48 protein-coding genes and 1 pseudogene (1 of these 49 running past the window's edge) are annotated in these 50,222 nt (G+C 62.3%); 17 read left to right on the top strand and 32 right to left on the bottom strand.

Annotated features, from left to right (window positions below; genetic code table 11):
• Positions 1–78, bottom strand: a pseudogene (locus tag NCT04_RS15865) (succinate dehydrogenase, cytochrome b556 subunit); the annotation flags it as partial.
• Positions 79–257: 179 nt separating this feature from the next.
• Complete coding sequence (locus tag NCT04_RS15860; protein ID WP_244829106.1) at positions 258–1,049, bottom strand: GntR family transcriptional regulator; 792 nt, start codon at positions 1,047–1,049, stop codon at positions 258–260.
• 613 nt (positions 1,050–1,662) lie between these two features.
• Between NCT04_RS15860 and NCT04_RS15855 the strand changes: the two genes are divergently transcribed.
• From NCT04_RS15855 to acnA, 6 genes are all read left to right on the top strand, one after another.
• Positions 1,663–2,649 (top strand): malate dehydrogenase, encoded by a 987-nt coding sequence (locus NCT04_RS15855; protein ID WP_250466474.1) that lies wholly within the window; start codon positions 1,663–1,665, stop codon positions 2,647–2,649.
• 182 nt (positions 2,650–2,831) lie between these two features.
• Positions 2,832–3,842, top strand: coding sequence for an HpcH/HpaI aldolase/citrate lyase family protein (locus tag NCT04_RS15850; protein ID WP_250466473.1), 1,011 nt, complete (start codon positions 2,832–2,834; stop codon positions 3,840–3,842).
• A 94-nt stretch (positions 3,843–3,936) separates the two neighbouring features.
• A complete protein-coding gene (prpC, locus tag NCT04_RS15845; RefSeq protein WP_250466472.1) occupies positions 3,937–5,112 on the top strand; it encodes a bifunctional 2-methylcitrate synthase/citrate synthase in 1,176 nt (391 codons plus the stop codon).
• Between the two features lie 85 nt (positions 5,113–5,197).
• Complete coding sequence (locus NCT04_RS15840; RefSeq protein ID WP_244829743.1) at positions 5,198–5,707, top strand: hypothetical protein; 510 nt, start codon at positions 5,198–5,200, stop codon at positions 5,705–5,707.
• A 29-nt stretch (positions 5,708–5,736) separates the two neighbouring features.
• Entirely contained in the window at positions 5,737–7,188 is a 1,452-nt protein-coding gene (locus NCT04_RS15835; RefSeq protein WP_250466471.1) for a bifunctional 2-methylcitrate dehydratase/aconitate hydratase, read from the top strand.
• A gap of 105 nt (positions 7,189–7,293) precedes the next feature.
• Positions 7,294–10,011, top strand: a complete 2,718-nt coding sequence (gene acnA / locus NCT04_RS15830; RefSeq protein ID WP_244829101.1) for an aconitate hydratase AcnA — start codon at positions 7,294–7,296, stop codon at positions 10,009–10,011.
• Between the two features lie 84 nt (positions 10,012–10,095).
• On the opposite strand, the gene NCT04_RS15825 is transcribed toward acnA, so the two are convergent.
• Positions 10,096–10,422: a DUF2917 domain-containing protein gene (locus tag NCT04_RS15825; protein ID WP_244829100.1), complete on the bottom strand. Its 327-nt coding sequence runs from the start codon at positions 10,420–10,422 to the stop codon at positions 10,096–10,098.
• A gap of 318 nt (positions 10,423–10,740) precedes the next feature.
• Here NCT04_RS15825 and NCT04_RS15820 point away from each other — a divergent pair, with 318 nt between their 5' ends.
• Complete coding sequence (locus tag NCT04_RS15820; protein WP_250466470.1) at positions 10,741–12,159, top strand: aminotransferase-like domain-containing protein; 1,419 nt, start codon at positions 10,741–10,743, stop codon at positions 12,157–12,159.
• On the opposite strand, the gene NCT04_RS15815 is transcribed toward NCT04_RS15820, so the two are convergent.
• On the bottom strand, positions 12,156–12,962 hold the full coding sequence (locus tag NCT04_RS15815; protein WP_250466469.1) for an NAD(P)-dependent oxidoreductase: 807 nt from the start codon (positions 12,960–12,962) through the stop codon (positions 12,156–12,158). The genes NCT04_RS15820 and NCT04_RS15815 overlap by 4 nt on opposite strands.
• Before the next feature lie 51 nt (positions 12,963–13,013).
• Positions 13,014–14,465, bottom strand: coding sequence for an NAD-dependent succinate-semialdehyde dehydrogenase (locus tag NCT04_RS15810; protein WP_250466468.1), 1,452 nt, complete (start codon positions 14,463–14,465; stop codon positions 13,014–13,016).
• A gap of 130 nt (positions 14,466–14,595) precedes the next feature.
• On the opposite strand from NCT04_RS15810, the gene NCT04_RS15805 reads away from it, so the two are divergent.
• The gene (locus NCT04_RS15805) at positions 14,596–15,012 is read left to right on the top strand and encodes a MarR family winged helix-turn-helix transcriptional regulator (RefSeq protein ID WP_244829096.1); all 417 of its coding nucleotides are present in this window, start codon (positions 14,596–14,598) and stop codon (positions 15,010–15,012) included.
• A gap of 46 nt (positions 15,013–15,058) precedes the next feature.
• Here NCT04_RS15805 and NCT04_RS15800 read toward each other — a convergent pair whose 3' ends face one another.
• The 4 genes from NCT04_RS15800 to NCT04_RS15785 all read right to left on the bottom strand — a co-directional run bounded on the left by NCT04_RS15800 (position 15,059) and on the right by NCT04_RS15785 (position 17,242).
• On the bottom strand, positions 15,059–15,670 hold the full coding sequence (locus NCT04_RS15800; protein ID WP_244829095.1) for a hypothetical protein: 612 nt from the start codon (positions 15,668–15,670) through the stop codon (positions 15,059–15,061).
• 44 nt (positions 15,671–15,714) lie between these two features.
• On the bottom strand, positions 15,715–16,488 hold the full coding sequence (locus NCT04_RS15795) for a molybdopterin-dependent oxidoreductase (RefSeq protein WP_250466467.1): 774 nt from the start codon (positions 16,486–16,488) through the stop codon (positions 15,715–15,717).
• A gap of 3 nt (positions 16,489–16,491) precedes the next feature.
• The gene (locus NCT04_RS15790; RefSeq protein ID WP_250466476.1) at positions 16,492–17,013 is read right to left on the bottom strand and encodes a cytochrome b/b6 domain-containing protein; all 522 of its coding nucleotides are present in this window, start codon (positions 17,011–17,013) and stop codon (positions 16,492–16,494) included.
• A gap of 88 nt (positions 17,014–17,101) precedes the next feature.
• Complete coding sequence (locus tag NCT04_RS15785) at positions 17,102–17,242, bottom strand: hypothetical protein (RefSeq protein WP_250466466.1); 141 nt, start codon at positions 17,240–17,242, stop codon at positions 17,102–17,104.
• On the opposite strand from NCT04_RS15785, the gene NCT04_RS15780 reads away from it, so the two are divergent.
• The 3 genes from NCT04_RS15780 to NCT04_RS15770 all read left to right on the top strand — a co-directional run bounded on the left by NCT04_RS15780 (position 17,241) and on the right by NCT04_RS15770 (position 20,740).
• Entirely contained in the window at positions 17,241–17,912 is a 672-nt protein-coding gene (locus NCT04_RS15780) for a heavy metal response regulator transcription factor (protein ID WP_250466465.1), read from the top strand. The genes NCT04_RS15785 and NCT04_RS15780 overlap by 2 nt on opposite strands.
• Entirely contained in the window at positions 17,909–19,348 is a 1,440-nt protein-coding gene (locus NCT04_RS15775) for a heavy metal sensor histidine kinase (RefSeq protein ID WP_250466464.1), read from the top strand. The genes NCT04_RS15780 and NCT04_RS15775 overlap by 4 nt, the downstream gene beginning before the upstream one ends.
• A 222-nt stretch (positions 19,349–19,570) precedes the next feature.
• A complete protein-coding gene (locus NCT04_RS15770; RefSeq protein ID WP_250466463.1) occupies positions 19,571–20,740 on the top strand; it encodes a porin in 1,170 nt (389 codons plus the stop codon).
• A 54-nt stretch (positions 20,741–20,794) separates the two neighbouring features.
• Here NCT04_RS15770 and NCT04_RS15765 read toward each other — a convergent pair whose 3' ends face one another.
• The 13 genes from NCT04_RS15765 to NCT04_RS15705 all read right to left on the bottom strand — a co-directional run bounded on the left by NCT04_RS15765 (position 20,795) and on the right by NCT04_RS15705 (position 32,547).
• Positions 20,795–22,597 (bottom strand): FAD-dependent oxidoreductase, encoded by a 1,803-nt coding sequence (locus tag NCT04_RS15765; protein ID WP_250466462.1) that lies wholly within the window; start codon positions 22,595–22,597, stop codon positions 20,795–20,797.
• Positions 22,594–23,718 (bottom strand): DedA family protein/thiosulfate sulfurtransferase GlpE, encoded by a 1,125-nt coding sequence (locus tag NCT04_RS15760; RefSeq protein ID WP_370652223.1) that lies wholly within the window; start codon positions 23,716–23,718, stop codon positions 22,594–22,596. Before NCT04_RS15760 ends, NCT04_RS15765 begins: the two co-directional genes overlap by 4 nt.
• Before the next feature lie 273 nt (positions 23,719–23,991).
• Positions 23,992–24,957 carry a D-erythronate dehydrogenase gene (gene denD / locus NCT04_RS15755; protein ID WP_244829087.1) on the bottom strand — a complete coding sequence of 322 codons (966 nt, stop codon included), beginning with the start codon at positions 24,955–24,957 and terminating at the stop codon, positions 23,992–23,994.
• A 13-nt stretch (positions 24,958–24,970) separates the two neighbouring features.
• Entirely contained in the window at positions 24,971–25,759 is a 789-nt protein-coding gene (gene otnI / locus NCT04_RS15750) for a 2-oxo-tetronate isomerase (protein ID WP_250466461.1), read from the bottom strand.
• Between the two features lie 138 nt (positions 25,760–25,897).
• Entirely contained in the window at positions 25,898–26,539 is a 642-nt protein-coding gene (gene otnC, locus NCT04_RS15745) for a 3-oxo-tetronate 4-phosphate decarboxylase (protein WP_250466460.1), read from the bottom strand.
• Positions 26,539–27,825 carry a 3-oxo-tetronate kinase gene (otnK, locus tag NCT04_RS15740; protein WP_250466459.1) on the bottom strand — a complete coding sequence of 429 codons (1,287 nt, stop codon included), beginning with the start codon at positions 27,823–27,825 and terminating at the stop codon, positions 26,539–26,541. The genes otnC and otnK overlap by 1 nt, the downstream gene beginning before the upstream one ends.
• On the bottom strand, positions 27,825–28,718 hold the full coding sequence (gene ltnD, locus NCT04_RS15735; protein WP_250466458.1) for an L-threonate dehydrogenase: 894 nt from the start codon (positions 28,716–28,718) through the stop codon (positions 27,825–27,827). Before ltnD ends, otnK begins: the two co-directional genes overlap by 1 nt.
• A 28-nt stretch (positions 28,719–28,746) precedes the next feature.
• On the bottom strand, positions 28,747–29,451 hold the full coding sequence (locus NCT04_RS15730) for a FadR/GntR family transcriptional regulator (RefSeq protein ID WP_244829740.1): 705 nt from the start codon (positions 29,449–29,451) through the stop codon (positions 28,747–28,749).
• A 91-nt stretch (positions 29,452–29,542) separates the two neighbouring features.
• Positions 29,543–29,881: a thioredoxin family protein gene (locus tag NCT04_RS15725; protein WP_250466457.1), complete on the bottom strand. Its 339-nt coding sequence runs from the start codon at positions 29,879–29,881 to the stop codon at positions 29,543–29,545.
• Between the two features lie 95 nt (positions 29,882–29,976).
• Complete coding sequence (locus NCT04_RS15720; RefSeq protein WP_244829082.1) at positions 29,977–30,504, bottom strand: chromate transporter; 528 nt, start codon at positions 30,502–30,504, stop codon at positions 29,977–29,979.
• A complete protein-coding gene (locus NCT04_RS15715; RefSeq protein ID WP_244829081.1) occupies positions 30,501–31,067 on the bottom strand; it encodes a chromate transporter in 567 nt (188 codons plus the stop codon). Before NCT04_RS15715 ends, NCT04_RS15720 begins: the two co-directional genes overlap by 4 nt.
• 160 nt (positions 31,068–31,227) lie before the next feature.
• The gene (panE, locus tag NCT04_RS15710; RefSeq protein WP_250466456.1) at positions 31,228–32,160 is read right to left on the bottom strand and encodes a 2-dehydropantoate 2-reductase; all 933 of its coding nucleotides are present in this window, start codon (positions 32,158–32,160) and stop codon (positions 31,228–31,230) included.
• Between the two features lie 45 nt (positions 32,161–32,205).
• Complete coding sequence (locus tag NCT04_RS15705; protein ID WP_250466455.1) at positions 32,206–32,547, bottom strand: hypothetical protein; 342 nt, start codon at positions 32,545–32,547, stop codon at positions 32,206–32,208.
• Positions 32,548–32,877: 330 nt separating this feature from the next.
• Here NCT04_RS15705 and gnd point away from each other — a divergent pair, with 330 nt between their 5' ends.
• Positions 32,878–34,284: an NADP-dependent phosphogluconate dehydrogenase gene (gnd, locus tag NCT04_RS15700; protein ID WP_244829078.1), complete on the top strand. Its 1,407-nt coding sequence runs from the start codon at positions 32,878–32,880 to the stop codon at positions 34,282–34,284.
• 64 nt (positions 34,285–34,348) lie between these two features.
• Here the strand turns inward: gnd and NCT04_RS15695 are convergent, their stop codons facing one another.
• From NCT04_RS15695 to NCT04_RS15670, 6 genes are read right to left on the bottom strand one after another with little or no spacing between them, the layout of a single operon-like run.
• Positions 34,349–35,470 (bottom strand): Gfo/Idh/MocA family protein, encoded by a 1,122-nt coding sequence (locus NCT04_RS15695; protein WP_250466454.1) that lies wholly within the window; start codon positions 35,468–35,470, stop codon positions 34,349–34,351.
• On the bottom strand, positions 35,467–36,528 hold the full coding sequence (locus tag NCT04_RS15690; protein WP_250466453.1) for a sugar phosphate isomerase/epimerase family protein: 1,062 nt from the start codon (positions 36,526–36,528) through the stop codon (positions 35,467–35,469). The genes NCT04_RS15695 and NCT04_RS15690 overlap by 4 nt, the downstream gene beginning before the upstream one ends.
• Before the next feature lie 54 nt (positions 36,529–36,582).
• Positions 36,583–37,545, bottom strand: coding sequence for a substrate-binding domain-containing protein (locus tag NCT04_RS15685; protein ID WP_244829073.1), 963 nt, complete (start codon positions 37,543–37,545; stop codon positions 36,583–36,585).
• Between the two features lie 28 nt (positions 37,546–37,573).
• Complete coding sequence (locus NCT04_RS15680; RefSeq protein ID WP_244829072.1) at positions 37,574–38,590, bottom strand: ABC transporter permease; 1,017 nt, start codon at positions 38,588–38,590, stop codon at positions 37,574–37,576.
• Positions 38,571–40,058, bottom strand: coding sequence for a sugar ABC transporter ATP-binding protein (locus NCT04_RS15675; RefSeq protein ID WP_250466452.1), 1,488 nt, complete (start codon positions 40,056–40,058; stop codon positions 38,571–38,573). The genes NCT04_RS15680 and NCT04_RS15675 overlap by 20 nt, the downstream gene beginning before the upstream one ends.
• 2 nt (positions 40,059–40,060) lie before the next feature.
• Positions 40,061–41,083 carry a LacI family DNA-binding transcriptional regulator gene (locus tag NCT04_RS15670; RefSeq protein ID WP_250466451.1) on the bottom strand — a complete coding sequence of 341 codons (1,023 nt, stop codon included), beginning with the start codon at positions 41,081–41,083 and terminating at the stop codon, positions 40,061–40,063.
• Positions 41,084–41,269: 186 nt separating this feature from the next.
• Between NCT04_RS15670 and NCT04_RS15665 the strand changes: the two genes are divergently transcribed.
• Positions 41,270–41,686, top strand: coding sequence for a YciI family protein (locus NCT04_RS15665; RefSeq protein ID WP_244829069.1), 417 nt, complete (start codon positions 41,270–41,272; stop codon positions 41,684–41,686).
• Positions 41,687–41,715: 29 nt separating this feature from the next.
• Here the strand turns inward: NCT04_RS15665 and NCT04_RS15660 are convergent, their stop codons facing one another.
• The gene (locus NCT04_RS15660) at positions 41,716–42,150 is read right to left on the bottom strand and encodes a MarR family winged helix-turn-helix transcriptional regulator (protein ID WP_250466450.1); all 435 of its coding nucleotides are present in this window, start codon (positions 42,148–42,150) and stop codon (positions 41,716–41,718) included.
• A gap of 350 nt (positions 42,151–42,500) precedes the next feature.
• On the opposite strand from NCT04_RS15660, the gene NCT04_RS15655 reads away from it, so the two are divergent.
• Positions 42,501–43,646, top strand: a complete 1,146-nt coding sequence (locus NCT04_RS15655; protein ID WP_244829067.1) for a branched-chain amino acid ABC transporter substrate-binding protein — start codon at positions 42,501–42,503, stop codon at positions 43,644–43,646.
• 13 nt (positions 43,647–43,659) lie between these two features.
• On the opposite strand, the gene NCT04_RS15650 is transcribed toward NCT04_RS15655, so the two are convergent.
• The gene (locus NCT04_RS15650; protein ID WP_244829066.1) at positions 43,660–44,589 is read right to left on the bottom strand and encodes a LysR substrate-binding domain-containing protein; all 930 of its coding nucleotides are present in this window, start codon (positions 44,587–44,589) and stop codon (positions 43,660–43,662) included.
• A gap of 126 nt (positions 44,590–44,715) precedes the next feature.
• On the opposite strand from NCT04_RS15650, the gene NCT04_RS15645 reads away from it, so the two are divergent.
• From NCT04_RS15645 to NCT04_RS15635, 3 genes are all read left to right on the top strand, one after another.
• Positions 44,716–45,870: a methionine aminotransferase gene (locus NCT04_RS15645; RefSeq protein ID WP_250466449.1), complete on the top strand. Its 1,155-nt coding sequence runs from the start codon at positions 44,716–44,718 to the stop codon at positions 45,868–45,870.
• 21 nt (positions 45,871–45,891) lie between these two features.
• Positions 45,892–46,674, top strand: coding sequence for an ABC transporter substrate-binding protein (locus NCT04_RS15640; protein ID WP_244829064.1), 783 nt, complete (start codon positions 45,892–45,894; stop codon positions 46,672–46,674).
• 106 nt (positions 46,675–46,780) lie between these two features.
• The gene (locus tag NCT04_RS15635) at positions 46,781–48,364 is read left to right on the top strand and encodes a DHA2 family efflux MFS transporter permease subunit (RefSeq protein WP_250466448.1); all 1,584 of its coding nucleotides are present in this window, start codon (positions 46,781–46,783) and stop codon (positions 48,362–48,364) included.
• A gap of 40 nt (positions 48,365–48,404) precedes the next feature.
• Here NCT04_RS15635 and NCT04_RS15630 read toward each other — a convergent pair whose 3' ends face one another.
• Together NCT04_RS15630 and NCT04_RS15625 are read right to left on the bottom strand one after the other, a co-directional pair.
• Positions 48,405–48,842, bottom strand: a complete 438-nt coding sequence (locus tag NCT04_RS15630) for a DUF29 domain-containing protein (RefSeq protein WP_250466447.1) — start codon at positions 48,840–48,842, stop codon at positions 48,405–48,407.
• Between the two features lie 105 nt (positions 48,843–48,947).
• Positions 48,948–50,222, bottom strand: partial view of a DUF748 domain-containing protein gene (locus NCT04_RS15625; protein ID WP_250466446.1) — the 3' portion only. The gene runs 2,430 nt beyond the window's last position; the window shows 1,275 of its 3,705 coding nt (coding positions 2,431–3,705); its start codon lies off the right edge, out of view; its stop codon occupies positions 48,948–48,950.

Raw genomic sequence — 50,222 nt, 5'->3', positions numbered from 1 at the left:
CGGCAAGCGATACTTCGCGAGTTGACCAAGCCCGATGTTCCGGAACTCGGGCCTTGGTTTTTTTACGGCTTCAGCCATGCTAGACCCCAACTTGTTATTACACCAATCCGCGATTTTAGCGCCTTTTTATTCCGCGCTGCAGCGAAAACCGGCCTAAAACACTCTTCTAAGGCGTGTAAGAAAAGAGTATCCCTTACGTGCTTGCGCGAAACTTACGCACTGCTTGCCACCCTGCATTTCCCGCCTGCTTTCGGCGCTCAACTCAAGTCGTTCTGATAGTAATACCCGGTCGTGACATACCAGCCGCGCCGCACTTCGACCGGCCGGTCGCCATACGTATAGGAGACGCGTTCGACCGACAGCAGCGGAAAGTCCGGTTTCACATCGAGCAGGCGCGCGACCGCTGGGTCAGCGGCGACGGCGCGGATCTTCTCTGTCGCACGAATCATGCGCGTACCGAACTCCGTCTCGAACATTGCGTAGAGCGGACCCTTGTAATCGGCGAGACGCTCGGCGGTCAGGCCGCGAAAGACCGCGCCGGGCAGCCAGATTTCATCAAAAACGGTCGTCACGCCATCAAACTGCAACAGGCGCTTGATAAGAACGACAGGGTCGGCCGGTTTCAGATCGAGTTGACGCGCGATTTCAGCGGGCGCGCGCAGACGCTTGCATTCGAGCAGGCGGCTGACGTGGGGATGAGCGTCGCCGTCGTCGGGCAACAAGCGCAGGAAGCGGAACTGGACGCGGTCTTCATTGTGCGTCGCAACAAACGTGCCCTTGCCTTGGCGGCGCACGAGCAGATTGTCGGCGGCGAGTTCGTCGATGGCCTTGCGGACAGTGCCCTGGCTGACTTTATAGCGCGCGGCGAGTTCGACCTCGCTCGGGATGATTTCGCCGGGCTTCCATTCACCCGTTTCGAGCCCCTGCGTGATGAGCGATTTGATTTGCTGATATAGCGGACTGAACGTAGGCGACGACGTACTCGCGGCAGCCTCAGCCGCGCTCGCGCTGCCGTTCGGGTTCGTCGTGCTCGCCGGGTTCGAATTCATGCCGCGCATTTCAACACAAAGCCGCGCCGTGCGTCCAGAGCTTTCCCTGAGAATCCTATGTCTTATATAAGACATAAGATAGTGTTGACTTTGTTTGTGACGAACCCTACACTCCTTGTCGAGCAAGGGTTTGCGGGTTGTCGTAACACCGGAAACCGAGCTGACCGGCGCGTTTGTCCTGGCGGTTTTCGCCAGATGCCGTCAGTTCTTCGGCCGCGCGACATACCGCCAGGCACGCCCTTTCGCTTTCGCCTTACGCCGATCGACCACTCGATTCGCGCGCCGCTGCCTGCCTATCGCCTCGCAACGTCAAGCGCCGTCTCGTATGGGCGCGTTGCCGTAGGACCCAAGCGAATTTCGCGTCCTTCAAGAAACCTCCCGCAAGCAACTCGCTCGAATGAGAGATTCATGGCATGACAGTCACGCCGCGCCCGTCGGTGCGCCGCTCGCCTTGGCGCCAATACAGGCGCGAAGCCGCATCGGCAGGACATCGGCCGGGCGTTCCCCCGCTTCGCGGGCGGCATGACAGGCATGTCTTTCATCAACGCTTTGCGTAACGCGCATAAAATGGCGCTTTCCCTAGCGTTCCACGCACCGTCCAGGAGAGTTATCAATGGCTAAGTCCGCAAAGCGCGTTGCCGTCACCGGCGCCGCAGGTCAAATCGGCTACTCGCTGCTGTTCCGTATCGCCAATGGCGATCTGCTCGGCAAAGACCAGCCCGTGATTCTTCAGTTGCTCGATTTGCCGCAAGCGCAAGGCGCAGTCAAGGGCGTCGTGATGGAACTGGAAGACTGCGCGTTCCCGCTGCTCGCAGGCGTGGTCGTCACGGACGACCCCAAAGTCGCATTCAAGGACGCCGACGTCGCGCTGCTGGTCGGTGCGCGTCCGCGCTCGAAGGGCATGGAGCGTAAGGACCTCTTGTCGGCCAACGCCGAAATCTTCACGGTTCAGGGCAAGGCGCTCAACGAAGTCGCAAGCCGCGACGTCAAGGTTCTCGTGGTCGGCAACCCGGCCAATACGAACGCCTATATCGCGATGAAGTCGGCGCCGGATCTGCCGAAGAAGAACTTCACCGCCATGCTGCGCCTGGACCACAACCGCGCGCTGTCGCAACTGGCGGCCAAGTCGGGCAAGCCGGTCGCATCGATCGAAAAACTGGCTGTGTGGGGCAACCACTCGCCGACCATGTACCCCGACTTCCGCTTCGCCACCGCCGCCGGCGACGACCTGACGAAGCTCATCAACGACGATGAATGGAACCGCAGCACGTTCATCCCGACGGTCGGCAAGCGCGGTGCGGCGATCATCGAAGCGCGCGGTCTGTCGTCGGCGGCATCGGCGGCTAACGCTGCAATCGACCACGTGCGCGACTGGGTGCTCGGCACCAATGGCAAGTGGGTCACAATGGGCATTCCGTCGGACGGCTCGTACGGCATTCCGGAAGACATCATCTACGGCGTGCCGGTCACGTGCGAAAACGGCGAGTACAAACGCGTCGAAGGTCTGGAAATCGACGCGTTCTCGCGCGAAAAAATGGACGGCACGCTGAACGAACTGCTAGAAGAGCGCGACGGCGTGGCGCATTTGCTGGGCAAGTAATTTTAAGTATCGCGGGGAAGCCGGGAGGCTTCCCGCTGGCGCGAATGCATCCGATGCATCGCGCCTGATTCGAACGCGTTTGGAGCTTGCCGTGCTTTCACGGAAAAAGCCCGAGCGCGGCCGAATCAGAAGCATTGAGCAAGATCGACATCCTTTTCCCCCAATTGGACCCGACGCCGACGATGCGCGCTCTTACCCCCGCCGAAGTGCTGTTTGACGGCGACCCGCAGCCTGCTGTCCTGCCGCCCTGCGATCACTACGCGGGCAGCGAAAAGCTGATGAAGAAGTCGCTCGCGTTGCAGGCGCAACTCGGGCCGGACTTCGACATCACGCTCGATTGCGAGGACGGTGCGGAAGTAGGCCGCGAGGCGGAGCATGCGGAACTCGTCGCGTCGTTCGTCGGCGGCGAGGAAGACCGCTTCGGGCGCGTGGGCGTGCGCATTCACGACTTCAATCACCGCGCGTGGCGCGACGACGTGCGCATCATCCTGCGTCACGCGAGGAAAGCGCCTGCCTTCGTCATGCTGCCGAAAATCCGCAGCGTCTTCGACGCCGCCGAGATGGTGGCTTTCGTCGAGGCATCGCGTTGCGAGTTCGGCATCGAGAAACCGGTGCCTTGTCATCTGTTGATCGAAACACATGGCGCGCTTCGCGAAGCCTTCGAGCTCGCGGCGCTGCCTGGCGTCGAATCGCTGAGCTTCGGTCTGATGGACTTCGTTTCGGCGCACAACGGCGCCATTCCAGATACCGCCATGCGCTCGCCCGGCCAGTTTGAACATCCGCTCGTGCGGCGCGCGAAGCTGGAAATCGCGGCGGCGTGTCATGCACACGGCAAGGTGCCGTCCCACAACGTATCGACGGAAGTGCGCGACATGGGCATCGTGGCGAACGACGCCGGGCGCGCGCGCAACGAGTTCGGCTATACGCGCATGTGGAGCATTCATCCGGAGCAGATACGGCCTGTCGTCGAAGCCTTCTCGCCACGTGCCGATGAAATCGCGCTCGCCGCCGAGATACTGCTTGGCGCACAACGCGCGCAGTGGGGCCCAACGCGTCACGGCGATACCTTGCACGATCGCGCGAGCTATCGCTATTACTGGTCGGTGCTGCGGCGCGCCGAGGCCACCGGCCAGGCAATGCCAAGCGATTACGCGTCGCTCTTCGCCACGCCGGCGCAAGGCGGCAACGCATGACAGAGCATTTGCAGCACGCGCGCGAGCGGTTACGCAGCGCGCGTTTCAAGAAGAAGTAACGCACGCCCTGAGCGTTGAAAGGAGACTTGAAGCAATGAGCGATACCGTATCGACCGACGCACCCGCCGCAGCGGGCGCATTCAAGCCAAAAAAATCCGTCGCGCTTTCGGGCGTGACCGCGGGCAATACCGCGTTGTGCACAGTCGGCAAGACCGGCAACGACCTGCACTATCGCGGTTACGACATTCTCGATGTCGCGACCACCAGCGAGTTCGAGGAGATCGCTTATCTGCTCGTGCATGGCAAGCTGCCGAACGTCGCCGAGTTGAAGGCGTACAAGACAAAACTCAAGGCTTTGCGCGGCTTGCCCGCAAACCTCAAGGCCGCGCTCGAATGGATTCCGGCGTCCGCGCACCCCATGGACGTCATGCGCACCGGCGTATCCATGCTCGGCACCATCCTGCCCGAAAAAGACGATCACAACGTTCCCGGCGCGAAGGATATCGCCGACAAACTGATGGCCTCGCTCGGTTCGATGCTGCTCTACTGGTATCACTACTCGCACAACGGCAAGCGCATCGAAGTCGAAACTGACGACGACTCCATCGGCGGACACTTTCTGCATTTGCTGCATGGCGTGGAGCCCTCGAAATCGTGGGTCGAAGCCATGCACGTATCGCTCAATCTTTACGCTGAACATGAGTTCAACGCATCCACGTTCACGACTCGCGTGATCGCGGGCACGGGCTCGGACATGTATTCGGCGATCGTGGGTGGCATTGGCGCATTGCGCGGCCCGAAACATGGCGGCGCCAATGAAGTCGCGTTCGAAATTCAATCGCGCTATCAGACGCCCGACGAAGCCGAGTCCGATATTCGCGCACGCGTCGAGAAGAAGGAAGTGGTGATCGGCTTCGGTCATCCGGTCTATACCATCTCCGATCCGCGTAACAAGGTCATCAAGGAAGTCGCGAAGAAGCTCTCGAAGGAAGCGGGCGACAACAAGCTCTTCAGCATCGCCGAACGGCTCGAATCCGTGATGGCCGACGCGAAGAAAATGTTCCCCAACCTCGACTGGTTCAGCGCGGTTTCGTATCACATGATGGGCGTGCCCACGGCCATGTTCACGCCGCTCTTCGTCATCTCGCGCACGGCGGGATGGAGCGCGCACATCATCGAGCAACGCATCGACAACAAAATCATCCGGCCGAGTGCGAACTACACGGGTCCCGATAATTTGAAGTTCACGCCACTAAATAAGCGAAAATAGCGGACTGCGCGATCGAATTTCGCGAGGACGAAATTCACTCCGCGCGGCAACCGTTACCAACCTCCATGTTTTGAAAGGTTTTTCGATGAATAAACTCCTGATCGCTGCAATCGTCGGCACACTGGCTACCACCAGCGTGTTCGTCAGTGCCGACGCCTTCGCCGCGACGACCACCACGGACTCGAAGGCGGCAAAGGCCAAACGCCCGGCTCCGGCACGTCGACTCATCAAGCGCTCACCCAAGGCCGAAGCGGCCGCGGCAGCGAAGACCGACCCGATTCCCGAAGGCGCCGTCAAGTGGACCTGTAAGGAAGGCGCGTCTTTCTATCTGAAAGGCGACATGAAGCGTGACACCATCGTCACCGTGAATTGGGCCAAGAAGGACTACAAGCTGCCCCGTCAGGACACCACGACCGGCGCCGATCGTTTCCACGATGCGGCAACGGGCATGGATCTCGTCGTGATCCCGTCGAAGGCAATGCTGTTCTCCGACAAAGATTCGTCGCGCCTGGCCGACGAGTGCATGACCGCCGAAATGGCTGCGGGCGCAACCGCTCCCACGCAGTCGGAAGCGTTGTTCAAGAAGGCCGAATAACAAAGTCTGCAATCAAACAGGAATCCTCGATGTCCGCACCGATCTCGAACGTCCGGCCAGAGCCGGATCAGGTACTCGTCGACATAGTCGACTACGTTCTCAACTATCGCGTCGAGAGCACGCTTGCGCTGGAAACCGCGCGCAACTGCCTGATCGACACCCTCGGCTGCGGACTCGAAGCCCTCTCGTACCCTGCCTGCACCAAGCTGATGGGACCGATCGTGCCCGGCACGATCGTCCCCAACGGCGCGAAGGTGCCTGGCACCCAGTTTCAGCTCGACCCGGTTCAGGCCGCCTTCAACATCGGCGCCATGATCCGCTGGCTCGACTTCAACGACACATGGCTCGCCGCCGAATGGGGCCATCCGTCGGACAACCTGGGCGGCATTCTCGCCACCGCCGACTGGCTGTCACGTAACGCAATCGCCACCGGCAAGAAGCCGCTCGCCATGAAAGACGTGCTGATCGCCATGGTCAAGGCGCACGAAATTCAAGGCTGTATCGCGCTGGAAAACTCGTTCAACAAGGTCGGGCTCGATCACGTGCTGCTGGTCAAGCTCGCGTCCACGGCGGTCGTCGGTCAGTTGATCGGCCTCTCGCGCGACGAACTCATCAACGCGGTGTCGCTCGCTTTCGTCGATGGTCATTCGCTGCGCACATATCGCCACGCGCCGAACACGGGTTCGCGCAAGTCGTGGGCCGCGGGCGACGCGACCTCGCGCGCCGTGCGTCTCGCGCTGATCGCGAAGACCGGCGAAATGGGCTATCCGTCGGTCTTGACCACGAAGACCTGGGGCTTCTACGACGTGCTCTTCAAGGGCAACGAATTCAAGTTCCAGCGCCCGTACGGCTCGTATGTCATGGAGAACGTGCTCTTCAAGATTTCGTTCCCGGCCGAATTCCATTCACAAACCGCCGTCGAAGCCGCCATGACGCTGCACGGCAAGCTGAAGGAAGCGGGCAAGAGTGTCGAAGATATCGCGAAGATCACCATTCGCACGCACGAAGCGGCGATCCGCATCATCGACAAGAAGGGACCGCTCAACAATCCGGCCGACCGCGATCACTGCATTCAGTACATGATCGCCGTGCCGCTCATCCACGGCCGTCTCACCGCCGCCGATTACGAAGATTCGATCGCGCAGGATCCGCGCATCGACACCTTGCGCGCGAAGATGGAATGCGTGGAAGACCCGCAATACACGACCGATTACCACGACCCTGAGAAGCGCTCGATTGCGAACGCGCTCACCGTCGAGTTCACGGACGGTTCGAAGCTCGATGAAATCGCGGTGGAATATCCGATCGGTCACAAGCGCCGCCGCGAGGACGGCATTCCGCTGCTCGTCGAGAAGTTCAAGACCAATCTCGCGCGCCGGTTCCCGCAAAAACAGCAACAGGCGATCCTCGCGGTATCGCTCGATCAGGCAAAGCTCGAAGCCATGCCGGTCAATGAATACGTCGATTTGTATGTGATCTAGCGCCTGGAGCCGGTGCGCGCGTGCCGGCGCGTCAAACCAGGCACGACCCGGTTTCAGATTCAGGAAACGTTGCATCAAACCCAGATCAGCCCAAGGAAAATAACCATGGCCCACAATCTTCACAATACGCTCAAGGAATTCGACAGTGGTTCCGGCAAAGGCAAGTTCTACTCGCTGCCGCAACTCGGCGAAGCCCTGAAGGTCAAGATCGAACGTCTGCCGGTGTCTATCCGGCTGGTGCTCGAATCCGTGCTGCGCAATTACGACGGCAAGAAGATTTCCGAAGAGCACATCGAACAACTCGTGAACTGGAAACCGACTGCAGCCCGCGTCGATGAAATCCCGTTCGTCGTCGCGCGCGTCGTGCTGCAGGATTTCACCGGCGTGCCCCTGCTCGCCGACATCGCCGCCATGCGCGGTGTGGCCGAACGCGCGGGCAAGGACCCGAAGGCAATCGAGCCGCTCGTGCCGGTGGATCTCGTCGTCGATCACTCGGTGCAGATCGATCACTTCCGCGAGCCGAACGCGCTCGACCTGAACATGAAGCTGGAGTTTCAGCGCAATAACGAGCGCTACCAGTTCATGAAGTGGGGCATGCAGGCGTTCGACACGTTCAAGGTCGTGCCGCCGGGCGTGGGCATCGTCCACCAGGTGAATCTGGAGTATCTCGCACGCGGCGTGCACAAGAAGACCGAAGGCAACGACACGGTCTACTACCCGGACACGCTCGTCGGCACCGACAGCCACACGACGATGATCAACGGCATCGGCGTGGTGGGCTGGGGCGTGGGCGGCATCGAAGCGGAAGCGGGCATGCTCGGCCAGCCGGTGTATTTCCTCACGCCGGATGTCGTCGGCGTCGAGTTGAAGGGCAAGCTGCGCGAAGGCTGCACGGCAACCGACCTCGTCTTGACCATCACGGAAATGCTGCGCAAGGAGAAGGTCGTCGGCAAGTTCGTCGAGTTCTTCGGCGAAGGCACGGCTTCCATCGCGGTGCCGGACCGCGCGACCATCGGCAACATGGCGCCGGAATACGGCGCCACCATGGGCTTCTTCCCGGTCGATGAAAAAACCATCGACTACTTCAAGGGCACGGGCCGTACCGACGCCGAAATCTCCGCCTTCGAGAACTACTTCAGGGCGCAGAAGCTGTGGGGCGTGCCGAAGGCCGGCGACATCGACTTCACGAAGACGCTGACGCTAGATCTGTCCACCGTCGCGCCGTCGCTGGCGGGTCCGAAGCGCCCGCAAGACCGTATCGAAATCGGCAATGTGAAGAGCACGTTTACCGACCTCTTCTCGAAGCCGGTCGGCGAAAACGGCTTTGCCAAGAAGCCCGCCGATCTGACCGCCGACTACAAGACCGCCGATGGCGTCGACGTGAAGAACGGCGACGTGCTGATCGCCGCGATCACGTCGTGCACGAACACGTCGAACCCGAGCGTGCTGCTGGCCGCCGGTCTGCTGGCCAAGAAAGCGGTCGAGGCCGGTTTGACGGTGGCGCCGCATATCAAGACGTCGCTGGCACCGGGATCGCGTATCGTCACCGAATATCTGACGAAGACCGATCTCCTGCAGTATCTGGACAAGCTTGGCTTTACGCTCGCCGCTTACGGTTGCACGACGTGTATCGGCAATGCGGGCGACCTGACGCCGGAGCTGAACGACGCCATCGTGAAGAACGATATCGTCGCGGCCGCCGTCCTGTCGGGCAACCGCAACTTCGAAGCGCGTATTCACCCGAACATCCGCGCCAACTTCCTGGCTTCGCCGCCGCTGGTGGTCGCTTATGCCATCGCGGGCAACATCACGCGCGACCTCATGACCGAGCCGGTCGGCAAGGGCAAGGACGGGCACGACGTGTATCTCGGCGACATCTGGCCGACGAGCGAGGAAGTGCATTCGCTGCTCAAGTACGCGCTCAACGCCGAAGCCTTCCGCGAGAACTACTCGCAGCTTACGAAGGATGGCGACCTGTGGAGCAAGATCGCGGGCGAAACCGGTCAGGTCTATGACTGGCCGAAGTCGACGTATATCGCGGAGCCGCCGTTCTTCGGCCACGACTTCTCGATGACCCCGGCCGACTCGATTCCCGCCGTGAAGGGCGCACGCGCGCTTGGCATCTTCGGCGACTCGGTCACGACCGACCACATCAGCCCGGCAGGTTCCATCAAGGAAACGTCGCCGGCGGGCGTGTGGCTGAAGGCGAACGGCGTGCAGAAGGCCGACTTCAACAGCTACGGCTCGCGTCGCGGCAACCACGACGTGATGATGCGCGGCACTTTCGCCAACGTGCGTATCAAGAACCTGATGATTCCGCTGAAGGAAGATGGCACGCGCGTGGAAGGCGGCCTGACGATCCATCAACCGAGCGGCGAACAGTTGTCCATCTACGACGCCGCGATGAAGTACATCGGCGACAACACGCAGACCGTGATCTTCGCGGGCGAGGAATACGGCACGGGTTCGTCGCGCGACTGGGCGGCGAAAGGCACGCAACTGCTCGGCGTGAAGGCCGTGGTGGCGCGCAGCTTCGAGCGTATCCATCGTTCGAACCTGGTCGGCATGGGTGTGTTGCCGCTGCAGTTCAAGGGTACGGACAGCGTGCAGACGCTCGGCATCACGGGCGAAGAGACGTACGATATCGAAGGTCTGGGCGACGACTTTAAGCCGCAGCAAGAAGTGACGCTCGTGATCCATCGGAAGGACGGCAAGGAAGATCGCGTGCAGGTGCTGCTGCGTATCGACACGCCGATCGAAGTCGACTACTACAAGCACGGCGGCATTCTGCCGTTCGTGTTGCGCTCGCTGCTGGCAGCGTAAGCGAGTAGTCTGTAGCTTTGCAGGTGACCGCGCTCGAAAGAGCGCGGGAACATTGGACCCGGCCTCGGCCGGGTTTTTTTTCGCCTATGCCTTCGAGATCGCCGCACCGGAAGGCGCCGTGCGGCGCGCGAGCCACGCGCGGGCTGCGTCGATCAAGCGCCTTGATGTGGTCGTCGGCGTGGAAACCGCCGCCAGCGAAAAAGCGCTTTCGTCCCGCGCGCCGCTTACCCAGATCGTCGAGAACGGCTGAAGTTCGACGCACTCGCCCGCATCGAGCCAGAAATCGCCGGCGTCGCCCTCGATGGTCAGCCAGATCTGGCCACGCGTAGCGCGCAGCGTTTGCGGCCGGTCGATAAACCAGCTAGTCGGCGCATCGCGCCCGTCGAGTTCAAAAGTCCTGATTTCACGCATGATGCCGCTCCCTGTCGCTCGATCGCCTGATCGCTTGATGGATGCTGCGAATGTAAAAGCGTGTCGCAGCCGTTAAGCGTATTATTCGGCCAGTGCCGAACATCTAGAATGAACACTTGCGTACAGTTACACAGGAACTGTATAGCTAGAAATACCGAACACTTCGAGGTGAGTAATTTTGTCGGTATTCGCTCAGAACAGTGTGGATGGCCGTTTGGCCTAGTTGACGGCGATTTTCGGATGCGTTCGAATACTTCAAATTACTCCGCAAACACTTGATCGCAACTGTTCACTCTGTTCGACCGAACACTTAAAACGATGAACGCACTTCCGCTAAATATCGATGGCGCCACGGGCGTGCCGCTGACCGAGCAGATCGTCAGCCAAATCGAAACCATGATCCGCTCGCGCCGCGTGCTGGCGGGCGCGAAACTGCCGTCGATCCGGCAACTTGCGACCGAACAGAGCATCAGCCGCTTTCCGGTGATCGAAGCGTACGACCGTCTTGCGTCGCGCGGGCTGATCCAGCCGCGTCACGGTTCGGGCTTTTACGTGGCGAATCATGTGGACGAACACGCGCGCGACGCTGGCAATTGCGACCCGCGTCTCGCGGAAGAGGAGTCGAGCCAGATCCTCGCGCAGTTCAACTATCCCGGCGAGACGCTCAAGCTGTCGAGCGGCTTCATTCCCGAGGCATGGCGCGATGTCGATGGTCTCACGCAGGCGGTGCGACAGGCGTCGCGCGCGGACATCGCAAGCGTGATCGATTACGCCATTCCGCACGGCGACACGAACCTGCGCCAGCAGATCCAGATGCGCCTCAACACGCTCGGCATCAACGCGGATTTGCCCAATGTGATGATCACGAGCGGCGCGAGTCAGGCGCTCGATCTCGTCGTGCGCTACATGCTCAAGCCCGGCGATACGGTATTCGTCGAAGATCCCGGCTACTACAATCTGTTTGGCTTGCTGAAGCTGCAAGGCGTGCGGCTCGTCGGCGTGCCGCGTCTGGCCAACGGGCCGGATGTCGAGATGGCCGAAGCGCTTCTGAAGCAGCACACGCCCAAATTGTTCTTCGTGAACACCGTGTTCCAGAACCCGACGGCGACCAACATCGCGCCGCAAATCGCTTTCAGGCTGCTGCAACTTGCGACGCAGCACGGCTTCACTATCGTGGAAGACGACATTTATGCGGATTTTCAAACCGTGCCGACGCAACGACTCGCATCGCTCGATCAGTTCGACCGCGTGATTTATGTGGGCGGCTTGTCGAAGACGCTGTCGTCGTCGCTGAGAATCGGCTATCTCGCGGCCAATCGCGAGCTCGTGAAGAATCTCGTCGATGTGAAAGTGCTGACGAGCCTCGGCGGCACGCGCTTCGCCGAGAGCGTTGCGGCAAGTCTGCTGGAACGCGGCACGTACAGGAAGTATCTCGAACGGCTGCGCAAGCGCGTGCGCGATTCGCTTTCGAGCGCGGTGCAGCAGTTGGAGAGCTACGGCTGGGACGTATTCGATCAACCGAGCGGCGGCAATTTCGTCTGGGCGAAGGTGCCGGGTATCGAAGACTCGACGAAGCTCGTGAGTGAAGCGCTGAAGTTCGGCGTGACGCTGGCGCCGGGGAATTACTATCGGCCGAACGGCGAGACGTGCGCGTGGGTGCGCATCAATTCGGCATACGCAGGCGACCGGCGCGCCGCACGCTTTTTCGAACACATGACGCAGACGGCCAGGGCTTAACGCTCGAAGAACTGCTTGAGCGCGTCGGTGGCGTCCTTGTCCTGGGCCAGGCGTTCGTAGAGACCGGCCGCGCCTTCATAGATGCGATGCTCGGCATGTTCGTCGCCGATAAAGCCCGCGATCTCTTCCATCTCCGCGACCCATCGATACGCCTTGGGCGGCATGCGCGGCACGCTATTCGCAAGCCATTTGGCGAGCTCGGGCTGACTCGCCGATAACTCTTCGAAGAGCGCATCGCCCGCGCCATTGCGAAGCGCGGCGAGCGACATGGCCGCGCCGATCGCGGTCAATCCCTTCGTGATTCCCGCATACGACATCTTGAGCGCCGATGCCGCGCCGACAGGACCATCGAGCACGTGTACGTCGAGGCCCGCATCGGCGAGTGCGAGCGTACGGTGCGCTTGCGGTCCCGACACATAGAACTTTGGCGCGGATGGCAGACCGATGATCGCGCCATCGACGAACGGAACGTCGAGCGTTTCTGTCACGCGCTTGACCGTCGCCGGACTGACCGCGTTGCAATCGACGTAGAGAGGCTTACGGGCGGCCCGCGCAAGCACGGGCGCCAGACGGTGCGCCGATTCGACCGCCGCCGCGGGCGGCACGATCGATAGAATGAAATCGCACTCGGCGAAGCGGTCGGGACTTGCGTCTTCGATCCCCGCCTCGCGCGCGCGAGCGATGCTGGCCTCGCTGCGCCCTTCGAGCGTCGTCAAGACACGCGCGCCCTTCTGCGTCAGCCTGTGGCCGACAGCCGCGCCCATGCTGCCCGTGCCGAGCAAACCCACGACCGTTCGCGTCACCTGCTTCTCCTGTCGATGCGCGAGCGTCGTGATAACGCCCGCGCGTTTCCATCAACGATGCTCGGTCACGAACTTGGTGACGAGATACGCTTCCATCGCCTCGCTGCCGCCTTCCGAACCGTAGCCCGAATCCTTCACACCGCCGAACGGCGTTTCAGGCAAGGCAAGCCCGTGATGGTTGATCGACAGCATGCCGCTTTCGATATCGTCCGATACCGCCGCCGCGGTCGCCGCCGAACTCGTGTACGCATAAGCGGCGAGACCGTAGGGCAAGCGATTCGCTTCGGCGATGACTTCGTCGTACGACTTGAACGAGGCGATAGGCGCAATCGGGCCGAACGGCTCTTCGGTCATGATGCGCGCGCTCATGGGCACGTCCACCAGCACGGTCGGCGCGAAGAAGTAACCTTCGCGGCCCACGCGTTCGCCACCCGTCAGCACCTTTGCGCCATGCTCGCGGGCATCGGCGACGAGGCGTTCCATGGCTTCGAGACGGCGGCCGTTGGCGAGCGGGCCCATTTGCACGCCGTCGTCGAGACCGTTGCCGACCTTCACCGCGCTCGCCGTCGCGACGAAGTGATGCACGAACTCTTCATACGCCGCTTCTTCGACGAGAAAGCGCGTAGGCGAGATACACACCTGACCGGCGTTGCGGAACTTGGCCGATGCCAGCATCTTCGCCGCGCGCGGCACGTCCGCGTCCTTGAAGACGATAGCTGGCGCATGTCCGCCGAGCTCCATGGTCACGCGCTTCATATGCTCGCCCGCCAGCGATGCGAGCAGCTTGCCCACCGGTGTGGAACCCGTGAACGAAATCTTGCGGATGGCCGGATGCGCGATCAAATATTTCGATACATCCGCCGGCACGCCGAACACGAGATTCAGCACGCCCTTGGGCAAACCCGCATCGGCATAAGCCTGCACGAGCGCCGCGCAACTCGCGGGCGTTTCCTCCGGTCCCTTCAACACGACCGAGCAGCCCGAGGCCAGCGCCGCCGACACCTTGCGCACCGCCTGATTGATCGGGAAGTTCCACGGTGTGAAAGCGGCCACGGGACCGACGGGCTCGCGCGTCACGATCTGGCGCACCGCGTCCGAACGCGACGGAATCACGCGGCCATACGTGCGGCGCCCTTCTTCGGCAAACCATTCGATGATGTCCGCAGCCGACAGCGTCTCGATGCGAGCTTCCCCGAGCGGCTTGCCCTGCTCCATCGACATGATGGCGGCGATCTGCTCCGCGCGGTCGCGGATGTTCTGCGCGGCGCGACGCATCAGCTTGCTGCGCTCGTACGGCGAAACCTTGCGCCATTCCTTGAAGCCACGCGCGGCGGCATCGGCGGCAAGCGAGAGTTCGTCGATGCCCGCGAGCGCGAGACGGCCGATTTCCGCTTCGCTCGCGGGATTGATCACGGCGGTGTCGCGCGAGCCGGCGCGCCATTCGCCATCGATAAAAAGTTGTGTGTTCGGATATGACGGAAGGTCGGAACGCGTATTGCTCATGCATGTTCTCCTGACGAGTGGTTCGCGGCAAACGACGATGTTAACCCGAGCCCGTAAAATCTGCTGACCCGTCCGTCGACGACACGCGGATAGTTGCAGAGCAAATCAATTCGATTCAAAGGAAAGCCGCATGTTCGACCAATGCCTTTACTTCAACACCACGGCGCTTGCACGCACATTGGAGCGCGAGTGGACGAAAGCGTTCAAGCCGTTCGGCCTTACGCCGTCACAAGGCTTCATGCTGCGCGCGATCGTCGAGCATCCCGGCTTGCTGCAGGGCGAGCTTGCCGATGCGCTCGCCATTTCGCGACCCACGGCCACGCGCACGCTGGACGGCTTACAAAAGCTCGGCTTGGTCGAACGCTGGTCGACCGACAGGGATGGACGCGAGGCATCGATTCATCCGACAGCCGCGGCGCCTGCGCTGATGAAGCGCATTGGCTCGATGAGCTCGGAGGTCACGAAGCGCATGAGGCGCAAACTCGGGTCCGCGCACTTCGACGAGACGGTGTCGAACGTGAGAGACGTGCGCGCGAGTCTGGAATGAAAACGCCCGCTCTGAAGCGGGCGCGGGTCTTACGTTACATCGAAGCTTACATCGGCGGAGCGACGCCGTCCTTTTCCACCACGATACGCTGCGCGGCAAAGTCGCCACCTGCCGGACTCGCCACGACGAACACCTTCTTGCCAGGCTTCAGGTCGTCATGCGAAGCGGGCGCGAAGGTCACGACCGGCACGTTCGGCGGCACGGTGACAGCGTTCGAGCCGCCCTTGTACGACAGCTTGAGATCGCGTCCGCTCGTGCCTTGCACGACCTGATCGACGTTCGCGTTGGTCATCGAGCTTTGCGGGCCGAGGTCCCACGCGTAGTGGCCTTCACCCGTGCCGCGTGCCGCTTCCGGAAACACCAGCACCTCGGTTGCGGTCATCTTGCCGTCGGTGCCCGTGGTCGCGGCCGTGCCGACGAACTGACCCGGCTTGATGTCTTCGAGCTTGATGTTCTTGAGCGCCGTGACCGGCGTGTCGGCCTTCACCGCGACCTTGACCGTGTCGCCGCTACGCCGATGCACCGTCATCGTGTCGCCGGACAGGGACACGATATCGCCGCGAATACGCGTGGGTTTGGCAGCGGGCGTCTGCGCGAAGGCCGCGCTCGTGAGTGCGAGCGCCGCGATGCTGACGCCGAGTTTCATGCGAATCGACATGGATTCTCCTTTGGTATCGATAAGGGTCAAGCGAAGAGACTTCTTCAGGAACCGCCGAACCAGTTATAGCCCTGGTTCTCCCAGTAGCCGCCGGGGTAATCGTTGGTCACGGTGATCGCGACGATATGCTTCGGATTCTTGTAGCCGAGCTTGGTCGGCATGCGCAGCTTCATCGGAAAACCGTATTTGGGCGGCAAGGTCTGACCGTCGTAGCTGAGCGTGAGCAAGGTTTGTGCATGCAGCGCGGTCGGCATGTCGATGCTCGTCGAGTAATTGTCCGCACAGTGAAAGGCCACGTATTTCGCCGTCGTATCCGCGCCTGCATGCAGCAGAAAATTCGCGAAGCGCACGCCACCCCACTTGCCTATGGCGCTCCATCCTTCAATGCAAATGTGCCGTGTCACCTGGCTCTCTTGCGGCATGGCATGAAGCTCATCGAGCGTCCAGATAAGCTTGCCTTTGACCAGGCCGCCGACCTGCAGCTTGTAGCTCGAAGCGTCCACTTCGGGCACTTCGTCGATGTCGTAGAACGCGTTGAAGGGAAACGGACGCGTAATCATCGAATCGGGATAAGTCGGCGCGAGTTGCTTGGGATCGAAGAGCAACGCCTGCATGTCGTCGTTGAAGGACGAGATCTTGCGCAGCATCGCGTTGACGGATTTGTCGTCGGTGATGTTGCAGCCGGACAGCATCGCAAGGCCGCCGAGCGAAAGAATGCGCTTGCCGAATAAACGGCGCGCGGGGGCTTTTAATTCCTTCGCCGCATCTTTAACGATGAGTTCGGCGTCCGTTCGTGTTTTAAAAAGCTTGAGCGACATGAATCAACGTCCCTTGATCATCAACACGAGCGAACGCGGCACGAGCGCGACCATGGCGACATGCACGACGAAGAACGCCACCAGAAAGCTCATGCCGAGGAAATGCACGACGCGTGCGTTGTCGTAGCCGCCCATCAGCGCGCGTAAAAGCGGGAACTGCACCGACTTCCACACGACGAGGCCCGACAGAATGATGACGACGATATCCACCATGACCGCGAGATACGCGAATTTTTGCACGGCGTTGTAGCGCGTGAGATCGTCGTGACCGAGCTTGCCGCGCACGGCGGCAATGCCATCGGCAATGATGCTTTTGATGCTGAGCGGAAACATGCGCTCGCGCAGACGGCCCGTCGCAACGTTCATCCCGACATAGACGATGAAGTTCGCCACGAGCAGCCACATGGCCGCGAAATGCCATTGCAGCGCACCACCGAGCCAGCCGCCGAGCGTGATGGCCGGATAAAACGTGAACGCTTTGAAGATCGGCGATGCGTTGTAGATTTGCCAGCCGCTCGTCACCATGATGAGTATGGCGAAGGCGTTGACCCAATGTGTGATGCGAAGCCAAAGCGGCTGCACGGAATATCGCGAATTGTTCTGCACGTCTTTCTCACGGAGCAAACACAGGACCGATGGTAGCCAGCCCGCTCTGATCGATCCATGACGCATCGATGACTTTTTTGTCATTTTCGACGGACCGTTCAAGCGCACTGGCAAAATGACGGCAATACAAAGCAAAAATGCCGCGCATGACCATCCTCGTTATAGAAGACGATCGCAAGACCGGAGACTACCTGAAAAAAGGGCTGATCGAGTCCGGGTATCAGGTCGATCTCGTGCGCAACGGCACCGACGGTCTGCATCAGGCGCTGGCGAACTCTTACGAGCTGATCGTGCTCGACGTGATGCTGCCCGGCATCGACGGATGGCAGGTCATGTCGGCGTTGCGCGCGAAACGTGACTTGCCTGTCATCTTTCTCACGGCCCGCGACCACGTCACGGACCGTATCCACGGTCTCGAACTCGGCGCGGACGACTATCTCGTCAAGCCCTTTTCCTTCACCGAACTCGTGCTGCGCATTCGCACGCTCTTGCGTCGCGGCGTGATGCGCGAATCGGACATGTTCCAGATTGCCGATCTCCACGTCGATGTGCTGCGCCGCAAGGTGACGCGCAAGGGCATGGATATCGCGTTGACGAACAAGGAATTCGCGCTGCTGCATCTCTTTTGCAAGCATCAGGGCGAGGCGTTGTCGCGCACGCAGATTGCCTCGGAAGTGTGGGACATGAATTTCGATAGCGACACCAACGTGGTCGATGTCGCCATCAAGCGTCTGCGCGCGAAGATCGACAATCCGTTCGAACCGAAGCTGATTCATACGGTGCGCAGTATCGGCTATTCGTTTGGGGAAGAGCCTTGAACGACGCCGTCTTGCGCTGGCTGCCGCCGCAGCCGTCGCGCTCGCTTGCCGTACGTATTGCCGTGTCGTTCGTGCTGATCGTGTGCGTGGTGGTCGGCATGGTCGGCGCATCGCTCTATCACGCGACCAACTCCGCCCTCTCCACGCGTGCGGATTATCAGTTGATCGCCCGTGTCGAACACTATCGCGCGCTGCTGCACGACCTCTACACGATCAAGGAAATCGAAGCGCGGCCGCGGCTTTTCGAAACCATGCTCGGCGACCGGCAGGACGTGATCATCTTCCGGCGTGCGGGCGCGGCGCCGTTCATCGCCGTCAATCCCGAGAACATGCCGCTGCCGCCGCTGCAGACCGTGCCCGTGACACGCGCAGTCGCGCTCGACGATCTTTACGAAGGCACGCGCGCCGATGGCGTGCGCATGCGCTGGCTCGGTGCGCAGGCGCGTATCGGCGAAAGCGGTGAAGTGGTTGAGATCATGGCCGCGCACGTGATGACGCAGGAAGCGCACGTGTTGTCGGCGTATCTCGTGCGCGTTTGGATCACCATGATCGCCGCCGTGCTCGTCACGATGCTGCTCGCTTACTGGGTCACGAGCCGCGGGTTGATGCCGCTCAGGCTCATGGCGGACAAAGCCGCCGAGATCGCGCCGGACAGCATGTCGGCGAGACTCGACGTCGCGCACGCGCCGCAGGAACTCCAAAGCCTCGCGGCTTCGTTCAACGCCATGCTCGACCGGCTCGAACACGGCTATGCGCGCCTCGTGCAGTTTTCCGCCGATCTCGCGCACGAACTGCGTACGCCGATTGGCGTGTTGATCGGCGAGACGCAGGTAACGCTCGCGCATGAACGCAGCGTGGCGGAGTATCGCACCGTGCTCGAATCGCATCTGGAGGAACTGGAGCGAATCGCGCGCATTGCGCAGAACATTCTGTTTCTGGCGCAAGCGGATCACGAAACGCAACGCATCGAATGCGAGAAGCTCGATATCCGCGACGAACTCAACAACCTCGCCGCTTACTTCGAAGGCATCGCGGAAGAACGGCACATCAGCTTCGATATCGAGGCAAGCGGCCAGATAGTTGCAAACGCAATCATGTGCCGCCGCGCGATCGGCAACGTGGTCGTCAATGCGGTGCGTTACGCGAGCGCAGGCACGGTCGTGCGCCTGTCGGGTCACGCGGATGCGGACGGCGCATGCATCGTCGTGGGCAATCGCGGCGCGCGTATAGAAGACGCCGAACTGACGCGTCTCTTCGACCGCTTCTATCGTGGCGATGCGGCTCGTAGCGAGTTCACGGAGTCCAGCGGGCTCGGCCTTTCCATCGTCCAGGCAATCATGCGCATGCATGGCGGCAGCGCGTCGGCGCGTTGCACGCATGACGGCTGGATCGAATTCGAACTGCACTTTCCTGCCTCATCCTTGCTCAAGCTATAAAAATTCTTATAGCAAGTATTGTGGAAGAAAGGCTACAGCTTCCCCTCGAAGCGTTTACCGCTAGCTGACATTTCGCTATATTCCACGCGACATAACGATGGCGTTCATCGCGCAACGGTATGTCCGACGAAACCCTTCGGCGTGAACACAACAGCCGCACAAGCGGCGCCGCTTCGCGTGGCAAATCGTCACTCGCGAACAGCAAATAACAAGGAAAGATCGATGAAGCAGAAAATCCTGGCGCTCGCCATCCTCGGGACCTTCGGCATGGCCGCGCATGCGCAAAGCAGCGTCACGCTTTACGGCCTGATCGACGCCGGTATCACCTATGCGAACAAGGTTTCGACCGGACCGAACAGCCACGACAACCTCGTGAAGTACGGCGACGGCGTTGCATCAGGCAGCCGCTGGGGTTTGCGCGGCCAGGAAGACCTGGGCGGCGGGCTCAAGGCCATCTTCGTCCTGGAAAGCGGCTTCAATAGCGGCGATGGCACGCTCGGCCAAGGCGGCGCGGAATTCGGCCGGCAAGCCTTCGTCGGTCTGTCGAAGAACGATATCGGCGCGCTGACCTTCGGTCGCCAGTATTCGTTCTCCACCGATGTCATCGGCGGCAATTACACGATGGGTAGCCAAACGCCCGCCGGCAACTACGCGTACCACATCAACGATCTGGATCAGTTGACTTCGAGCCGTATCAACAACTCGGTGAAGTTCAACAGCGCGAGCTTCTATGGCGTAACCTTCGGCGCCATGTACGGCTTCTCCAATTCGACGCAATTCGCGGGCACGCCGAGCACCACGGGCGCGGGCGCGACGCAAGGTTCGTCGAGCACGTACAGCTTCGGTTTGAACTACAACCAGGGACCGTTCGGCATCGGCGCGGCGTACACCAACATCCGCTTCCCGAATGGCGCGACGCCTGCATTCAGCACGAACATCGCGAACATCGCCACGGGCGGCCTGCGCGATCTCGAAACCTATGGCGTCGGCGCGCGCTACACGTTCTCCGCGGCCACGGTCTGGGCGAACTGGACGCATACGACGTTCGAACCGCTGGTCGCGGCATCGTCGAAGTTGAACAACTACGAAATCGGCGGCAAGTACAACATTACGCCGGCGTTCAGCGCGGGTCTCGGCTATACGTTCTCGAAGCTCGACGACAACTTCGAAGGCAAATGGCATCAGATCAACGGCGCGGTGGATTACGCGTTGTCCAAGCGCACCGATGTGTATTTGCTCGGCATCTATCAGAAGGCGTCGGGCAGCAACACGGTTGCCGGCCGCAATGTGCCGGTGCAAGCGGAAATTGGCTCGTCGACGGCCTTTATCGGCCAGAGTGCCGGAGCGAACACGCAGTTCGTCACGCGCGTCGGCTTGCGGCATCGGTTCTGACCGGCTTTCGAGCCTGCCTCAAACGAAAAGCCCCGCGAATGCGGGGCTTTTTCATCAAGCAACCGGTGCAGGCACCGCCTGTCGCCGTGCGAGCAAGCCGTGTATCTGCGCGACGACCGCCGCACCCTCGCCGACCGCGGCCGCCACGCGCTTGGTCGAACTCGAGCGGACATCGCCGATGGCGAACACGCCCTGCACGCTCGTCTCCAGCATTATCACGCCTTGCGTGCGGCCCTCGTGCGCTTCCGGCCCGGTCAGCACGAAACCCTTTTCGTCCGTGTTGACGTTGCAATTGGTCAGCCAGTCCGTGTTCGGGTCCGCGCCCGTGAAGAGAAACAGATGCCGCGATTCGAGCCGCAACGGCCCCTCCGGCGTCTTGCAGACGACGGCGCTCAACATGCGATCGTCGCCTTCGAGCGAGGTAATCTCCGTATGCGTGCGCACCGTCACGTTCGGCAAGGACGCAATGCGCTCGATCAGATAATGCGACATGCTGGCCGCGAGCCCCGCGCCGCGAATCAGCACATCCACGTGCTTTGCGTGCGAAGCGAGATACACGGCCGCCTGTCCCGCCGAGTTACCGCCGCCGACCAGCACCACTTCCGAGTTCTTGCACAACTTGGCCTCGACCGGCGACGCCCAGTAGTACGTACCATGCCCTTCGTACTTTTCGAGCCCGGCAATGGCTGGCCGCCGATACGCCGCGCCCGATGCAATCACCACCGTCTGCGTCGCCACGCACGTGCCGTTCTCGAGTTCGATCCGAATGGGCGTCGCACCGCAATGCAGCGCCTTGATGCGTGTGGGAATGGCGATATGCGCGCCGAACTTCTGCGCCTGCACGAACGCGCGTCCGGCAAGCGCTTGCCCTGAAATACCGGTCGGAAAACCGAGATAGTTTTCGATACGCGAACTCGCGCCCGCTTGTCCGCCCGGCGCGCGGCAGTCGAACACGGCAACCGACAATCCCTCCGACGCCGCATACACCGCCGTAGCGAGCCCGGCCGGTCCCGCGCCGACGATCGCGACATCGTAGACATGGCTCGGATCGAATTCCGGCAGCCAGCCGAGTTGCGTCGCCACCTGGTTCTCGGTCGGCGCGCGCAATACGGTGCCGTCCGGACAGATCACCAGCGGAAAGTCGGCTTTAGAAGCCGAGATGCGTTCGAGCAGCGCGATGGCATCGGGATCGGTACACGCGTCGATTACCGTGTGCGGATGGCCGTTGCGCCGCAAGAAACCTTGCAGCGAAACCAGACGCCCATCGTCGGACTGGCCGAGCAGCACCGGTCCGCTGCCTTTTTCGATCAAGCCGACGCGCCGCAGAATCAGCGCCCGCATGATGCGCTCGCCCAGTTCCGCTTCTGCGACGAGCAGCGCGCGCAGACGCTCGGGCGGGATCACCACGCCTTCGACATCCTCGGCGGCCATGCCATCGACGAGACACGGCTTGCCCGAAAGCTGCGCCACTTCCGCCAGAAAATTGCCCGGACCATGCTCGACAACCAGATGCACGCGGTCGAGCGCATCGCGCCGCGTCACGCGCACCGAACCGCTCAGCACGATCACCATGCCGCGCCCGAGATCGCCCGTGCGAAAGAGCCACTCGCCCTTGCGCCAGCGCGCCGCGCTGCCGAAACGGCTCATGCGTTCGATCTCGTTCGCCGTGAGGATGGGGAACATCTGATGCATGCGCGAATTCAGCGGCGAATATGGCGCGTTTTCATCCGCTGCCGCAGGCTCGACGACGGTCGTCGACGGAACGACGTTCGGATCTTCCGACGACGGCACTCGCGCGCTCCATGCCACGACATTGGGCATGTCCGCGCCGTGCTCGTTGTTCGGGGTTGTACTCATGCGCGATCTCCGTGTGGAAAACCAGCTTCATGCAAGGATGCGGAGCCCGTGGATGCCGCCGTCGCGGAAGACGCCGCAGCCGATGCGCCCGGCGCCTGTTTCACGGGCCACGGGCACATTGCCGCCATCTCGGCGACTTCTTCCGGCGTGGCCGCGACGATCTGGCCGAACTCGGTCAGCTTCGCGACATCGAAGCCGGCGAGACGCCAGGCATCGAGCCCGCCCGTGAGCGGCACGACATCGTTGAAGCCCGCGTTGCGCATGGTCTTCGCCATCCACGCAGCGGACACTTCATTCGGGCACGAACAGTAGATGACGATCTTGCGCGACTTGTCGTAGTTTTCAATGATCTTCGCCAGTTCGCGTTCATCGGCGAACACGGAGCCGGGAATCGTGAACGGATCGAGCATGCGCTTTTCCGGCGAGCGGATATCGAAGATCACCGGCACGGGTTCGTCGCGCATCATCGTGTAAAGCGTGTCCACGCTGATGCGCGCTTTTTCCAGCGTCGCCATGAGCGCGCGGCGACGCCACCAGCGATACGCCACATACACCGCGAGCAGCACCGCGACGACCATGATGGCCTGCCGGCCGAGCTGCGAAATCATGGCGAAGACCATTTCCAGTTCGGCCGCGAACAGCACGCCGACCGTAAGGCCAACCGTGCCCCACAGCGCAATGCCAAGACCGTCCCAGGTAATGAAGCTGCGCAGCTTCACGCCCATGGCGCCCGCGAGCGGCACGGACACGAGCGACAAACCGGGAATGAACTTCGCCACGAGCAGAATGCGCACGCCCCACCGGCCGAAGAAGCGCTCGGTTTTCTTGACGCAGGTATCGCGCGACAGCGAGAGCTTGCAGATGGTCTTGAGCGTGCGGTCGCCGTATTTGCGGCCGCCTTGGAACCAGACGAGATCGCCGATCACGCCGCCCGCGACCGCCACGCACAGAACACCGATGAGCGGTGGCCAGAACGCCGCGCCATTCACCGCCATTAGCGCGATGGACGCGCCGACGACGATCATCGTTGGCATGGCGGGCACGGGCAGCCCGAGCGCCGCGCCCATCACATTGACGAATACGATCAACGGGCCGAATCGATCGACGAGCTGGTGGAGCAACATGGGATTCTCCGCGCAAGGGGCAGCCTGACGAGACGACGGGTTTTGCGCGTGGCGGCAGCGCGGATCGGCGCTGGAATGAGAAACGAGCAGGCTACCGCTCGTGGTTCACTGCGGTGCACGCGGCGCCGGACCGGCGTTCGTCACATTTAAGGGAGGAGTGTAGCGCGGAAAGGGGATACAAGCTTGCATCGTGCAACCTTTGGGGCGGTTGCCGGGTGCGCTGCGGGTTGGCTCGCGCGGACGCCGTGAAAACACGGCGCCCTGCCTCATTCAAACGCGCTGATCGGCGATATACGCGCGAATCACATCGGCGAAAGACTTGTCGCCCGTGAGCCCGAGTTCTTCAGCGCGCGCTGGATTCCACGCGCCCGGCCAGCTTCCCACGATCTTCTCGATGCGCGGCTCCGGCTCGAAGTCGATGCGCGCCACGACTTCATCGCCCGCGACTTCACGCAGCGCCGCGACCATCTCGTTCACGCTCACCGAAAGCCCCGGCAGATTGATCACCGGCCGAAGACCCAGCTTCGCGCGCTCGATCTCGCATCCGGCGATGAGCGCGTCCACCGCGCTTTTCGGCGAGAGCAGCCAGACGCGCGTGTCGCCATCGACGGGACATACCGAGCGCTCGCCATTGAGCGGCTCGCGGATGATGCCGCTCGCAAACGACGACGCCGCCGCGTTCGGTTTGCCCGGCCGCACGCTGATGGTCGGCAGGCGCAGCACGCGGCCATCGACGAAGCCGCGCCGTGAGAAATCGGACAGCAGCAATTCCGCGATGGCCTTCTGCGTTCCATACGACGATTGCGGGTTGAGCGCGGTGTCGTCCTGCACGACTTCCGGCAGCGTTCCGCCATACACCGCGACCGAACTCGTGAACACGACGCGCGGCACGTGGCCCCGCGCGCGGCACACTTCGAGCAGCGCGCGCGAGGCATCGAGATTGATCTTCATGCCGAGGTCGAAGTCGGCTTCCGCCTGGCCGCTCACGATGGCCGCGAGATGAAAGATGGCTTCCGTCTTCGTATCGATGTAGCGCTCGAGCGTGGCCTTGTCCGAGATGTCGCCGGTTTCGGCTTTGACGCGCTTGTCGTCGAGAAGCGCGGCATCGCTCGGGCGCGCGACATCGAGCAGTACGAGCTCGGTGACAGGCTTGCCGTCGAGTTCGCCTTTTTCCAGCAGACGTTTGGCGAGCTTTTGCCCGAGGAAGCCTGCGCCTCCCGTGATGAGAACCTTCATGTCGTCTCCTTTTTTATAGGTAAGGCTTGAGCCAGCCGAGGCCCGCGGACGTACCCGCTTTCGGGCGATACTCGCAGCCAATGTAGCCTTCGTAGCCCAGCGAATCGATGAGATCGAACAGATACGGGTAGTTGAGTTCGCCCAGATCCGGCTCGTGTCGATCCGGCACGCCCGCAATCTGAATATGGCCGATGCCCGCGTTCTCGCGTTTCATGTCGCGCTTGAGTTTGACCGCGATATCGCCTTCCACGATCTGACAGTGATAGATGTCGAATTGCACTTGCAGATTCGGCGCGCCGATTTCATCGCAGATAGCCTGTGCTTCGTCCTGACGATTGAGGAAGAAGCCGGGAATGTCGCGCGTGTTGATCGGCTCGATCACGACATCCACGTTCGCCGATTCCGCCTGCTTCGCCGCATACGCGAGATTCTTCAGGTAGATCGACTTGCGCTCCTCGCGCGAATCGCCGGGCTTGATGAGTCCCGCCATGAAGTGCAGTTTCTTGTTGCCGAGCGCGGCGGTGTATTCGAGCGCCTTGTCCACGCTCTTCTTGAATTCGTCCTCGCGGCCCGGCAAGGACGCGATGCCGCGTTCGCCTGCGGCCCAGTCGCCCGGCGGCGCGTTGAAAAGCGCTTGCGTGAGGTTGTTGTCCTGCAATCGGGTTTTGATGTCCGATGCCGAGAAGTCATAGGGAAACAGGAATTCGACCGCCTTGAAACCGTCTTTCGCGGCTGCGCCGAAGCGGTCGAGGAACTCGTGTTCCGGGTACATCATCGTGAGGTTGGCTGCAAAGCGGGGCATTGCGGTTGTCTCCTTTTCAATGCGTTCGATTCCGGGTCTTGACCACTAAAGTCAGCGCGTTAATTGCTCTTGGTTGCGGTAGCCGAGTGCCGCTGCGGCGTCGTTACCGCGCGCGGCCTTCGCAACCTCGCACGGCTCTCACCAACGCGCACCGAACGTCGTGCGCAAATCCTCGAGCGCGCTGTCGGGCAACGGCGCAGGCCTCGGCATCGTCGATAAGTAAAGCTGCGCCGTCTCCTCCAGTTCCTCTAGCGCATACGACGCATGCGCCACCGACTTTTCCCACACCACCGGTCCGAGCCGCTCAAGCAAGACCGCGCGCACCGTCGATGCCAGCGCCGCCAATTCTTCCGCCACGGCCGGATCGCCCGGACGTCGATAGCGAATCAGCGGCACATGGCCGACTTTCATGACGTAGTACGGCGTGATCGGCGGCAACACGTCCTCGTTTTTCCAGACGCCCGCGAGCGTCAGCGCGACGAGATGCGTCGAATGCGTATGCACGACGCCGTGCGCATCCGCATTGTTCTCGTAGATGCGCCGATGCAGCGCCAGCGTCTTGGATGGACGTCCGCCCGACACATGCTTGCCTTCCAGATCCACCTTCGCGATATCCGCCGGATCGAGCCGGCCGAGGCACGCGTCGGTCGGCGTGATGAGCCAGCCATCGTCGAGACGCGCGCTGATATTGCCCGCGCTGCCCACGGTATAGCGACGTTCGTACAGGCTCGCGCCCGTCACGCAGATTTCCTCGCGGATACGGTTTTCGTTCGACGACATCACGCCACCCCGTCCAGCGCCTTCAAGGCCTTCGCAAAGAAATCCGTCGTGCCGAAGTTGCCCGACTTGAGCGCAAGCGCGAGCGGCGCATCGTCTGCATTGGCGCCGATGGATTGCGTCGCGGGCACGCCCGGATCGATCTGCGGCCCGATACGCAACGAACGCACGTCGAGCGCCTGCACGACCGCGCCCGATGTCTCGCCGCCCGCGACCACGAACTTGCGCACGCCTGCGTCGCGCAGTTGCCGCGCAATCGCGGCGAGCGCGTCTTCAACCAGCTGTCCCGCCTTCTCCACGCCCAGTTCCTTCTGCACGGCCTTTACGTCATCCGGCGAAGACGTTGCGTAGATGAGCACGGTTTCATCGCCATGACTGCGCGCGAATTCCAGCGCCTGATCGACGACCGCTTCGCCGCGCGACAGCGCCAGCGGATCGACGCGAAAACTCGGCTTCGACGCGCGCCACTCCGCGACCTGCGCATTCGTGGCCTTCGACGCGCTGCCCGCGAGCACCACCGACCTGCCTTCGATCTTCGGCAGCTCGCCCGCATCTTCCGCATGAGCAAGCAGATTCGCCGCGCGATAATTTTCCGGCAGTCCAAGCGCGATACCCGAGCCGCCCGTGATGAGCTTGAGGTCACCGAGGGCGTCGCCGAGTACGAAGAGATCGGCGTCGGAAATGGCATCCGCGATAGCCAGGCGCACGCCATCCTTCTTCAGTTCGGCGATGCGCGCGCGTACCGCATCCGCGCCCTTCATGACCGTGTCGTAGCGAATCAGGCCGACCTTCGACTTCGTTTGCCGTTGCAGCACGCGCACGAGGTTGGGATCGGTCATTGGCGTGAGCGGATGGTTCTCCATGCCCGATTCATTCAGCAGCACGTCGCCGACGAAGAGGTTGCCGCGAAAGATCGTGCGGCCGTTCTCTGGAAACGCGGGGCAGGCAATGGTGAAGTCGTCGTTCAGCGCTTCGAGCAAGGCGTCCGCGACCGGGCCGATATTGCCCTTGTCGGTGGAATCGAAGGTCGAGCAATACTTGAAGATGAACTGGCGGCAGCCTTGCGCGCGCAGCCATTCGAGCGCTTCGAGCGACTGACGCACGGCGTCCTCGGCGGGAATCGTGCGCGATTTCAGCGCGACGATCAACGCGTCGGCTTCGATCTTCGTCCCGGCTGCCGGAACGCCGATGCTTTGCACCGTGCGCATGCCGCCGCGCACGAGCATGTTGGCGAGATCGGTCGCGCCGGTGAAATCGTCTGCGATGCAGCCAAGCAAGGCCTGCGCCATTATTTCGCTCCCTTCGGGACTTCGATGCCCGGAAAAATTTTGATGACTGCGGAATCGTCCTCGCCGCCGTGTCCGGCAGTCGAGGCCATCATGAACATCTGATGCGCGGCCGCCGAAAGCGGCAGCGGAAACTTCGACGTGCGGGCCGTATCGAGCACGAGGCCCAAGTCCTTCACGAAGATATCGACGGCGGATAGCGGCGTGTAGTCGCCCGAGAGAATGTGCGGCACGCGGTTCTCGAACATCCACGAATTGCCCGCGCTGTGCGTGATGACGTCGTAGAGGGCGTCCGGGTCCACGCCTTCGCGCAGGCCGAGCGCCATGGCTTCGGCGGCGGCGGCGATATGCACGCCCGCCAGCAATTGGTTGATGATTTTTACCTTCGAGCCCGCGCCGTGCTCCTCCGACAGCCGATACACCTTGCCCGCGATGGCATCGAGCACGTCTTCGCAGGCGGCGTAGGCATCGGCGGGGCCGGAGGTCATCATCGTCATTTCGCCGGATGCCGCCTTGGCGGCGCCGCCCGATACCGGCGAGTCCAGCATCAGCACGCCGGTTGCCGCGACGCGCTTGCCGAGCTCCACCGCGAAACCCGGCGCGACCGTCGCGCAGGCGAGCACGACGCTGCCCGGTTTCATCGCCGGGACCGCGCCGTTATCGCCGAATAGAACCGCTTCGGTTTGCGCGGCGTTCACGACCAGCGTGACGACGACCTCACACTTGCCGCCCATTTCGGCCGGCGACGCGCATGCAATGCCGCCTTCGGCCGTGAACGAATCGAGCGCTTGCTGGCGGACATCGCATGCATGCACGGCGAAGCCCGCGCGCAATAGCGAGCGCGCGACGCCCAGACCCATTGCGCCCAGCCCGATGACTCCCACGTTTCTTGACATAGCGTTCTCTTGATTTTCGATGAAGCGGTTAGCAAAGGCCCGCTTCCGCCAGTCGGCGCGCGGCGTTGTAGAGATGTGTCTGAGCGGCGTTGCGCGCGGCCATGGGGTCGCCGGCGCGAATGGCTTCGGCGATGGCGGCGTGTTCCTCGCGCACTTGGCGCGAGAAGTCTTCGCGCAGCGCTTCGTTGCCGCGCGTGACGATGGTTCCGGCTTCGAGGTACTGGCTCAGGAAAGCGAGCGTCTTGAGGAAATAAGGATTGCCCGTGGCGGTCGCGATTTCGCGATGGAACGCCACGTCTTCCGCCACGCCGTTCTGGCCGGCGCGCACGGCTTCGTCGATACGAACGAGCGCGGCGTCGATGGCGGCCATTTGCTCGTCGGTGCGGCGCATCGCGGCTTCGGACGCGACTTCGGCTTCGATCGCCCGGCGCAGCGCGAGGATATGCAGCACGGAGCCCGGCTCGACGGCCTGCGCGTAGTCGATCCGCAACGGCCGAATGCCCGCGCGCTCGACGATGAAGACGCCACTGCCTTGCCGAGGTTCGACCATGCCTTCGTTTTTCAGCCGCGAAATGGCCTCGCGAATCACCGTGCGGCTCACGCCGAACTCCTGCGCGAGCACGGCTTCGGTCGGCAGCTTGCCGGTGGCGGTGAAACTGCCCTTCTCGATCAGCTTTTGCAATTGCTGCGCGACCGTATCGCTCAGGGCGCGGGACGGGATCTTTTCGAACATACGGATGGACGGCTCTTGTACGGTCATCGGGTCATCATACAAGTTTGCATGGCCGAGATCGTATCAGCTTTAACCCCTAGCCGGGAAGCGGCTACTGCTCCAAAGGATCGTCGATCAGCGCCAGCGCATCGCGTATTTCGGACGCGTCGCCGGGACGAACGAGCCGCGCGACTTCCTTGCCGCCTGTCATGAAAATGAGCGTCGGCCAAAGCTTGACGCGAAACGAGCGGCCGAGCGGTCGGCCGCTGCCGTCCTCGATCTTCATGTGACGGATATCGCGATGATCCTGGAACGCCTGCGCGATCAGCGGCTGCGCGGCGCGGCAGAAACCGCACCAGTCGGTGCCGAATTCGATGACGACGGGCGCCGTCGATGCATCGAGTTCAGCGCGTTCCGGCGCGGTTTTCGCGTATTCGGTGGTCATGGTCATGGCTTCGTCCTGGCTGTCTTGTCCGGTTCGATTTCAGCAGAAAGTGCGCCCGCGTGCTTGAGCCGGCCTTTGCGGAACCGCACTTCTAGCCCGGTTCACTGCCCGATTCCCGTCAGCCCGATCAGCGCTCCGCCCGCCAGCAACCACAGCGGATGCAGTTTCGTCTTGTACGACACGACCGCCACGACAGCGGTGATCGCGACCAGCATCCACGTCTGATCGGATGCCTCGGCGATCAGCAGCGCGCTCGCCGCCACGAGGCCCGCCGTGATCGGCACGAGACCGAGTTGCACATAGCGCCGCCACGGTCGGTCCCTGAACCGCTCCCACGCGTGCAGCGCGGCAATCGTCACGAGCGATGACGGCCCGAATTTCGCGATCGACGTGACCAGCACGCCCGGCCAGCCCGCGACATGCCAGCCGATCAGCGTGACGACCATCATGTTCGGCCCGGGCGCCGCCTGCGCCAGTGCAAAGAGCGCGGAAAAGTCGGCCTTCGTCATCCAGTCGTGTACTTGCACGACCTGCCGCTGCATCTCGGGAAGAATGGTGTTGCCGCCGCCGAACGCGAGCAGCGAGAGCTGGCTGAAGATGGCGGCGAGCGAAAGCAGATTCGCGATCATCGGCGCACCTTCCACGCAATGAGGACCGAGATCGGCGTGAGCACGAGCATCGACGGAAGCAAGGGCGTGCGCAGGAACGCGATGGCCGCGAGCATGACGAGCGCGATGACTGCCGCCTCGGGCTTCTTGCGCAGCGGCCACATGATCTTGATGGCCATCGCGATCAGCAGCCCGGCCGCCGCCGCCGCAAGCCCCGCGAACAGATGCGCGATACGAGGGTCCTGATGCGTGCGCTGATAGATCACGCCCAGCGCGATCACGATCAGCGACGGCCCGCCGATCAGCCCGAGCAGGCCCGCGAACGCGCCGGCCAGGCCACGAAAGCGCATGCCGATAGCCACCGACAGGTTGATCACGTTGCCGCCCGGCAGGAACTGGCAGAGGCCGAGCAGATCGGTGAACTCGTCGGCAGTCAGCCATTTACGGCGCTCGACGATCTCGCGCCGCGCGAGTGGCAACGCGCCGCCGAACGCGGTGAGGCCGAGTGTGAGAAAGCCGGTGAAGATCTGCGAGACGGTGGGCGGCGCGGCGGTGCGGCCGGTGAGAGCGGGATCGGATGACATGAGGCGCGGGCGTGAACGTTCATCGGGAAAGCCGAAAGGGTACAGCGTCCCGATGTGCGCCAGAAGAGGTGTTTATCGTTGTGGGTTGATTGAAAGCGATGCGGTACGCATGGCGGTTCGCCGCTGCGAAGGCGAAGGCGAACGCGGCGCATCGCCGTCCTCAGCCAGCCAGCCGCGCCCGCCGCGCTTCGTAAGCCTTCAGATTCGCAAACGCGATTGCCAGCACGGAAGCGCCATCCACCGACGTCTTGCGCCGCGCCAGCAAGTCGCCGACGATATGATCCGCTTCGATCCGCGCGCCGTTTTCCAGATCGCGCAGCATCGACGCCGTCATCAGCGAACCGCGGTCCGTGAAGTAACCGCGTGCACGCGTGACGAGCGCCTCGCCCGGCGAATGACCGTTATCGGCCGCGATCCCTCTGCATTCGTCGAAGAGACGACGCAACACATCATCGCCACCCGGCGCGCTCACGATGTCGCCAACGGGCGCGCGCATCAGGCACGTTCCCGTGGCGAGCGTCGCCAGGAAGACCCACTTCTCCCACATCGCCTGCAGAATGTCCTCGCTCACCTGCAGATCGAACCGCGCGTCGCTCAATTGCGCGGCGATTGTGTCGATGCGCGCCGAACGCCCGCCCGCGCGCTCGCCGATGGTCATCGACTGCATGTCGTTCAGATGGAGCACTTCGCCTTCAGCGCCGAGCGTCGCGCCGATCACGCACTGCCCGCCGAGCACTTTTGCCGTGCCGAAGCGCGCATCGAGCACGTCGAGATGGCCCATGCCGTTCAGAAGCGGCAGGATGGCGGTGTCCGGTCCGACCGCGGGCGCGAACGAATCGATGGCGTTGGCCAGGTCATAAGCCTTGCAGCTCAGGATGACGAGATCGAACGGCTTATCGATGTCCTTTGCCAGCACGAGCGGCGGCGCGTCGAAATGGAGATCGCCGGCCGGACTTTTCACCACGAGGCCACTCTCGTGCAGCTTCTGCGCGCGGCGTTCGCGCACCAGAAAGGTCACGTCCCTGCCTGCTTCGAGTAACCGCGCGCCGAAGTATCCGCCGATGGCGCCCGCGCCCACTACCAGAATCCGCATGTCACGCTCCGTGTCGTTGATGGTGCTCGTGTTCGTGATCGTTCTTCACGCCTGCCAGACGCCATGACCCGCTTCGCGCAAGCCGATTGCAAGTTCCACTTCCATATCGCGCGCGCCCTCGTAGGGCATCGGGTTGTACATCTCATACAGATGCGGCAAGAGCCGCAAGCCGAAATCGCGCACGAAGCGGTTCGACTGAATGCCCGCCTTGTGCTTGTCGAAGCGCACGTCGGGATCGATTCCCGTCATGCCGACATAGACGAACGGCTTGCCCAACACGTAATCCGGATTCGCACGACGAAAGCGCGCCTCGTTCCAGACTGCGTCCGCCAGTTCGACGACGTAGACCGAATAATGATGCGCTCGCGCGCGCCGGGCCTGCGCCATGAATGAATTGCCTCGCGGCGTGCTGGTTGGGCTGGTCATTCTATGACGGCGCCGCGTGCGCTGCCCGAACGCCCTGCCGAGAGCGCGCTTTCCCTGCCGGATGGCGCTCAAAGTGGTAAATTCGGGTCGGTCTGCGTTCGCGTCAGCGGCCGCGCCGCCGGTAGAATTCCGGCCGCGCCGCAGCGCGTCGCACCGGGCCTTCAGCCGGCCCCGGCGCGATCCGCGCGTGAAGACGATCTCTTCATCCTGCGAACGCCGCATTTATCGATACGTTTCATCCCCGAAGCCTGCGCCACGAGCCGCGGGCTTCGGCCATCCGGAGATCAAGCAATGAGCAAGCAAGCTATCGGCGTAGTGGGCCTCGCCGTCATGGGCCGCAACCTGGCCTTGAATATCGAGAGCCGCGGCCACGCCGTTTCGGTCTACAACCGCAGCCGCGAAAAAACCGATGAACTGATTGCCGAACATCCCGACAAGAAGCTCGTGCCCGCGTACACGCTCGAAGAGTTCGTCCAGTCGCTCGAAACTCCGCGCCGCATTCTGTTGATGGTCAAGGCCGGTGCCGGCACGGATGCCACCATCGACGCGCTGCGTCCGCTGCTGGACAAGGGCGACATTCTCATCGACGGCGGCAATACGCATTTCACCGATACCATTCGCCGCAATCAGGACCTCGCGAAGTCGGGGCTGCATTTCATCGGCACGGGCGTGTCGGGCGGTGAGGAAGGCGCGCTCAAGGGCCCGTCGATCATGCCGGGCGGTCAGAAAGAAGCCTACGAACTCGTCGCACCGATCCTCACCGAGATCGCCGCGAAGGCGCCGGACGGCGAACCGTGCGTCGCGTACATGGGCCCGGACGGCGCGGGTCACTTCGTGAAGATGGTGCACAACGGCATCGAGTATGGCGATATGCAATTGATCGCCGAAAGCTACGACGTGCTGAAGCGCGTGGCGGGTCTGTCGAACGAAGAACTCGGCAAAGTGTATGTCGAGTGGAATCAGGGCGAGCTGGACAGCTATCTGATCGAAATCACGTCGAAGATTTTCTCGAAGAAAGACGACGAAACCGGCAAGGATCTCGTCGATGTCATTCTGGATCGCGCGGCGCAGAAAGGCACGGGCAAGTGGACGAGCCAGAACGCGCTCGATCTCGGCGCACCGTTGCCGCTGATTACCGAAGCGGTGTTCGCGCGTGTTTTGTCGTCGCTGAAGGATCAGCGCGTGAAGGCGAGCAAGGTACTCACCGGTCCGTCGCCGAAGTTCGACGGCGACCGTGAGGCATTTATCGAATCGGTGCGGCGCGCGCTGTATCTGAGCAAGATCGTTTCCTACGCGCAGGGCTTTGCGCAGTTGCGCGCGGCATCGGACGAATACGACTGGAACTTGCAGTACGGCACCATCGCCAAGATTTTCCGGGCGGGTTGCATTATCCGCGCGCGCTTCCTGCAGAAGATCACGGACGCATATGAGAAGGACGCGGGGCTAGCCAATTTGCTGCTCGATCCGTATTTCAGCGATATCGCCGCGAAGTACCAGGACGCATTGCGCGATGTCGTCGTGGCGGCGGTGAAGGCGGGCGTGCCGGTGCCGGCGTTTTCATCGGCGGTGGCGTATTTCGACAGCTACCGGTCGGAAACACTGCCGGCGAATCTCGTGCAGGCGCAGCGGGACTTTTTCGGTGCGCATACGTTCGAGCGCACGGATAAGCCGGGAAGCTTTCACGCTAACTGGGCTTGAGGGTGCTGGTTTGAGTTGAAGCGGGGCGGCTCTTTTGGAGCCGCTTTTTTTTTTCGCAACGGATTCAATCGAGCCCCACCCAAGCCCCATCCCTCCCACTACTCCTCAACACCGCCTCCACGAACCTCAACCCCGCGACGCCATCGTCGACCGTGGTCAACCAGTCATCCCCCTGCGTCGTCCCGCTAGCGATACACGCCGCCGCATCCGTATAAAGCTGCGCGAACGCCTCTAGATACCCTTCCGGATGCCCCGCCGGAACCCGCGTCGCGTGCAGCGCCTCGGCGCTTTGCACGCGTCCGCGCGTGATTCGCTGCGACGCGCCGCCCACCGGCGTGAACCACAATTCGTTCGGCTCCTGCTGATCGAACATCAAACCGGCCTTCGTGCCATAAACGCGCAGGCGCAACGCGTTCTCTTCGCCCGCCGCGACCTGGCTCGCCCACAATATGCCGCGCGCGCCGTTCGCGTAGCGCAGCATCGCTTGCACGTGATCGTCGATACGCCGCCCCGCCACGAACGTCGTCACTTCCGCCGCCAACTCCGACGGCCGCATCCCCGTCACGTAGTCGGCAAGCTGATACGCGTGCGTGCCGATATCGCCGAGGCATCCCGCCGGCCCCGCGAGCGCGGGATCGGTGCGCCACACGGCCTGACGGTTCGCCTGCGTTTCCACCGGCAACGAAAGCCAGTCCTGCGCATATTCGACCTGCACCACGCGGATATCGCCGAGCAATCCCTGCCGCACCATGCCGCGCGCATGCCGCACGAGCGGATAGCCCGTGTACGTGTATGTCACCGCGAACACCAGCCCCTTGTCGCGCGCGAGCTTTTGCAGCGCCTCGCCTTCGGCCAGCGATACCGCGAGCGGCTTGTCGCAGATCACGTGGATGCCGGCTTCGAGAAACGCCGTGGCAATGGGCGCATGCAGATGATTCGGCGTGACGATAGCCACCGCTTCCACGCCGTCCGAACGCCCCGCCTCGACTCGCGCCATTTCGCGATAATCGCCATAGCTGCGCGGCAAACCGATTGCCGATGCGCTCGCCGCCGCGCGCTGCGGGTCCGATGACAACGCGCCCGCCACCAACTCATAACGGTCGTCGAGCCGCGCCGCGATCCGGTGCACCGCGCCGATGAACGCGCCCTCGCCGCCGCCTACCATGCCCAGCCGCACGCGCTTCATCGCGTTTCTCCCATGCCGAGCACGCCGCGCAACTGCTCGCGATTCGCGCCGCTGCCCGCGAAGTCGTCGAAGGCGCGTTCGGCCACGCGGATGATGTGATCGCGGATAAACACCGCGCCTTCGCGCGCGCCGTCTTCCGGATGCTTCAACGCGCATTCCCATTCAAGCACGGCCCAGCCTGGGAAATCGTATTGCGCCATCTTCGAGAAGATCGCCTTGAAGTCGATCTGCCCGTCGCCTAACGAGCGAAAGCGCCCGGCGCGCTCGACCCATCCCGAATATCCGCCGTACACGCCTTGGCGGCCATTCGGCCGGAACTCCGCGTCCTTCACATGAAACGCCTTGATGCGCGCGTGATAGATGTCGATGAACGCCAGATAATCGAGTTGCTGCAAAACGAAGTGACTCGGATCGAACAGGATATTCGCGCGCGGATGGTCATCCACCGCCGCGAGAAAGCGCTCGAAGGTCACGCCATCGTGCAGGTCTTCGCCGGGGTGCAGTTCGTAACACACGTCGACGCCCGCGTGCTCGAACTCATCGAGGATCGGTCGCCAGCGCGCGGCAAGTTCCTCGAATGCGGCTTCGACGAGACCCGCCGGACGCTGCGGCCACGGATAGAAATACGGCCACGCGAGCGCGCCCGAAAAGGTCACATGCGCAGCGAGCCCGAGCCGTTTCGATGCCGCCGCCGCGTACTTCAATTGCCCGATCGCCCATTCGGTGCGCGCGGCCGGATCGCCTCGCACATGGGGCGCGGCGAAGCCATCGAACAAGGTGTCGTAGGCCGGATGCACCGCGACCAGTTGCCCTTGCAGATGCGTAGACAATTCGGTGATCGCGACGCCCGCATCCTCGACGGTGCGGCGAATGTCGTCGCAATAGGCATCGCTGGATGCGGCCTTCTCCAGATCGATCAGACGCGGATCCGCCGGCACCTGAATGCCCGCGTAGCCGAGTCCTTTCGCCCACGACGCGAGATGCGCGAGCGAGTCGAACGGCACGTCGTCGCCCATGAATTGCGCGAGAAAGATCGCGGGGCCCTTGATGGTCTTCATCTTTCGCCTCGATATTTGAACAACGCGAAGGGCCGGTCGAAACCGGCCCGCCACTCAGAACGGCGAGTTCGGGTAATAGAACTGCTTGGCGTTCTCCTTCGTGATGAGCACCGAGGGAATGATCGTGGTCGGCGGCAGCTTGTCGCCCTTCAAGCGCGCTTCGGCGGTGAGCTTGATCGCGTCGTAGATGAACTTCGGCGAGTACGAGACGTCGGCCTTTACGAGCTTGTCGCCATCCATGATGCGCTTGACCGCTTCCTTCGATCCCGCGCCGCCGAACACTTCCTTGATATCGGTGCGCTTTGCCTGCTCGATCGCCTTCAGTACGCCGATCATCATGTCGTCGTCGGCGGCCCACACGGCGTCGATGTGCTTGAAGCGCGTGAGATAGTCCTGCATGGTCTTGAAGGCGTCGTCGCGATTCCAATTGGCGTATTTCGCATCGAGAATCTTCATGTCCGGATGCTGCTTGATCACGCCTTCGAACGCGGCCCAGCGTTCATTGTCGAGGGTCGTCGGAATGCCGCGCAACGCGACGATATCGCCCTTGTTGTCCAGCGTCTTCGCGAGATATTCGGCGGGCAGCTTGCCGAACGCAGTGTTGTCGCCGGCGACGTACGCGTCCTGCGCGCTGGTGTCGGTCAAGCCGCGATCCACGACCGTCACGTACACGCCTTTCTTCTTCACCTGCGCGACTGGCTGCGTGAGCGACGCCGATTCGAACGGGAAAATCACGAGCGCATTGATCTTGTTGACCGTCACGAGATCCTGCAACTGGTTGGCCTGTTCGGGCGCGCCGGCCGCCGTCTTCACGATCACTTTGAGGTCGGGATGCGCCTTCTCCAGTTCCTTCTTCGCTTCGTTGGCCCACCAGACGATACCGCCCGTGAAGCCGTGCGTCGCGGTCGGAATGGCGACGCCGAGCACGACTTTATCGGCGGCGGATACGGACGTGGAAACGGCGAACGCGCTCGCCGTCAAGGTAAGCGCGGCGAGCGCGCGAAGCACGAGTTTCATGACGATGTCTCCTGTGTTTTAGATACTTCTATCGACGTCCACGCTGCAGGAAGGCCACGAAAATGATCACGGCGCCCTGCACCGCCGCATTCAGATACACGCTGATGATGCTCGTCAGGTTCAAGATGTTGTTGATGACCGAAAGCAGAATCGCGCCGATGACCGTGCCGATCACGCGCCCTTCGCCGCCTCTGAGCGCGGTGCCGCCCACCACCACGGCCGCGATGGCTTCGAGCTCCCACAAGAGGCCGGTGGTCGGCGTGGCCGAACCGAGCCGCGGCACGTAGAGCACGGTCGCGACCGCGACGCACAGTCCAAGCAGCACGTAGGTCGCGATCTTCACCTGATCCACGCGAATGGCCGCATAACGCGCAACCTGTTCGTTCGAACCGATAGCCTGCACGTGACGCCCGAACACCGTGCGATTGAGCACGATAGCGCCGCCCGCCGCGACGATCAGGAACACCCAGATCGGCACGGGCACGCCGAAGAGACTCGCGTAATAGACCGGGCCGTAGAGATCGACGAGCGAATTGTCGAGCGTGAGCGCGCCGCCATCCGCGAGCCATGTCAGAAGCGCGCGAAACACGCCGAGCGTTCCCAGCGTGACGATGAACGGCTCGATGCGCCCCTTGGTCACGAGCAAGCCATGCGCGAGCCCGAACAACGCACCGAGCACGAGCGCCAGCACGATGCCGAGCGCGAGAATCGCGAGCGGCGGCACGGCATGTCCGCGCACGCCCTGCAGCAGCCCGTTCATCATGTAGATCATGCTGCCCGCGATGAGCGCGGCCATTGACCCGACCGACAGGTCGATCCCGCCCGAGATGATGACGAAGGTCATCCCCACCGCGATGATGCCGATGAACGATGTGCGCGTGAGCACGTTCATGGCGTTGTCGAAAGTGGCGAAGTCGCCGTTGAGCATGGTTCCGCCGACGCAAAGCGCGATCAGCCCGATCAGCGGCCCGACGCCGAACAGTATGCGTGAGTAGGCGGCGAGGCGGCTTTCCTGCGCGGTGTCTTCAGTGTGTGCCGGTCGCATGCGCGATCAACCTCTCTTCGGTCAGGAGTTCCATGCCGAGCGTCGCGACGAGCTCGCCCGCGCGCATCACCGCGACGCGATGACAAAGCCCGATGAGTTCGATCAGCTCGGAAGAGATCACGATCACCGCGCGGCCTTCGGCGGCCAGGCGATGGATCAGGAAATAGATGTCGCGTTTGGCGCCGACATCGACGCCGCGCGTCGGTTCGTCGAGCACGATCACGCGCGGATCGGGATGCAGGAACTTGGCGAGCGCGAGCTTCTGCTGATTGCCGCCCGAGAGCATGCGCGCGCGGCTCTTCGCATTGCCCGTGCGTATGCCGAAGTCCTTCACGGCGACATCGAGCGCCACGCGTTCCGCGTGCATGTCGACGAGGGGATGCGCGTAGCGTTCCAGCGTCATCATCGTGAGATTGTCTTTCAACGCCATGTCGACATGCAGGCCGCGTCCCTTGCGGTCTTCGCTCAAGTAAGTGATGCCGTGACGCATGGCGTCGCGCGGGCTTTTGAGCTTCACGGTGCCATTTTCAATCGCGATGGTTCCCGCGCTCAGCGGCCGCAAACCCACGAGCGCTTCGAAGAGTTCCGTGCGTCCCGCGCCGACGAGACCCGCGAAGCCGAACACTTCGCCCGCGCGCACCGAGAAGCTCACGCCTTCCGCCCAGCCCGGCACCGACGCTTGATCGACCTTGAAGGCGACGGGCGCATCGGCGGCGAGCGGCGGCTTGTCCGGGAACATGTCAGAGACTTCGCGGCCGACCATCAGGTTCGCCATCTGATGACGCGTGATTTCATCGGTCGGCGAGCGCGCGACGAAGCGGCCATCGCGCATGACGATCACTTCGTCGGTCACGCGCTCCACTTCGTCGAGCTTGTGCGAGATATAGACGATGGTCACGCCCGCTTCCTTCAGCCGTGCCATCAGCGCAAAAAGACGCTGCGTTTCCGAAGGCGTGAGCGTCGCGGTGGGCTCGTCCATGATGAGCAGGCGCGCATTGCGCAGCATCGCCTTGGCAATCTCGACCAACTGCTTTTCCGCGACGATCAAGTCGCGCACGCGCGTGTCCGGGTTCTTGTGCAGGCCGACTTCGGTGAGCGCGTCGCGGGCGGCATCGCGCATGGCCGGTTCATCGAGAAAGAAGCCGCGCCGCAACTCGTGCCCGAGAAACATGTTCTGCGTGATGCTGAGATGATCCGCGAGGTTCAGTTCCTGGTGGATCAGCACGATGCCGGCATGTTCCGCTTCACGCGAACTTCTGAAGTCGGCTCGTCTTCCGTCGATCGCCATCTCGCCTGCGTTGGCGCGCTCGAAGCCAGCGAGGATTTTCATGAGCGTGGACTTGCCCGCGCCGTTTTCGCCAAGCAAGCCGTGGATGCGTCCCGGCTTCAGATCGAAGCTCACGCCGTGCAGCACGCGCACCGGCCCGAACTGCTTTTCGATTCCCTCGAAGCGCACGGCAAGGCTCATTTTCACGCGCTCCTTCGTTGAATGAGTCGATGCGGCAGCAGCACGCCCGGCACGTCCGCGCGTGGATCGCGCAGGCGCTTGAGCAGCAGTTCCGCCGCCGTTTCACCGAGCGCCTGCATAGGCTGCGAGACAGTGGTAAGCGGCGGATAGACATGTGCGGCCACCGCGATATCGTCGAAGCCCACTACCGCGACATCTTCCGGTACGCGCAAGCCGACGCCGCGCAAGCCGTTCATCACGCCGATGGCGAGCGTGTCAGAAACGGCGAAGATCGCAGTCGGTCTTGTGCGCTCGCCAAGTGAGGCAAGCCGCGTGGCCGCGCGTTCGCCGGCGTCGTAATCGAGGCTTTCGAGTTCGACCTGCCACGCCGGATTGGCTTCGATACCCGCGTCCCGAAGCGCATCGCGATAACCGGCCAGCCGCTGGCGTCCGTACAGATAGCCGTGTCCCGAGTTGATGAGCGCGATGCGTTCGTGTCCCTTGCCAAGCAGATACCGCACGACATCGCCCGCTGCAAGATGATTGTCGATGCCCACGTAAGGCACGCCCGCGCCCGGATCGAATTCGCAGCACGCAACCCACGGCAAGGTCGAGGCCTCTTCGGCAAGCGCCTTTTGCACGGCGGCGGGGTCGAGACAAATTGCGCCATCCGCGCGGCGTCCGCGTAACAGGTCGAAGTAACTGCGCTCGCGCAAGGGGTCGGCGCCGGTATCGCACATCAGCATGAAATAGCCGTTTTGTCGCGCCACGCTGTCGATGCCACGTACGATAGCCGCATAAAACGGATTGCCGAAGTCCGGCACCATGGTGAGCAGCAGACGGCTTTCCGCCGTGCGGAGATTGCGCGCAAGTTCGTTGATGCGGTAACCGCTCGCAGCGACCGCCACGCGCACTTTTTCGCGCGTCGTATCGCGCACGTTCGCATGGCCATTGAGCACGCGCGATACCGTCGCCACGGACACGCCCGCGCGCTCGGCGACATCCGCTATCGATACTTCCTCGCGTGTACGAACCGTATCCGACATGCTGCGCGCCACCGCGGCGAACGAGATGTAATGGATTACATTATTCGGCGCGAGACGCGCTTAAAGCAACCGGAATCGGCTAGGGATAAACGCTTAAGGCGCGCGTCTGTCGATTTGCTTGCGGCTGGCTCGTCGTATGGTGTGAGCGGGGAAATGCCACGCTTGCAACTTATCGAGGAGCATTCCATGCGTTTCATGATGCTGATGATCCCGCGCGGCTACGAAAGCGCGCAACCGGGCACGCTGCCCTCCGCCGAAGCCGTCGCCTCAATGATGAAGTACAACGAAGAACTGCAGAAGGCAGGCGTGTTGCTCGCGCTCGACGGACTGCATCCCCCTTCGATGGGCGCGCGCGTTTCGTTCGAAGGCGGCAAGCCGCGCGTCGTCGACGGCCCTTTCGCCGAAGCCAAGGAAGTGCTAGGCGGTTACTGGATGCTGCAGGTCAAATCGCGCGAAGAGGCCATCGAATGGGCGAAGCGTTGTCCCGCTTCGGACAACGAGGTGATCGAAGTGCGGCAAGTCATGGAGTTCGGCGACTTTCCGCCCGACGTGCAGGAAGCGGCGGCGGGCTTCGATGAAGCGCACAACAAGCCGCGCTCTTGAGCCAGACGCGGAGCATTCGTGCTTTCGCCTCAAGCCGACGCGGTCAGTTCGAATAGCGATTGACGCAAGGCCTTCGCGCGCTTCTCTCCGAACTTCGCTTCGAACTCGGCCTGCGCGATGCGCCATTGCTCGACCGCTTTCTTGAGCGTCTCCTTGCCTTGCGACGTCAGCCGCAGCCCGACTGCACGCGAACTCGCCGCCTGCTGCTCCGCTTCGACGATGCCATCGCGTTGCAAAGGCTTGAGCGCGCGAACGAGCGTGGTGCGGTCCATGACCATGGCGTCGGCGAGATCCGCCATCGACACATCGGGCCGGCGCGCGATAGCCACCATGAGCGTGTATTGCGCGGCCGTGATGCCGGCCACGTTCAGATGCCGCTCGTACAACTGCGAGACATAGCGCGCGGCCTGGCGGATTGCAAAGCAGTTGCAATCGAAGAGAGAAGAGTTCGAATTCGTAGCCATGCCGTTTAGCATATTTGTGCATATGCACTCTGTCAAGGGCCGCGTTTTGATCGACGCGACAGGAGGCTCTCGGAACGCGGCGCGAATCGTCGTGGCGGGACTTGCTTCAAATCCCGCAGTGCCGCATCCCGCTTGGGTATTCGGTCCGCCGACGCTATGCCGAAATCCGCATCCGTCACGCGACTTAACAACAAGACGCGGCGAATTTGGCTCCCTAAATTGCGCATGTCCCGCCTCGTTCACCGTGCGCCGGATGCGCGCGAGGGGAAAGCCCTTCTTGCCGGCGCACTTGTGGCGATGTCCCATTCGATAGTCGAAACAGTCAGTCAGACCAACAAGGAGAGGAAACCATGCGTATCCACACGAGCCTCAAGCTAGTCTGCGCCGCCGTCGCGCTTGCCGCGCTGCCGTTCGCCGCGGCCGCCGAGGACATGACGGTGAAAGTCGGCTTTGCCGCGCCGCTCACCGGCGCAAACGCGGGCTACGGCAAAGATCTCCAGAACGGCGTGCAACTCGCGCTCGATGAAGCGAACGCCAAAAAGATCAGCATCGGCGGCAAGACGGCGAAGTTCGAAATCGCGGCGGAAGACGATCAGGCCGACCCGCGCATCGGCGTGCAGGCCGCGCAAAAGCTCGTGGATGACGGCGTGGCCGTGGTCGTCGGACACTTCAACTCGGGCACGACGCTGCCTGCATCGCCGATCTACAACACCGCCGGCATTCCGCTGATCGATCCCGCGGCGACTAACCCGACCATTACCACGCGTGGCCTGGAAAACGTCTTCACGGTCATTTCGAGCGATGCGCAGAACGCGGGCAACGCCGGCGCCTACGCAGTGACAACGACGAAGGCGAAGAAGATCGGCATCATCGACGACCGCACGGCCTTCGGTCAGGGCGAAGCCGACGAGTTCGAGAAAGCGGTGAAAGCGAAAGGCGGCACGATCGTCGCGCGCGAATTCAGCGACAACCAGACGGTCGACTTCAGCGCGCAGCTCACGCGTCTGAAGGCGGCCAACGCCGATCTGATTTTCTTCGGCGGACTGGATCGGCAAGCGGCAGCCGTGGTCAAGCGCATGAAGCAGCTCGGCATGACCGCGCAGTTCGTGGGCGGCGGCGGCGTGATGGATGCCGACTTCCTCAAGCTCGCCGGCGACGCGGCCGAAGGCGCGCAGGCGTGGGAATATGGCAGCCCGCTCGACAAGCTGCCGCAAGGCAAGGCGTTCAGCGACAAGTTCCAAAAACGCTTCGGGGTGGCGATTCTCTCGTATGCGCCGTTCGGCTACGACGCCGCGTGGGCCGCGATCAACGCAATGGAGAAGGCCGGTTCCGCCGATCCCAAGGTGTATCGGCCGGCGTTGAAGAAGATTTCCTTCGATGGCATCACCGGCCCGATCGCATTCGATGATAACGGCGCCTTGAAGAACGCGTCATCGACGCTCTATCAGGTGAAGAACGGCCAGTGGGACACCGTGGTGACGAAGCACGGCATGTAAGCGTTGCACGTGCTCAGGCTTGCACGGCGTTCGTGTAAGCCTGGAGCGTCTCACGCGTCTGTGCCGCTTCCCCTTCCAGCCATGTCGCGAACTGCTGCAAGGTCGGCGACGGCGCGGGCCGCTCGGGGTAGACGAGGTAGTACGCCGCGCCGCTCGGCACACACAGCGAAAACGGCGCGATCACCCGTTTCGCGCGCAAGTCGTCCTCGATCAGCGACAAGTCGCCGATGGTTACGCCGAGACCCTGCATCGCCGATGTGATGGCGAGATCGAGCGTGTCGAAATGCTGCGCCTTCATCGAAGGAAGGCCGGCGTAACCATAAGCGCCGAGCCACAAGAGCCAGTCGCGCCGGTCGCGTGTGGGATGCAAAAGCGTCTTGCCGGCCAGATCGTCGGGCGTCGGTGCGCGGTCCCGCCGAACCTTGAACTGCTCGGGCGCACAGACGGGCGTCAACACTTCATCGAACAGATGGTGCGAGCTGACACCCTTCTGCGCTGGCGCCGGCGCGCCGAACACGATGGCTGCATCGAACTGTTCGGCGTTGAACTCGACACTGTGCGACACGGCTGCGGTCACTTCGATCACCAGTTCCGGACGCTCGTTCTGCAGACGAATGACACGCGGCAAGACCCAGCGCATGGCGCAGGTCGGACACTTCAGACGCAGTGTTCCGGACTGTGCGCCACCTTTCGCGAGCGCATCGGCGATCTGTTCGAAAGCCTGCTGCAACGGCGCAATGAGCAACGCGCCATGATGCGTGAGCGCAAGGCCGCGCGCCTGCCGCACGAAGAGCGCATAGCCGAGATGCGCCTCCAGTCCGGCAATCTGGCGGCTCACCGCGCCTTGCGTCACGTTCAACACATCGGCGGCGCGCGTGAAATTGAGCTTGCGCGCGACCACGAGGAAGGTTTTCAGCACGTCCAGGGATGGCAAGGGTTTCATGTGGTCGTTCGCGGGTTTATCTACGTAGCCATGAATTCGAAGCATGGCTAGTATGACAAAGTTTCGATTGTTCCGGCTTTATTGCCGCGGTTCAATCGACGAACTGCAATACCGGAGACATTTGCCGTGCAAAGCGCCTGCATCCCCGAGTCGAAGCTGCCGAGCGTCGGCACGACTATTTTCACCGTGATCGGCCAGCTTGCCGACGAACATCACGCGCTCAATCTTTCTCAAGGCGCGCCGAACTTCGCATGCGATCCGCGCCTGATCGAAGGCGTCGAGCGAGCCATGCGAGCAGGACATAACCAATATTCGCCGATGTCGGGCGTGCTGGCGCTGCGTGAAGCCATCGCCGACAAGACGCACAAGCTGTATGGCGCGCAGTACGATCCGGGCACGGAAGTGACGGTCGTGGCGAGCGCGAGCGAGGGGCTTTACGCGACCATCAGCGCGCTCGTGCATCCCGGCGACGAGGTAATTTACTTCGAGCCGTCGTTCGACAGTTACGCGCCGATCGTGCAGCTTCAGGGTGCGACGCCTATCGCCATCCAGCTATCGGCGGAGAATTTTCAGATCGACTGGGACGAAGTCGCGGCGGCCATCACGCCGAAAACGCGCATGATCCTCGTCAACACGCCGCACAATCCGACCGGCAGCGCCTTCGCCGATGAAGACATCGCGCGTCTCACGGCGCTCACGCGCGACACGAAGATCATCGTGTTGTCGGACGAAGTCTACGAGCACGTGGTATTCGACGGCGCGCCGCATCACGGCATGGCGCGCTACCCGGAACTGGCCGAGCGCAGCGTGATCGTGTCGTCGTTCGGCAAGTCGTATCACGTGACGGGCTGGCGCGTCGGCTACTGTCTCGCGCCCGCCGCGTTGACTGCCGAGATCCGCAAGATTCACCAGTTCATGACGTTTTCCGCCGATACGCCGATGCAAATGGCTTTCGCCGAAGCGCTCGCCGACGAATCGAGCTATCTCAACCTCGGACCGTTCTATCAGCACAAGCGCGATTTGCTGGCGACATCGCTCGCGGGATCGCGCTTCGAGTTGCTGCCGAGCGCGGGCAGTTTCTTCATGCTCGCACGCTACGGCGCGATTTCGGGTGAAAGCGACAGCGACTTCGTGCTGCGCCTCATTCGCGAGGCGCGCGTGGCGACCATTCCGTTGTCCGCGTTTTATACCGACGGCACCGACAACCGCGTGATCCGGCTTTCGTTCGCGAAGGACGACGACACGCTGATCGAAGGCGCGCGCCGCCTTTGCTCCATCTAAAAACATTCGAGACACGACACGATGAAGATCAAATACGCCGCCACCGCCCTATTCCTTGCCTGCTCGTTCGCGAGCGGCGCGGCGTTCGCCGCCGATACCTTGCGTTTCGGACTCGAAGCGCAGTATCCGCCGTTCGAGTCGAAGGCGTCGACGGGCGAACTGCAAGGACTCGATATCGATGTCGGCAACGCCGTGTGCGTGGCGGCGCAGATGAGCTGCAAGTGGGTCGAGACCTCTTTCGACGGGTTGATTCCCGCGCTGCAGGGCCGCAAGTTCGACGCCATCAATTCGGCGATGAACGCGACCGACCAGCGCCGTCAGGCCATCGACTTCACGACGGTGGTGTATCGCGTGCCGACGCAACTCATCGCGAAAACGGGCAGTGGACTCGAACCGACGCCCGCGTCGCTAAAGGGCAAGAGCGTGGGCGTGTTGCAGGGTTCGATCCAGGAGACCTTTGCCAAGGCGCATTGGGAAAACGAAGGCGTGAAGGTCGTGCCGTATCAGGATCAGAACCAGGTCTACACGGACCTCAAGTCCGGCCGCCTCGATGCCACGCTGGTGCTCGCGCCTGCGGGACAAACCGGCTTTCTGTCGAAGCCCGACGGCAACGGCTTCGCGTTCGTCGGCGCGCCGGTGCGGGACGACAAGATTCTCGGCAGCGGCATTGCGTACGGCGTGCGCAAGGGCGACGATGCGCTGAAGAGCAAACTCAACGCGGCCATCGCGAAGGTGAAGGCCGACGGCACGATCGACAAGTTCGCGAAGAAGTATTTGGGGGAAATCGATATTTCGGCGAAGTGAGGGATGAGCGGGCGTTCAGCAACTTTCCCACGGCACAGGCACACTGGCGGCTTGATTCACCACCCGCGGCGCGTCGAAGCGCCGCGGCGCCCTCACAGGAAAAGCATTGAGCACGCCGCCTCGAACGAACCCCGCCGCCCCTGGACAACCGGCCGCGCCCGCACCACTGCAAGGCGGGCAACTGGTGCTCGCCACTTTCGCGGTGGCGCTCGCTACGTTCATGAACGTGTTGGATTCGTCGATCGCCAACGTCGCGATTCCAACCATCTCCGGCAATCTCGGCGTCTCGGTCAACGAAGGCACCTGGGTCATCACGGTGTTCGCCGCGTCGAACGCGGTTTCCATTCCGCTGACCGGCTGGCTCACGCAGCGACTCGGACAAATTCATCTGTTCGTCGGCGCGATCCTCATGTTCGTGCTCTCCTCGTGGTTGTGCGGTCTTGCGCCCAATTTGCCCGTGCTGCTTTTCGCGCGCGTCTTGCAAGGCGCGGTGGCCGGGCCGCTGATTCCGCTCTCGCAAGCCATTCTGCTCGGCTCGTATCCGAAAGAGAAATCGTCGATGGCGCTCTCGCTCTGGGCGATGACCGCGACCGTCGGCCCGATCGCCGGTCCCGCGCTCGGCGGCTGGATCACGGATAGTTATTCTTGGTCGTGGATCTTCTATATCAACATCCCGGTCGGCATTTTCGCGGCGGGCGTGACGTGGATCATCTACCGCAACCGCGAGTCGCCGAGCCGCAAGGCGCCTATCGATATCGTCGGGCTCGGGCTGCTGATCGCGTGGGTCGCGTCCTTGCAGATCATGCTCGACAAGGGACGCGATCTCGACTGGTTCCAGTCGCCGGTCATCGTCATTCTCGCGATAACGGCAGCCATTTCATTCGCGTTTTTCGTCGTGTGGGAGCTGACCGCGGAGAATCCGGTCGTCGATTTGCGGCTCTTCGCGGGACGCAATTTTTTCGGCGGCACGGTGGCCATTTCGGTCGCTTATGGCGTGTTTTTCGGCAATCTCGTGTTGTTGCCGCAATGGATGCAGCAGTATTTGAACTACCGTTCCGTCGACGCGGGTCTCGTCACCGCGCCGCTCGGCATCTTCGCCGTGATTCTCGCGCCGGTAATGGGCAAGGTGCTGCCGCGCAGCGACGCACGCGTGATCGCGACCATGGCGTTCGTCGGCTTCGCGTTCGTATTCTGGCTGCGCTCGAAGTATGTGATCGAAATCGATACCTGGCATCTCGTGCTGCCGACGCTCCTGCAAGGCATTCCGATGGCGATGTTTTTCGTGCCGCTCACGGCCATCGTGCTGTCGGGCTTGCCGCCATCGAAAATACCGGCGGCGGCAGGCTTGTCGAATTTCGCGCGGGTGTTTTGCGGCGCGGTGGGGACATCGCTTGCGGGCAACGAATGGGATCATCGGATCGCGCTGCATCACGAGCGGCTGACGGAGCAGGCGAATATTTATAACCCGGCGTTCTTGCAGTCGCTCGGCATGTCGCAATCGACGCTGAATATCGGTGAAGCCCAGGCGCGTGGGATGTTCAACTTCACCGTCAACACTCAAGCCGCGATGATGGGGCTCGACGATATCTTCCTCATTTCAGCGGTCATCTTCATTCTGATCATTCCGCTGATCTGGATTACGAAGGTGGCGAAGGGCGGCGGCGGTGGGGCGGCGGCGGGGGCGCATTAGGCGGTGGCTCGCGGGCTGAGAAAGCCCGCGCATCGGAAAGTCAGCCGGGGTAGAACTCTGGTTCGAGTGCCTGGATCATCGGCCAAGCACACAATTCCGGAAATACGTCGATATCGATTCCCGTCTCCGCCTGCGCCAGATTTTTAGCCTTGGACCAAATAAGGTCGATCCAATCCGCGTCATCGAACTTACCTTCAAGGCTCGGTGCTTCTCGCAAAACATACATTACGTCCTTGCGCTGCGTGCGGATCGTAAATCGCGAGCTTGTGCTACGCCTCTCCGGCTGAAACCGCCACTTCAACAAATGCGCTAGCAGCACCGACATGCGGCTTGCCAGTTCTCGTTGCTCGCACTTGCCCACGTCTTCGATTTCCTCTGCGATATGCTCGATATCGATGGCCGAGAGCTTTCCTTCACGCAGCAGCGCGGCCTGTTCCTCGGCCCATGCCACCACGTCTTGCTCGTAACTCGTTCCCATCGGCTGACTCCCGTTCTTCAGCGGTTATCCGGTTCGAACCGGACATTGAAATAATAAACAATACTTGCAGCAGGCAAAGGTCGTCCATACAGCCAACGGCTCACTTCAACCCTTCAACCCCAACTCCACCCGCTCCCCCGCGCCCTTATCCTTGATCCCGTCCGCGTTCAGCTTGGGCGCGACGACAAAAATCCGGCTGCTGTCGATCTTTCCGTCGAAGTACTCCTTCACCGCCTGCGCGCGGCGCTGCGCCAGATCGCGCAACGCGCCTTCATCGACCGGTGCGTTTTCAGTCAGCGCGCTCTTCATGTCCGCGTCCGGCACCGACTTCGTCAAGCCGATGAAGTTCTTCGGCTTCTTGAAATCCGCCGACTTATAAACCTTCGTCAGATACTTGTCGTAATCCGCATCCGATACCTTCACCGACTGCCAGTCCACATTCTCGCCGCCATCCGACATGTCGCGGACCTTCGCGCGTTTGATCTGACCATCCAGCCAAGCGCTGCGTAACCCGGGTTCATCGACTTTCGGATCGACGCGCCCCGTCACATCCAGCCTGATCGACGTTTTGTCCGCGAGCGCCTTCGAAATCGTCTCCAGCTTCTTCTGCGCGGCATCGTTGAGCGTTGCCGAGCCTGCGTCGAATTCGACGTAATTCAGCTCCTCGCCACTGCCGCCGAACGCATGCGCGAGCAGCGAGAACGGCGCGGTCACCGCCTTTTGCACCAGATTCAATATGGCTTGCCAGACGAGCCCGCCAATAGAAAACTCCGGATTCGAAAGCGATCCCGAAATGGGAATGTTCACGTCGATCTCGCCGCGCGAATTCTTCAGCAACGACACGGCGAGCCGCACCGGCAGCTTCGTCGCCGTCGAGTTGTCGACGTGATCGCCGAACGTCAACTGGTCGATGAACAGGTGATTGTTCGCCGTGAGCTTGTCGTCGCCGAGCATGTAATGCAGATCGACGTTGAGCTTGCCCTTCGTGATCGGATAGCCCGCATACTTCGACGAATACGGCGTGAGGTTGGTGAGCTCTACGTCGTGCGCGCTCGCGGTCAAGTCGAGGGCGGGCTTTTCGATGAGCGGATTCACCTGTCCCTTGATCGAAACCGGTCCGTTCGCGGCGAGCTTGGCGGCGACATCGACGGGCGCGGGCGTCGTCGAATGCGTGCCGAATGCGCCGATGGTCCCGTTGATCGACACGAGATTCGCCGTGAAGTTGGGCTTGATGAAGTTGTCGGTGTAGGTGACACGGCCGTTCTGCAATACGAGCTGGCCGAAGCGCATGTTCACCGGAGGACCGGAGGCCGCCGCCGTCTTGACCGGCGCACTCGCCGCGACCGCCGCGGATGCCGCCGCCGATGCCTCGGGCTTCGA

The sequence above is a fragment of the Caballeronia sp. GAFFF2 genome (genome assembly GCF_023631485.1).
Lineage (GTDB): Bacteria > Pseudomonadota > Gammaproteobacteria > Burkholderiales > Burkholderiaceae > Caballeronia.
The sequence above is the reverse complement of the archived record's forward strand: the minus strand, read 5'-3'. Positions and strand labels throughout refer to the sequence as shown.

Coding starts and splice junctions, on each gene's coding strand:
- otnI (WP_250466461.1), bottom strand. CDS start 25,759: ATGCCCCGCTTTGCAGCCAACCTCACGATGATGTACCCGGAACACGAG.
- NCT04_RS15680 (WP_244829072.1), bottom strand. CDS start 38,590: ATGCGACCGGCACACACTGAAGACACCGCGCAGGAAAGCCGCCTCGCC.
- NCT04_RS15655 (WP_244829067.1), top strand. CDS start 42,501: ATGCGTATCCACACGAGCCTCAAGCTAGTCTGCGCCGCCGTCGCGCTT.
- NCT04_RS15725 (WP_250466457.1), bottom strand. CDS start 29,881: ATGACCATGACCACCGAATACGCGAAAACCGCGCCGGAACGCGCTGAA.
- NCT04_RS15695 (WP_250466454.1), bottom strand. CDS start 35,470: ATGAAGCGCGTGCGGCTGGGCATGGTAGGCGGCGGCGAGGGCGCGTTC.
- NCT04_RS15690 (WP_250466453.1), bottom strand. CDS start 36,528: ATGAAGACCATCAAGGGCCCCGCGATCTTTCTCGCGCAATTCATGGGC.
- NCT04_RS15790 (WP_250466476.1), bottom strand. CDS start 17,013: ATGGTGACGAGCGGCTGGCAAATCTACAACGCATCGCCGATCTTCAAA.
- NCT04_RS15720 (WP_244829082.1), bottom strand. CDS start 30,504: ATGATCGCGAATCTGCTTTCGCTCGCCGCCATCTTCAGCCAGCTCTCG.
- NCT04_RS15780 (WP_250466465.1), top strand. CDS start 17,241: ATGACCATCCTCGTTATAGAAGACGATCGCAAGACCGGAGACTACCTG.
- ltnD (WP_250466458.1), bottom strand. CDS start 28,718: ATGTCAAGAAACGTGGGAGTCATCGGGCTGGGCGCAATGGGTCTGGGC.
- NCT04_RS15825 (WP_244829100.1), bottom strand. CDS start 10,422: ATGCGTGAAATCAGGACTTTTGAACTCGACGGGCGCGATGCGCCGACT.
- NCT04_RS15665 (WP_244829069.1), top strand. CDS start 41,270: ATGCGTTTCATGATGCTGATGATCCCGCGCGGCTACGAAAGCGCGCAA.
- gnd (WP_244829078.1), top strand. CDS start 32,878: ATGAGCAAGCAAGCTATCGGCGTAGTGGGCCTCGCCGTCATGGGCCGC.
- NCT04_RS15785 (WP_250466466.1), bottom strand. CDS start 17,242: ATGCGCGGCATTTTTGCTTTGTATTGCCGTCATTTTGCCAGTGCGCTT.
- acnA (WP_244829101.1), top strand. CDS start 7,294: ATGGCCCACAATCTTCACAATACGCTCAAGGAATTCGACAGTGGTTCC.
- NCT04_RS15765 (WP_250466462.1), bottom strand. CDS start 22,597: ATGAGTACAACCCCGAACAACGAGCACGGCGCGGACATGCCCAATGTC.
- NCT04_RS15705 (WP_250466455.1), bottom strand. CDS start 32,547: ATGGCGCAGGCCCGGCGCGCGCGAGCGCATCATTATTCGGTCTACGTC.
- NCT04_RS15820 (WP_250466470.1), top strand. CDS start 10,741: ATGAACGCACTTCCGCTAAATATCGATGGCGCCACGGGCGTGCCGCTG.
- NCT04_RS15670 (WP_250466451.1), bottom strand. CDS start 41,083: ATGTCGGATACGGTTCGTACACGCGAGGAAGTATCGATAGCGGATGTC.
- denD (WP_244829087.1), bottom strand. CDS start 24,957: ATGAAGGTTCTCATCACGGGAGGCGCAGGCTTCCTCGGGCAAAAGCTC.
- NCT04_RS15650 (WP_244829066.1), bottom strand. CDS start 44,589: ATGAAACCCTTGCCATCCCTGGACGTGCTGAAAACCTTCCTCGTGGTC.
- NCT04_RS15855 (WP_250466474.1), top strand. CDS start 1,663: ATGGCTAAGTCCGCAAAGCGCGTTGCCGTCACCGGCGCCGCAGGTCAA.
- NCT04_RS15800 (WP_244829095.1), bottom strand. CDS start 15,670: ATGTCGATTCGCATGAAACTCGGCGTCAGCATCGCGGCGCTCGCACTC.
- NCT04_RS15640 (WP_244829064.1), top strand. CDS start 45,892: ATGAAGATCAAATACGCCGCCACCGCCCTATTCCTTGCCTGCTCGTTC.
- NCT04_RS15685 (WP_244829073.1), bottom strand. CDS start 37,545: ATGAAACTCGTGCTTCGCGCGCTCGCCGCGCTTACCTTGACGGCGAGC.
- NCT04_RS15835 (WP_250466471.1), top strand. CDS start 5,737: ATGTCCGCACCGATCTCGAACGTCCGGCCAGAGCCGGATCAGGTACTC.
- NCT04_RS15660 (WP_250466450.1), bottom strand. CDS start 42,150: ATGGCTACGAATTCGAACTCTTCTCTCTTCGATTGCAACTGCTTTGCA.
- NCT04_RS15630 (WP_250466447.1), bottom strand. CDS start 48,842: ATGGGAACGAGTTACGAGCAAGACGTGGTGGCATGGGCCGAGGAACAG.
- prpC (WP_250466472.1), top strand. CDS start 3,937: ATGAGCGATACCGTATCGACCGACGCACCCGCCGCAGCGGGCGCATTC.
- NCT04_RS15770 (WP_250466463.1), top strand. CDS start 19,571: ATGAAGCAGAAAATCCTGGCGCTCGCCATCCTCGGGACCTTCGGCATG.
- NCT04_RS15730 (WP_244829740.1), bottom strand. CDS start 29,451: ATGTTCGAAAAGATCCCGTCCCGCGCCCTGAGCGATACGGTCGCGCAG.
- NCT04_RS15850 (WP_250466473.1), top strand. CDS start 2,832: ATGCGCGCTCTTACCCCCGCCGAAGTGCTGTTTGACGGCGACCCGCAG.
- otnK (WP_250466459.1), bottom strand. CDS start 27,825: ATGGCGCAGGCCTTGCTTGGCTGCATCGCAGACGATTTCACCGGCGCG.
- NCT04_RS15860 (WP_244829106.1), bottom strand. CDS start 1,049: ATGAATTCGAACCCGGCGAGCACGACGAACCCGAACGGCAGCGCGAGC.
- NCT04_RS15715 (WP_244829081.1), bottom strand. CDS start 31,067: ATGTCATCCGATCCCGCTCTCACCGGCCGCACCGCCGCGCCGCCCACC.
- otnC (WP_250466460.1), bottom strand. CDS start 26,539: ATGTCGTCGAACGAAAACCGTATCCGCGAGGAAATCTGCGTGACGGGC.
- NCT04_RS15675 (WP_250466452.1), bottom strand. CDS start 40,058: ATGAGCCTTGCCGTGCGCTTCGAGGGAATCGAAAAGCAGTTCGGGCCG.
- NCT04_RS15805 (WP_244829096.1), top strand. CDS start 14,596: ATGTTCGACCAATGCCTTTACTTCAACACCACGGCGCTTGCACGCACA.
- NCT04_RS15840 (WP_244829743.1), top strand. CDS start 5,198: ATGAATAAACTCCTGATCGCTGCAATCGTCGGCACACTGGCTACCACC.
- NCT04_RS15810 (WP_250466468.1), bottom strand. CDS start 14,465: ATGAGCAATACGCGTTCCGACCTTCCGTCATATCCGAACACACAACTT.
- panE (WP_250466456.1), bottom strand. CDS start 32,160: ATGCGGATTCTGGTAGTGGGCGCGGGCGCCATCGGCGGATACTTCGGC.
- NCT04_RS15795 (WP_250466467.1), bottom strand. CDS start 16,488: ATGTCGCTCAAGCTTTTTAAAACACGAACGGACGCCGAACTCATCGTT.